Raw genomic sequence first — 57155 nt, 5'->3', positions numbered from 1 at the left:
TCGAGGTCGTCGCGGTCTGCGGCCGGCTAGCCCTGTCCCCGGAGGCCCTGAGCGGGGCGGGCATCGCGCGCGCCTACGCCCTGGCCGAGCTGGAACCGGACCCGGCCGTCTCGATGGCCCAGGCGGGACCGCTGCTGGAGCGGGCGGCGGAGTCGATCGCGCGGGACTTCCTGAGCTGACGGAGCTCCGCCGGAGAGCTGACGGAGTTCTGCCCGAGAGCCGACGCCGCGTTGACGGGGCGCCGGCGCGACACTGACGGAGAGCTGGCGCGACTCTGACGGAGAGCTGGCGCGGCGCTGACGGAGAGGGGCCAGCGTACGAACGTACGACCGGCCCTTCCTCCATCCCGCCGCACCAGGACCCGGGGCCCGCGCCCCTCGCCGCCCCGCCGCACCAGGATCCGGAGCCTCCGCCCCTCACCGCCCTTCGCACCAGGACCCGATCCCCGCTCCTCACCTGCCCGCCGCCGACAACCGCAGCGCGTCCAGCGCGAGCACCGTCTCGACCAGCTCACGCGGGTGCGACAGCGATCGTGACGTCAGCCGTTCCAGCCGCCGCAGCCGGTTGAACACCGTGTTGCGGTGACAGCGCAGCCGCAGCGCGGCCCGCCCCACCGAACCCCCGCACTCCAGCCACGCCTCCAACGTGCCCACCAGCAGGGCGCGTTCCGCCGGATCCAGCGTGAGCAGCGGGCCGAACACCTCCGCGAGCAGCCGCGCGGACAGCTCCGGCCGGCTCGCCACCAGGGCCGCCGGCAGCCGCTCGTCCAGCGCCACGATCTCGCGCGACCCGGGCCCGCAGGCCGCCAGCGCAGCCCCCGCGAGGCGACGGGCGAGCCCCAGCTCCGCCAGGCCGCCCACCACCGGACTGACGCCCCCCGGCCCCGCACCGGCCTCCGCGAGCGCCGCGACCGGCCCGGCGGGACCCCCTGGGCCCAGCAGGACGACCCCCGCCCTCCCGCACCAGCACCACCGTTCCCCGTTCCCCTCCGGGACAGCCGGGACAGCCGGGACAGCCGGGACAGCCGGGACAGCCGGGACCGCGACGGGTGCGCCCAGCACCACCACCGCGTAACGCCCCCGCTCGGGCAGCCCGAGGCCCTGGGCCGCGCGCCGTACCCGGTGCGGCTGGTCGGAGCCCGCCAGCAGCGGGCCGAGCAGCGCCGCGGCGCGTGGATCCCGCCGCATCCCCGCCTCCCTCCGCCGGACCGGCCTTCCCGGTGACCGATGAGGATGCCACCGGCCGCGCCGGCGGGCGCGGACCCGTCCGCGCCTCTGTGCGCGTGCACAACGAGGCCCTTCGATCGCTGGTCACCCGCATCGAGTCCGCCCCGGGCCGTGGACGCGCGCCCCGGCCGGTGCTGGTCTGTGGCACCACACACGACGCCACACCCTCACAGATGAGCACCACCCCAGAGCACGACACGAGAAGCACACGAAGCACACGAAGCACGAGAAGGCGGAAGGAGGAGGACGCATGGCAACGCTAGAGATCCGCGCGCTGTCCGTCGGCTACGGCCCGGTCCGGGCGCTGCGCGACATCTCCGTCGACGTTCCGGACGGCGCGATCACCGCCGTACTCGGCGGCAACGGCGCGGGCAAGACCACGCTGCTGCGGGCCGTGTCGCGGACCCTCGGCTTCCACCGCGGCACGGGCGCCGGCTCCATCCGGTTCGACGGCCGCCCCCTGGAGGGGCTGCGGCCCGCCCAGGTGGTGGCCGCCGGAGTGGTCCAGGTACCGGAGGGCCGGCAGGTCTTCGCCCGGATGACGGTGGCCGACAACCTGCGCGCCGGCGCACTCGGGGCGCGCGGCGGGCGCAAGGAGGTGACCGCCGCACTGGCCCGCGTCCATGAGCTGTTCCCGGTCCTCGCCGACCGCGCGCACCAGCGGGCCGGGCTGCTCTCCGGCGGCGAGCAGCAGATGCTGGCGATGGGCCGCGCCCTGATGGCGGGGCCCCGGCTGCTCCTGCTGGACGAGCCCTCGCTCGGCCTCGCCCCGCTGATGGCGGCCCGGATCGCTGAGACCGTGCAGGAGATCAACGCGAGCGGCACCTCCGTCATGCTCGTCGAGCAGAACGCGGCCATCGCGCTGCGCCTGGCCTCGACGGCGTACGTACTGGACGTGGGCGAGGTCGCCCTCCACGGCCCGGCCGACGAGCTCGCCGCCTCCGACGAGGTGCGCCGGCGCTATCTCGGCGTGGTCGACGAGGAGGCCGCCGCCGACGCCGAAGCGGCGACCCGCAACCGGCGCACCCTGAGCAGGTGGTCCGCGTGAGCACCACCGCACCGGCCCCCGCCGACAGCGCCACGGCCGCCCTGACCGTCAGTGACGTGACCGTGCGGTTCGCCGGGCTCACGGCCCTCGACAGCGTCTCCTTCACCGTGGAACCGGGCAGCGTGCACGCCGTCATCGGCCCCAACGGCGCGGGCAAGTCCACCTGCTTCAACGTCCTGTCCGGCGTCTACCGCGCATCGGCGGGCACGGTCCGCCTCGGGGAGACCGAGCTCACCGGGCTCGCGCCGCACGCCATCGCGGCCCTCGGCGTCGCCCGCACCTTCCAGAACATCGCGCTCCCGCCGCACGCGACCGTCGCCGACAGCCTGCTGCTCGGCCGCCACCGGCTCACCCGCTCCGGGTTCATCGCCACCGGACTGCGGCTGCCGTCCGCCGCCCGCGAGGAGCGGCGCCATCTGGACCGGGTCCGCGAGATCGCCGAATTCATCGGCCTGGAAAAGGAGTTGGGCCGCCCGGCGGGCTCGCTCCCGTACGGGCAGCAGAAGCTCGTCGAACTCGGCCGCGCCCTGTGCATGGAGCCGCGGGTGCTGCTGCTCGACGAACCGATCGCGGGCATGACCGCCGACGAACGCCGCCGTACCGCGGCGGTCGTGGCCAACGTACGCGACAGCCTCGGCATCTCCATCGTGCTGGTCGAGCACGACATGGGGGTGGTGATGCGGCTCGCGGACGCGGTGACCGTACTCGACTTCGGACGCAGGATCGCGGGCGGCACGCCCGCCGAGGTCCAGAGAGACCCGGCCGTCGTCCAGGCTTACTTGGGAGCACCTGAATGACCACGTTCGTCGAACTTCTCCTCGGCGGCCTGTCGATCGGCTCGGTCTACGCACTGATCGCCCTCGGGTTCGTCGTCATCTTCAAGGCCACCGAGGTCGTCAACTTCGCCCACGCGTCACTGCTGTTGGCGGGCGGTTACGTCACCGCGGTCCTCCACGACGACATCGGGTTCTGGCCCGCGCTGCTCGTCGGGATCGTGGGCGCGGCCTGTGTCGGCGCGGCCATCGAGTTCTTCGTGATGCGCCGCTACCGGGGCAGCGACCACAGCGTCCTGGCCATCGTCACCATCGGCGTCGACATCCTCCTCATCACCGAACTCACCCGCCGCATGGGCACGGACGTCCTCGCGCTCGGCGACCCGTGGGGCAACGAGGTCGTCCAGATCGGCGGTATCACCCTCGCCCAGACCAGGATCGCCGCGTTCCTCGCCGCCGGGCTGCTCATCACGGTGTTCCTGCTGGCCTTCCGCTACACCTCCTGGGGCGTCTCGATGCGGGCCGCCGCCGAGAACCCGCAGACCGCCGCCCTCATGGGCATCAAGCTGGGCCGGGTCTCGCTCGCCGCCTGGGCCGTCGCCGGCGCCCTCGCCGCCGTCGCCGCCCTCTTCCTCACCGTGTTCCCGACCCCCGGTCTGGAGCGCGCCACCTCGCTCGCCGCGCTCAAGGCGTTCCCCGCCGCGATCCTCGGCGGGCTCGACTCCACGACCGGGGCGCTCGTCGGCGGACTCATCGTCGGCGTCACCGAGTCGCTCGCCACCGGCTATCAGAGCGACCTCGCCTTCCTCGGCCGGGGCATCGGTGATCTCGCGCCCTACCTGGTGATGGTCGCGGTCCTGCTGATCCGGCCCGCGGGACTCTTCGGCACGAAGGAGCTCGCCCGTGTCTGACACGACCGCGGAAGCCGCCCCCGAAGCGTCAACCGCCCCCGCCCCCGCGCCCGGTGGCGCGGGCAGCCTCACCGAGCGGCTGCGCCGACCCCGTACGTACGCCGTCCTCATCGCCTCCGTCCTGCTCCTCGCCCTCCCGTTCTACCTGGACCGCTTCTGGCTCCAGGCCGGGCTGTTCGCGATGGCCGCGGCGATCGGCGCCATCGGACTCAACATGCTCACCGGAGCCACCGGCCAACTCTCCATGGGCCACGCGTTCTTCCTCGCGGTGGGCGCGTACGGCTACTGCGTGCTGGCGGGGGAGTCCAGCACCGAGAACGGCCACGCGCTCACCGGCCTGGGGCTGCCGACCTGGCTGGCCGCGATCCTCGCCGTACTGCTCGCGGGGGCCGCCGGAGGGGTGTTCAGCCCGATCGCCGGCCGGCTGCGGGGCGCGTACCTCGGTATCGCGACCCTCGCGCTGATCTTCATCGGGCAGCACGTCCTGTTCAACGCGGGCTCCCTGACCGGGGGTTACAACGGTCGTGCCGTACCGCCGCTGTCCCTCTTCGGGTTCACCTTCGACGACAGCGAACTCGTCGTCGCGGCCGTCCCGTTCGGGGCGTCGGAGAAGCTCTGGTACGTGGGCCTGGCCGCCCTGCTGTTCAGCGCCCTGTTCGCCCGGGGGATCCTGCGGGGCAGGCCGGGCCGGGCGATGAACGCCATCCGCGACCACCGGATCGCGGCGGGCGTGATGGGCGTGCCGGTGGCGCGCTACCGGGCCGGGGTCTTCGTCCTGTCCTCCATGTACGCCGGTCTCGCGGGCGTCCTGCTCGCGCTGGTCTTCCAGCGGACCGTGCCCGAGTACTTCGGCATGATCCTGTCCCTCGAATACCTCGCCATGATCGTCATCGGCGGGCTCGGCAGCGTCGCGGGCGCCGTCGTCGGCGCCTTCTTCGTCTCCCTGCTCCCGCAGGTCCTCACGCACTACAGCGACTCCCTCCCGCTGGTCTCCGCCCCCGGTACGGGCGGTCTGGCACCCGGTGAGGCGTCCCGCTATCTGTACGGCGCCGCGGTCGTCGCGGTGGTCCTGTTCCTGCCCGGCGGCCTCGCCCGCCTCGGCATCGCACTCCCGCGTCGCGTCGCGCGTCCGAAGAAATCAGGGGAGAAGAAATGAAACTCAGAACGCTCACGGCCGTGGTCGCGGCCCTCACCGTCACCCTCGTCGGGTGCAGCGGCAAGGCGACCGAGGGGAAGGGCGAAGAGCAGGACAAGGCCGGGATCAAGACGGGCCCCGGCGTCTCCTCCTCGACGATCTCGCTCGGCGTCCTCACCGACATGACCGGCGTGTACGCCTCGCTCGGCAAGAGCGTCACCCAGGCCCAGCAGCTGTGGGTGAAGCAGACCAACGCCAAGGGCGGCATCTGCGACCGGAAGATCGAACTGACCGTCCGGGACCACGGATACGACCCGCAGAAGGCCATCGCCGGCTACACCGAGCTGGAACCGAAGGTGCTGGGCTTCACCCAGTTCATCGGCTCCCCGTTCGTCGCCGCCGTCGAACAGCGCATCGACGGCAAGGACAAGGGGCTCGTGCTGCCGCAGGCATGGTCGGCGAACCTCCTCGGCTCCCCGTACATCCGCGTCGTCGGCGCCACGTACGACGTCGAGACCATCAACCTGATCGACTACCTCCTCAAGGAGAAGCGCATCGCCAAGGGCGACAAGATCGGGCACGTCTACTTCGAGGGCGACTACGGCGAGAACGCCCTCACCGGCTCCAAGTACGCTGCTGAGAAAGCCGGGTTGACCGTCGTCGAGCAGAAGATCAAGCCGACCGACAACGACATGACGGCCCAGGTCGCCGCCCTCAAGCAGGCCGGGGTGAAGGCCGTCGTCGTCAGCGCCGGCCCGCGCCAGGCGGCCTCGCTCGTCGGCGTCGCGGCGGCCACCGGCTTCAACGTCCCCGTCGTCGGCAACAACTCGGCCTACGCACCGCAGCTGTTGAAGACCCAGGCGGGTCCGGCCCTGCTGAAGGACTACTACATCGCCTCCTCCACCCTGCCCATCGGCGACCCCGGCGACGGGCCCGCGCTGCTGGCCAAGGAGTACGCGGCGCAGTACCCGAAGGACGTCCTGGACAACGGGGTCGTCGCGGGCTGGACGGCGGCCTCCATCTTCGGCGAGGCGCTGGACAAGGCGTGCGACGACAAGGACCTCACCCGTGAGGGCATCGACAAGGCGCTCCTCACGATCAAGGGGTACGGGACCGAGTTCGGGGTCACCCACGACTTCTCCGACCCCGCGGCCCCGTCCACCCGGGAGAGCGTCATCATGAAGCCGGACGCCTCGGTCCCCGGCGGTCTGAAGGTGGTCAACCCGGCCGCGGTGTCCCCGGCGGCCGAGTCCTTCACGGTGAAGTGACACGACCACGTTGACACGGCAGTGGGGCGGGCCCGGCCGACGAAGGCCGGGCCCGCCCGCCTGTCGAGCGGCTACCGGGACCGCAACCGCCGTTCCGGGGGAACCGCCAGGCCGGGCCCGCCCGGCTGTCCCGAGCAACTGCCCGGCCGGGCGCACCCGCCGGTCCCGAGCGGCCGGTGCTCAGACCTCCCGGCCGTCCATCCCGATGTACCGGAAGCGCCCCCGCTCCACGCGGTAGATGAAGACCCCGGTCCCGGTGTACATCCCGTTGGCGGGCTCGAACGCGTAGCTCTTGGAGACGCCCTTGTACGTCGTCGACCGCAGCACGGGCAGCATGTCCTGCCGCGTCACCTTCTCCCGGCCCATCCCCTCCGCGCAGGCGGCGATCAGCCCGACCGCGTCGTACGCCTCGGCGGCGAGCAGCGGCGGCGCACCGTCGAAGCGCTTGCGGTAGGCGGCGGCGAAGGAGTGCACCGAGGGTACGGAGGCGGGGTCGGCGGCCGTCGACACCACCAGCCACCCCGCCGCGTCCCCGCCCGCCTCCGCCAGGAACCGGGGGTCGTGCACGGCCTGGGTGCCGATCTTCGGCCCCAGGAACCCGGCCTTCGTCAGCGCCCGCGCGAACCGGGCGGCATCCCGCCACCCACCCCCGTACACCACCGCGCCCGGCTTCCTCGCGACGATCCGCTCCGCCTCGGCGTCCATGTCCGAGACGCCCTCCCGCACCGTCTCCGCGAGCACCGTGCGGCCGTTGCCCCGCAGCCCCGCGTCCAGGAAGCGGGTGGTCTGCCGGCCGTACTCGGTCCCGTCGTCCACCAGCGCGACGACGTCGATCTCGTACGCCCCCAGGAACTGCGCCACCGGCAGCATCTGCATGTCGTTGCGCGGCCGGGCGGACAGGAAGATCCGGTTCAGGTTCCTGGTGTCCCCGTCGACCACGCTGAGCAGCGGCAGCGCCGCCTCGTCGTACGCGACCAGCGCCTCCCGCGCCGCGTCCGCGCCGGTCGCCCCGATCGCCGCCACCAGCAGCGGATCCTCGGCGAACCGCCGTACCGCCGCCCTCGCCCGCTCCTCGTCACCGCCGTCGTCCGCCGTCACCAGGCGCAGGGTGAACGGCGCGTCCTCGCGGGCGTTGTGCTCCTCGACCGCGAGCCGCGCCGCCCGCTCCTGGCCCCTGCCCACGCCGGCGGAGGGGCCGCTGAGGTCGGCCTGCAACCCGATGCGCAGCTCCGGCCGGGCGGCGGCCGTCGTCTCCCCGCCCCCCTTGCCGCGCTGCCCGCCGGGGTCCTCGTCCTTCCCGAACGCGGCCAGCCAGGCGGTGGTCCCGCCCGCCGCCGCGAGGACCGCGCCGCCGGTGACGTACGCGAGGAAGCGGCGGCGGCCGGGGGAGCGGGGGACGGCGGTGGTGTCCCGGCTCCCGGCACCGGTCCCGTGGCCCGTCTCGACCGTGGAACCGGCGTCCAGGCTGGTCGCCTCGATGTCGGGCAGCGCGAGCATCCGCGCGGAGCGCTCCGCGATCAGATGGGTCACCGGTCCGGGCAGCCAACTGCCCCCCGACGCGTCCTCCGCGAACGCCCGCCGGATGTCCCCGGCGGTGGGCCGCCCCTCCGGATCCTTCGACAGGCACGCCTCCACCACCGGCCGCAGCCCCGGCGGCAGCGCGCCCAGCTCCGCCGGGTCGTGCACGGTCCGGAACAGCATCGCCTCCACCGGGCCGCTGCCGAACGGCCGCCCGCCGGTCGCCGCGTACACCAGGACACAGCCCAGGGAGAACACATCGCTCGCCGGACCGATCCGCCGCCCCTGCGCCTGCTCGGGCGACAGGAAGCCGGGGGAGCCGACGATCGCGTCCGTCGCCGTGAGGACGGTGTCGTCCAGGGCCCGCGCGATCCCGAAGTCGATCAGCCGGGGCCCGTCCAGACCCAGCAGGACGTTCCCGGGCTTCACGTCCCGGTGGACGAGCCCCGCCCCGTGGACGGCCTCCAGCGCCTCCGCCAGCATCGAGCCGAGCGCCCGCACACTGCGCTCCGGCAGCGGCGCCCCGCCTCCCACCGCCTCGCTCAGCGGCGGGCCCGGCACGAACTCGGTGGCCAGCCACGGCGCGGCCGCCTCGGTGTCGGCGTCGACCACCGGCACCGCCCACCGGTTGCGCACCTGCCGGGCGATCGCCACCTCGCGCCGGAACCGGGTGCGGAACCCGGCGTCGTCCGCGTACTCGGCCCGGATCAGCTTGATGGCCACCAGCGCGCCGCCGGGCGACCGGCCCAGCAGCACCACGCCCATGCCCCCGGCCCCGAGCCGGCCGAGGATGCGGTAGCCGGCGATCCGCGCCGGGTCCGTGGAACGGAGCGGTTCCATCAGCGGTTACGTCCCCGAATCATCTCCGCGCCGCCCGTGGGCGCTCTCTCCAGCAGTTTTCCGGCAGGGCCCTGACGGCTGTCCAACAAAACCCGGTCCGCCCTCACTTCAACTCCAGCTCGACGCGGTAGAGCACCTTGGCCCCGCCCTCAGCGGCGATCCGCAGCAGGTCGGCGTTCTGGTAGCCCTTCGCGCCCTTGACCGAGACGGCCGTCGTCACGGGCCCGATGCGGGACTTGGACCACACGTAGTCCTGGGTCCCGCCCGACTCGGGGCCGGTGTACTTCCCCGCTTCGAACAGCGAGGCGTCCGCGTTGCGCACGTCCTTCTGGTCGAACTGGAGCGACATCAGCCCGCTCAGCCGCTGCCCGCCGCCCAACTCCTGCGCCGGGCAGCGGAAGCTCTCCTGGACGGTGTCCTTGATCTCCCGGTCGGCCCCCGCCTCGGTCCTGTGCACCGTCACGGTCACCGCCCCCTGGACCCGCCCCTTGCCGCCCTCGGCCGGGATGTCGAGCCGCCGGGTGAACCGGTCCAGCACCCCGTCGGGCAGCGCGGTCCGGCTCCAGACACAGGAATCGGCCAGCACCGGCCAGGTGCCGCCGCTCTCGTAGGGCGTCGCCCGCACCATCCCGGCCGTCCAGTCGGGCTCGCCGAGCGCGGCGTTGCGCGTCAGCTTGCGGGCCTGGGCCGCGGTCTTCGGGACCTTGGCCGGGTCGGGGGTGAACTCGTACGCGCTGGGCAGCGCACCCGGCTTCCCGGACTCCTCGGGGTCCTTGGATCCCTTGGGGTCCTCGGGCTTCCGGGACTCCTCCGGGTCCGGCTCCGCCGTTTCCCCCGCCTGCCGTACGGACTCCGAGGGCTTCGGGTCCGTACCGTCGCCCGTCTTCGTCCCCGCGCTCCCGCAGCCCGCCAGCAGCATCCCCGCCGCCGCGACCGCCACCGAGCGCGCCCCGCCGATCCTGCGCTTCGTCATCGGACCTCCCCCGTCGTCCCCTGCGCCGCGCCCCGCCCGAGTGGTCGGGACGTCGGGTGCGAGGCGATTCTAGAAGCCCGGCGCGCCGGGTTGACGGGAACCGGATACTCAGCCCGCTGCCGGAACTTCTCAGCCACCGCGAGGGGTTCGTCTCTGGTGCGGGAGAACGGTCCGTGGTAGGTGATCCCGCCACTGAGCCCGGGTGGCCGAAATCAGCTTATGGTGCGTCGGCCGGGGGCCCGCGCCACACGGGCGATTCCGGGAGCCGTGCCGCCCGAGCGGCCCTCGCGCACGGAGTCCGTGTTCGGCGGAAAATTGGTCTGGACCACCTGACGGGGCGGTGGTTAGCTCGACTCCGGACCCGGGGGCCGCCCGTACACGGCGGTTCCGTCTCCGCCACACCCGGGGAGTCTGTCCTCCCGTCAGCCCTTCCCGCCGGCTCCTCCCGTCCGTTCTCCCACTCTGTTCCGCCCGCGTCTCTGCTGAGGGGATCCATCCCGTGATCGACATCGTGGCAGTGCTCCGGGCCGAGGACGCCGTCCTGGACTTCCTCTCCGTGCTCGCCGCCCCCGAGCCCGCCGGTCCGCAGGATCAGGGCCACGAGGTCCACGTCCTCCTCGGCGACACCGGCGCGCATCTGGTCCTGCCGGCGGACCTGCCGACCGCCGACCGCCTCGCCGCACTGGCCCGGCACGTCCGGCCCGTCGACGAGAGCGCCGCCTCGCCCGGCCCGAAGGCGCTGGCCGTCCTGTTCGAGGCGGCGTCCCGGGGAGCCCCGGCCCGGCTCTGGACCCACTCACCCGCCGACACCCGGCGCAGCAGAGGCGTCCTCGGCCGGGACGCCGCTGCCGCCGCGACCACGGCGCGGGGCGGGCTGCCCGTCCTGCACGCCGTGGGCCACTCGCCGTACCTCCAGTTCATCAGCGATCTCGACCGGCCCCTCGACCGCGCTGAGGCCGGGGCGAAACTCGCCTTCGTCAACCGGCACTGCGGCCACCTGCTGCGCACCGGGTCCGCCGAGTACGTCGTGGGGACCGGGCGGGTCCACGCCACCGAGCGGTTCTTCGCCGCCGAGCCCGAGGAGCGCGAGCGGCTGTTCGCGCTGCTGGCGAGCCTCGACGAGGACGCGGCCTCGGTGCCCGACCCGTGGGAGTTCGCCACCTCCGCGTACGAGGCGGAGCGGCTGGACGGCACCGTCGCGTGGATCGCCGGGCACTGTCCGCCCGGCAGCGGCCCTCTCGTGGAGGTCGGCGCGTGCGAAGGGGCGCTCACCGCCCGGCTCGTGGAGAAGGGCTTCACCGTCCACGCGACCGAACCCAACCCCGCCTTCCGCCGCCGGCTGGCCGAACGCGTCGGCGACACTGCCCGGGTCCGCCCTGAGCCCCTGGAGGAACTGGCCTCCCGCGCCGAGCCGCCCGGAGCGGCCTACCTCCTGATCGAGATGCTCTACTACGGCCAGGACCTCGCCCTGCTCGACGAGCTCCCCGCCGACCTGGTCTTCGTCGCCCTCGAACCCGAGACGCTCGCCGCCCGCCTCACCCCCTGGCTGGCGGGCTCCCCGCACTGGGAGAAGGCGGACGAGCGGCCGCTCGTCGCCCCGGCGCTGGAGACGGTCTGCGGCGGCCGCGCCTACCTCGGCAAACGCGGAAGCGTCGGCGTCCTGCTGCGCCGCCGCCCCGCCGTCTGACCCGGGGGCAGCGTGTACGACGTCTGTGTCGGGCTCGGCTACCACTGCGAGTCGACGTACCAGCTCCGCCGCGTCACCGGCCAGGAGCGGGCCCACTTCTTCGACTGGCTCGACCTCGACCTGGACTCCGTAGCGCGGACCATCGAGGCCGACTTCGCGAACGTCCTGCGCCCCGGCCTGAGCGAACCGTTCAGCAACGGCCTCTGCGTACGGGACCGGGGCTCGGGCATCCGTTTCTTCCACGACTTCCACGCCCCGCCCGACGCCCCGCTGACCCCGGCCCTCATCGCCGGGCAGCATCCGGCGGTCCGGGAGAAGTTCGCCTGCCTCGCCGCCCGCTGGCGGGCCCTGACGGCCTCCCGCTCCCGCGTCCTGTACGTGCACCACGACGCGTTCGACGAGAGCCGCGCCGCCGACCTGGCGGCCCTGCACGGGCTCCTGCGCTCCCGCTACCCCGGCCACGCCTTCGACCTGCTCTGGCTGCGCCGTACGGCCCCGGAGGACACCGCCGCACTCCCGCCCGGCGTCACCTGGGGCGCCGTCGCCGCCCAGCCCGGCCGCTGGGAGGGCAGCGACGCCGCCTGGGACGCCGCCCTGGCCCCGCTGGACATCCCGCGCCGGGCCCCCGCGTCCTGAACCGCTTCCATCTTCCGGAGGAACCGTGCCCGCTCCCGTACCGCCTCCCTGGCGCACCCTCGTCGTCTCCCCGCACTTCGACGACGCGGCGCTCTCCCTCGCCGGGCTGCTGCCCGCCCTGCCCGGCCCCCGCGCCGTCGTCACCGTCCACGGCGGCCCCCCGCCCCCCGGCAGCCCCGTCTCCTGGTGGGACGGCGCCTGCGGCTTCACCACCGCCGCCGAGGCCCACCGGGTCCGCCGCGCCGAGGACGCCCGCGCGTGCGAGCTCCTGGGGGCCCAGCAGGTCCTGATCGACCACCCGGACGGCCCGTACGTCACCGAGGGCGACGAACCGCACGCGCTCGACGCCCTCCTCCGCACCCTCGCCCCCACCACCCGCGTCCTCGTCCCCCTCGGCAGCAACCAGCCCGACCATGAGGCCGTACGGCTGCGCGCCCAGCGGGTCCTCGCCGAGGCCGGGGCTCCCGCCCCCTGGGTCTACGCCGATCTGCCCTACACCGGGCACCTGCCGGAGTGGGGCGCCCCCGAGGCGTCCGGGGCGCTGGCCGCCAGCCAGAAGTGGGGGACCGCCTACCAGGAGCTCGCCCGCCGCCACCGGGTCGCCGTCCGCCACGCCCTGGTGCTCTCCGACGAGCAGTGGGCGGCCAAGCGGGCGGCGGTCCTCAGCCACGCCTCCCAGCTCGCCGCGCTCGCCCCCGACCACGGGAACTTCCTCGCCCGCACCGGGCCGCTGCGCGCCGAGCTGATCTGGAGCCTGGAGCCGTTGGACGCCCACTGACGCGGGCGCGCCCCGGAACGCGCGAAGACCCGCATGCCCCGGAACGCGCGAAGGCCCGGATGCCGGGGAGCATCCGGGCCCTCGCCCTGTTCCGCGTACCGCGTCCTGCGTACGTACCGTTACGGGAGCTGCGCCGCCCGCGCCTCGCGCCGGTTGTCACGGAACGTGTTCACCCGTCGCGCCGTGGCGAACAGCGGGATCACCGCGCCCAGGACGACCTGGAGCGCACAGCCGGTCTGGAGCAGCAGTTGCCCGCCCGGCGCGTCGAACGCCCATGCGGCCAGCAGCCCCATCGCGCCCACGATCCAGCTGAGCATCGCCACCGCGAGGATGCCCCGCGGCTTGGGGTACTCGACCCGGCTCACCATCAGCCACGCCACCCCGATGATCGCGAGCAGCGTCGGGACGAAGGGCAGCTCCAGGAGCACGATCGAGACGACCGTCAGCGCTCCGAAGGGGCTCGGCATGCCCTGGAACATGCCGTCCTTCAAGGTCACACAGGAGAATCTGGCAAGCCTGAGCACCACCGCCAGCAGCACCACGATCGCCGCCAGCGCCGACACCCGCTGGTGGGCGTCGTCCGCGACCATCCCGTACACGAGCACGAAGTAGGCCGGGGCGAGCCCGAAGCTGATGAGGTCGGAGAGGTTGTCCAGCTCCGCGCCCATCGGCGAGGACCGCAGCTTGCGCGCCACGAGCCCGTCGAAGAGGTCGAAGATCGCTGCCATCAGCATGAGGATCACGGCGGTGGCCGCCGAGTGGCGGGCCATGCCCGTCTCCTCGCTGCCCGTGAGGTGCGGGATGAGGATCCCCGTGGTGGTGAAGTACACCGCCATGAAACCGCACGTGGCGTTACCGAGGGTGAGCGTGTCCGCTATCGACAGCCGCATGGAGAGCGGCATGTCCTCCGCGCCGTCGGCGTCGTTCTCCCCGTCCGCCTCCGGTACCCAGCCGGCCTGTGTATCAGGATCAATCACGGTCAATTCGAGTCACCCCCGCGGTGGTGGCCTGGCCGACCTCGACCGCGACATCGATACCTTCCGGAAGGTAGATGTCGACGCGCGAGCCGAAGCGGATCAGGCCGATGCGCTCGCCCTGCTCCACCTTCGTGCCCTGCGGGAGGTACGGCACGATGCGACGGGCGACCGCTCCCGCGATCTGCACCATCTCGATGTCGCCGAGCTCGGTGTCGAAGTGCCAGACAACGCGCTCGTTGTTCTCGCTCTCCTTGTTGAACGCCGGTACGAACCCGCCCGGGATGTGCTCGACCGACGTCACGGTGCCCGCCAGCGGCGCGCGGTTGACGTGGACGTTGAGCGGGCTCATGAAGATGGCGACGCGGGTGCGCCCGTCCTTCCACGGCATGATGCTCTGCACCACGCCATCGGCCGGGGAGATGACCCGGCCGTCAGTGATCTCGCGCTCGGGGTCACGGAAGAACCAGAGCATGCCCGCCGCGAGCGCGGTGGTGGGCACGGCCACGGCTGCCCAGCGCCCGGACTTGCGGGCGCGGGCGAGGCTGAGGGCTGCGGTGGCGACGGTCGGCAGGAGCCAAGGCGATGCTCCGCGTGCGATGCTGACCCCGCCGCGGGCGGAGATGGGGCTGTCGGGCATGGATGACCTTCGTAGCGGATGATGCCGCGCTGGCAATGGGGGACGGCGGCTTTCCGTCGATGCTATCGGGTGCCGGGCGCAACTGGGCAAGCCAGCAGTCGAGTCGAACAGCTGAAAGGCACCCGCCGAGGGTGACTCGGTGTGATGTTCTTCGCCACCAAATCACCCTGAAGGGGACATTCAGCCCTGGAGGCGGTACTCCTCCAGCAGGCGCCGGCCAATGATCATTTTCTGGATCTCGGCGGTACCTTCACCGATCAGCAGCATCGGGGCCTCGCGGTAGAGGCGCTCGATCTCGTACTCCTTGGAGAAGCCGTAACCGCCGTGGATACGGAAGGCGTCCTCGACGACTTCCTTGCAGTACTCGGAGGCGAGGTACTTCGCCATCCCTGCCTCCAGGTCATTGCGTTCCCCGGAGTCCTTTTTGCGTGCCGCATTCACCATCATCGCATGAGCGGCCTCGACCTTGGTGGCCATTTCGGCCAATTTGAACTGGATCGCCTGGTGCTGGGCGATCGGTTTGCCGAAGGTGTGGCGCTGCTGGGCGTACGAAACACCCAGTTCGAACGCACGCTGAGCGACGCCGCAACCGCGCGCTGCGACATTCACCCGGCCGACCTCGACACCGTCCATCATTTGGTAAAACCCTCGGCCGGTCGTGCCGCCCAGGACCCGATTGGCCGGAATGCGCAGGTCGTCCATGATGAGCTCGGTCGTGTCGACCCCCTTGTAGCCCATCTTGTCGATCTTCCCGGGGATGGTCAGGCCGGGCCGGACCTCTCCGAAGCCGGGCTCCTTCTCGATCAGGAAGGTCGTCATCGACTTGTGGGGCGCGGCGGCCGTTTCCTGACTGGAGTGGCCTTCGTCACTTCGGCAGAGAACGGCCACCAGGGTCGATGTTCCGCCGTTCGTCAGCCACATCTTCTGGCCGTTGAGGACGTACTCGTCGCCGTCCTTGACGCCCTTCGACGTGATCGCCGCGACGTCCGAGCCGAGCGCCGGCTCGGACATCGAGAACGCGCCCCGCACCTCGCCGAGCGCCATCCGCGGCAGGAACGTGTCCTTCTGCTCCTGGGTGCCGTGCTGCTTGAGCATGTAGGCCACGATGAAATGCGTGTTGATGATCCCCGACACGCTCATCCAGCCGCGCGCGATCTCCTCCACGCACAGCGCGTAGGTGAGCAGCGACTCACCCAGACCCCCGTACTCCTCGGGGATCATCAGCCCGAACAGGCCGAGTTCCTTGAGTCCCTCCACGATTTCGGTGGGGTACTCGTCGCGGTGCTCCAGCTGGGTCGCGACCGGAATGATCTCCTTGTCGACGAAATCCCGGACCGTGGCGAGGATTTCCCGCTGGATGTCGTTCAGACCGGCGGTCTGGGCGAGTCGCGTCATGGCTGCTTCTCCTGTGGCTTCACGCGGATGGCCTTAAGGCTTCACACAGTTACTTGGCCGACTGCTTGTACGTGGCCGGTTACTTGGCGGGCGTCGGGCGGCCGGGCTGCTCGCCGCCGCGCTCCTTGATGTACGTCTCGGTGGGGACCATCACCTTGCGCCGGAACACGCAGACCACGGTGCCGTCCTGCTTGTAGCCCTTGGTCTCCACGTACACGATCCCGCGGTCGTTCTTCGACTTCGACGGCGTCTTGTCCAGCACGGTCGTCTCGCCGTAGATGGTGTCGCCGTGGAAGGTCGGCGCGATGTGCTTGAGCGATTCCACTTCCAGGTTGGCGATGGCCTTGCCGGAGACGTCCGGCACCGACATGCCGAGCAGCAGAGAGTAGACGTAGTTGCCGACGACGACGTTCTTCCCGAAGTCGGTCGTCTTCTCCGCGTAGTTGCCGTCCATGTGCAGCGGGTGGTGATTCATGGTCAGCAGACAGAAGAGGTGGTCGTCGTATTCCGTGACCGTCTTTCCGGGCCAGTGCTTGTAGACCGCACCGACCTCGAATTCCTCAAAGGTGCGTCCGAACTGCATGATCAGACCTCCGGGGCTTCGAACTTGGAGGTGCGCTGCATTCCGGCGGCGCGGCCCTTGCCCGCGATGACCAGGGCCATCTTGCGGCTGGCCTCGTCGATCATCTCGTCGCCGAGCATCGCGGAGCCCTTCTTGCCGCCCTCCTCGGAGGTGCACCAGTCGTAGGCGTCCAGGATCAGTTCGGCGTGGTCGTAGTCCTCCTGCGAGGGTGAGAACACGTCGTTGGCCGCGTCGACCTGGCCGGGGTGCAGCACCCACTTGCCGTCGAAGCCGAGGGCGGCGGCGCGGCCGGCCACCTCGCGGTAGGCGTCCACGTCGCGGATCTGGAGGAACGGGCCGTCGATCGCCTGGAGATCGTGCGTACGGGCCGCCATCAGGATGCGCATCAGGATGTAGTGGTAGGCGTCCGCCGGGTAGCCGGGCGGCTGCTGGCCGACGACCAGGGTCTTCATGTTGATCGAGGCCATGAAGTCGGCCGGGCCGAAGATCAGCGTCTCCAGGCGGGGTGAGGCGGCGGCGATCTCGTCGATGTTCACCAGGCCCTTGGCGTTCTCGATCTGCGCCTCGATGCCGATCTTCCCGACCTCGAAGCCCATCGTCTTCTCGATCTGGGTCAGCAGCAGGTCCAGCGCCACGACCTGCTGGGCGTCCTGGACCTTCGGCAGCATGATGCAGTCGAGGTTGGGACCCGCGCCCTCGACGACCGTGATGACGTCCCGGTACGTCCAGTGCGTCGTCCAGTCGTTGACCCGCACGACCCGGGTCTTGCCGCTCCAGTCACCGTTGTTCAGCGCGTCCACGATGGTGTGGCGGGCGCCCTCCTTGGCGAGCGGCGCGCAGGCGTCCTCCAGGTCCAGGAAGACCTGGTCGGCCGGGAGGCCCTGGGCCTTCTCCAGGAAGCGCGGGTTGGAGCCCGGCACGGCCAGACACGAGCGGCGGGGGCGCAGCCGGTTCACCGACGAGCTTGCGGCGGAGCCGCTCCCTGCTGGGGCGGTGGCGGGCGACGGGTGGGCGGGCGTGGTCATGCGGAGACCTCCAGAGGGTCGAGCTTGTTCGCTTTCCGGATCTCGTCGACGATACGGCCGATGATCTCCGTGATGCCGAAGTCCTTCGGGGTGAAGACGGCGGCCACACCGGCTTCGATGAGCGCGGCGGCGTCCGCCGGCGGGATGATGCCGCCCGCGATCACCGGGATGTCCGGGGCCCCGGCCTCGCGCAGCCGGTGCAGCACGTCGGGCACCAGCTCCGCGTGCGAGCCGGACAGGATGGAGAGGCCCACGCAGTGCACGTCCTCGGCGAGCGCCGCGTCGGTGATCTGCTCGGGGGTCAGCCGGATCCCCTGGTAGACCACCTCGAAGCCGGCGTCCCGTGCTCGTACGGCGATCTGCTCGGCCCCGTTGGAGTGCCCGTCCAGGCCCGGCTTGCCGACCAGCAGGCGCAGCCGCCCCACGCCCAGGTCGGCGGCGGTACGGGTGACCTTCTCGCGGACCAGGGCGAGCGGGGTGCCCGCCTCGGCGGCGACCGCCACCGGGGCGGAGGAGACCCCGGTGGGCGCGCGGAACTCGCCGAAGACGTCCCGCAGCGCCCAGGACCACTCGCCGGTGGTGACGCCCGCGCGGGCGCACTCGACGGTGGCTTCCATCATGTTCTCGGTGCCCGCGGCGGCCTTCTTCAGCGCGGCCAGCGCCTCCGTCGCGCGGGCCTCGTCGCGGTTGTCCCGCCACTCGTGCAGGGCGGCGACGACCCGGGCCTCGTTCGCCGGGTCGACCGTCATGATCGCGCCGTCGAGGTCGGAGGTGAGCGGGTTGGGCTCGGTCGTCTCGTAGATGTTGACGCCGACGATCTTCTCCTCGCCGCCCTCGATCCGCGCCCGCCGCGCCGCGTGCGAGGAGACCAGCTCCGACTTGAGGTAGCCGGACTCGACGGCCGCCATCGCGCCGCCCATCTGCTGGATCCGGTCGATCTCCGCGAGCGACTCCTCGACCAGGGACTCCACCTTGGCCTCGATGACGTGCGAACCGGCGAAGATGTCCTCGTACTCCAGGAGGTCGCTCTCGTGCGCCAGCACCTGCTGGATGCGCAGCGACCACTGCTGGTCCCAGGGCCGCGGAAGCCCCAACGCCTCGTTCCATGCCGGGAGTTGCACGGCGCGGGCGCGGGCGTCCTTGGAGAGGGTGACGGCCAGCATCTCCAGGACGATGCGCTGGACGTTGTTCTCCGGCTGCGCCTCGGTCAGACCGAGGGAGTTGACCTGGACGCCGTAGCGGAAGCGGCGCTGCTTCGGGTTGGTGATGCCGTACCGCTCGCGCGTGACGCGGTCCCAGATGCGGCCGAAGGCGCGCATCTTGCACATCTCCTCGATGAAGCGGACGCCCGCGTTCACGAAGAACGAGATCCGGGCGACCACGTCACCGAACTTCTCCTCGGGCACCTGGCCCGAGTCGCGGACCGCGTCGAGCACCGCGATGGCGGTCGACATGGCGTACGCGATCTCCTGGACCGGGGTGGCCCCCGCCTCCTGGAGGTGGTAGCTGCAGATGTTGATCGGGTTCCACTTGGGGATGCGGTTGACCGTGTACGTGATCATGTCGGTGGTCAGCCGCAGCGAGGGCACCGGCGGGAAGACGTGCGTCCCGCGTGACAGGTACTCCTTCACGATGTCGTTCTGCGTGGTCCCCTGGAGCTTGTCGGGGTCGGCCCCCTGCTCCTCAGCGACCACCTGGTAGAGCGCCAGCAGCCACATGGCGGTCGCGTTGATCGTCATCGAGGTGTTCATCTGCTCCAGGGGGATGTCCTGGAACAGCCGGCGCATGTCACCGAGGTGCGAGACGGGCACACCGACACGGCCCACCTCGCCGCGGGCGAGAATGTGGTCCGGGTCGTATCCGGTCTGCGTCGGCAGATCGAAGGCGACCGAGAGACCCGTCTGGCCCTTGGCGAGGTTGCGGCGGTACAGCTCGTTGGACGCCTCGGCGGTCGAGTGACCGGCGTACGTCCGCATGAGCCAGGGCCGGTCCTTCTGACGTTCGGTCATGGGAGAACCTCAGACGTTGCGGAAGCGGTTGATGGCGTCGATGTGCTGCTCGCGCATTTCCTGGTCGCGCACGCCCAGACCCTCGCGGGGCGCCAGGGCCAGGACGCCGACCTTGCCCTGGTGGGCGTTGCGGTGGACGTCGTGGGCTGCCTGGCCGGTGTCCTCCAGGGAGTAGACCTTGGAGAGCGTCGGGTGGATCTTGCCCTTGGCGATGAGGCGGTTGGCCTCCCACGCCTCGCGGTAGTTGGCGAAGTGGGAGCCGATGATCCGCTTGAGGGACATCCACAGGTAGCGGTTGTCGTACTCGTGCATATAGCCCGAGGTGGAGGCGCAGGTGGTGATGGTGCCGCCCTTGCGGGTGACGTAGACCGAGGCGCCGAAGGTCTCGCGGCCCGGGTGCTCGAAGACGATGTCGATGTCCTCGCCGCCGGTGTACTCGCGGATGCGCTTGCCGAAGCGCTTCCACTCCTTCGGGTCCTGGGTGCGCTCGTCCTTCCAGAACTTGTAGCCCTCTGCGTTGCGGTCGATGACCGCCTCGGCCCCCATCGACCGGCAGATGTCGGCCTTCTCCGGGCTGGAGACGACACAGATCGGGTTGGCGCCGCCGGCCAGCGCGAACTGGGTGGCGTAGGAGCCGAGACCGCCGCTGGCGCCCCAGATCAGCACGTTGTCGCCCTGCTTCATGCCCGCGCCGTTGCGCGAGACGAGCTGGCGGTACGCGGTGGAGTTGACCAGGCCGGGAGAGGCGGCCTCCTCCCAGCTGAGGTGCTTCGGCTTCGGCATCAGCTGGTTGGACTTGACGAGCGCGATCTCCGCCAGGCCGCCGAAGTTGGTCTCGAAGCCCCAGATGCGCTGCTCGGGGTCGAGCATCGTGTCGTTGTGGCCGTCGGAGGACTCCAGCTCGACGGAGAGGCAGTGCGCGACGACCTCGTCGCCCGGGTTCCAGGCGTTCACGCCGGGGCCGGTGCGCAGGACGACGCCCGCGAGGTCCGAGCCGATGACGTGGTAGGGCAGGTCGTGGCGCTTGGTGAGCTCGCTGAGCCGTCCGTACCGCTCCAGGAAGCCGAAGGTGGACACCGGCTCGAAGATGGAGGTCCAGACGGAGTTGTAGTTCACCGAGCTGGCCATCACGGCGACGAGGGCCTCGCCGGGGCCGAGCTCGGGGACCGGGACCTCGTCCAGGTGGAGCGACTTGCGGGGGTCCTTGTCGCGGGATTCGAGCCCCGCGAACATCTCCGCCTCGTCCTTGTGCACGGTGATCGCGCGGTAGGAGTCGGGGAGGGACAGGGCCGCGAAGTCCGCGGCGGTGCTGTCCTGCGACTGGATGGCGTCCAGGATTTCCTTCACGGTGTTGCCTCCGGTGATGCGGCGTCGAGGGAACGCTTGAGGGGCCCTGCTGGCAGGGGAGCGGTGCGGTGTGGAGGTGTTTGCCGTCGGTTCGGCGAGTGGAGCTTCGGCTTTGCTCGGGTGGAGCGGAAGGGTGCCTGTGACGCAGGCGTCCGGGCGCGCAGCACGGTGGTTGCGGGGACAGCCGGCGTACGTGAGATCCCAGCACGCCGGCCGCCCGGACACCTTCAACGTATGGCACTCCGTGACACCTGACAAGGCACCCAGTGCCAACAATTTCTCTCACTTGTCATCTCGTAGGCACGCATGAGCAACACGATGGGCGTTACGAGGCGTTCTGTCCTGCTGGCGAGCGGTCAGGGCGTGTCCGGCGGAGGCGGACACCTCCCGGGCGTGTCCGGCAAAGGCGGCCCGGACGCCTCTACCGCCCGGGCCGGTACACGTACGGAGTCGTCGTCCCCAGCGCCGTGAAGCCCAGCCGCCCCAGGATCGGGGCCGACATGCCGGTCGCGTCGACCTGGAGATACCGGTAGCCCCGCTCGGCGGCGATCCGCGCCCGGTGGGCGACCAGCGCCCGGTAGATCCCCCTGCCCCGCCAGGCGGCCACCGTCCCACCGCCCCAGAGCCCCGCGAAGCCCGTGCCCGGGTACAGCTCCATCCGCCCGGAGCACACCGGCTCCCCGTCGCCGTCCACCGCCAGCACCGCCACGAAGTCCTGTGGGGCCTCCGCCAGCCGCTTCAGCACCTGGTGGAGCAGACGGGTCCCATCGGTGCCGAACGCCCGCTCATGGGCCCCGGCCATCAGCTCCGCCCCGGCCGCGTCGGTCACCGGCCGCAGGGTGACCCCCTCGGGCAGCGCGACCGGCCCGGTCAGCAGGCCGGCGGGCGCCACCAGCAGAGTCTCCGGCGGCTCCGGCGTGAATCCGGCGGCCCGCAGCCGGTCGCCCAGGTCGGCGGGGCGGTCATGGCCGTAGACCTTCCACTCGAACTCCGGGAGGCCGAGCGCCGCGCAGTGCCCGATCTGGGCGGCGATCGCCGCGTCCGCCCCCGCCGCGTCCAGTTCCGGGTCCGACCACACCACCCCGTTCCAGTCGTCGGGGCCGCCGACCTGGCGGACGACGGGGCCGGCGCGCTCGACGCGTACGCCGGGGCCGTCCGGGCGGGCGTGCTCCCGCATCTCGCGGTCGAACAGGTCACGTGTCTCAGTGGTTCGCATGCGCGCACCTCAGCACGGCGGTGATCGGCAAACCAGCGGATTTCGGCCTCCCGCCACCCGGAACGGCTCCGCGCCGACGCGTCGGAAGCGCGGCTCGGGGCAGATGCGGGAGACCAAGTGATCTTGAAGTGGTCAGGAAGCAGGGGTGGGGCACCGATGGCGAGATCTCTCCGCGAGCGAGTGGGCGTCCCCGAGCCCCGCACCCGCTTCGACCTCCGGCGCACCACCTTCGGGTTCGCCCTGATCGCGCTGATCCTCGCGGGCGGCGGCATGGGACTGCGGGCCGCCTGGCGGAGCGCCGGACGGCACCCGGTCGCCGCCGCCCTCCTGATCGTGCTCGCCCTCGCCGCCCTCGCCGTGGTGCTGCGCCGCAGGCGTCGGGCCCGGCGGGTCGCGGCGGCCGTCACGGACGCCGCGTACGGGATCGTCGACGCCGGTCTCGCGGAGCTGGACGCCGCCGAAGCGGCCCGGGCGCGGGGACGAGCCGAACCCGCCGATCCGGTGGACTACGCGCAGCTGGACCCGTACGCCTTCGAGGAGGCCGTGGCCGAGCTCTGCCGGCGCGACGGCTGCGCGGACGCCGAAGTGGTCGGCGGCGCGGGCGACCTGGGCGCGGACGTCCTGGGAACCACCCCGGACGGCCGCCGCCTGGTCGTCCAGTGCAAGCGCTACGGCCCCGACAACCGGGCCGGATCGCAGGACCTCCAGCGCTTCGGCGGCACCTGCTACGCCGTCCACGGGGCGGACATCGCGCTCGTCGTCTCCACCGGCGGCTTCACCGAACCCGCGCTCGACTACGCGGAGCAGTGCGGCATCCTCTGCTACGGCCCCGAGGAGCTGGCCGCCTGGAGCGAGGGCGGCGCGCCCCCGCCCTGGGACACGGCGGCGGCGGTCCCCGCCGGGCAGGACGCCCGGCTCAGCGCTCCTTGAGGGCCTGCTGGATCGTCCGCATGACCTCGTCCAGCGGGGCGTCGGTACGCGCCACCGCGACCAGCACCTCGCCCTCGGCGGCCACCGTCGCAGCCGGGGCCCTGGGGGGCTCGGCCTGAGCGGTCCGCCCGGCCCCGACCCCGGTGCCGAAGGTGTCGCGCACGATGGCAAAGGCCCGGTCGAGCTGGGTCTCCACATCGCCCTGCCCGCCCGCCCGCAGCCAGCGGCGCAGTACGTGGTTGTGGGCGGTGACCACGGCGGACGCGGCCACCTCCGCCAGCAGCGGGTCGTCGTTGCCCACGTGGTGGTCGCGCTCGTCGAAGTGGCCCAGCAGATAGCGGGTGAACAGCCGCTCGTAGCGGGCCACCGACGCGATCTCGGCCTCCCGGAGGGTGGGTACCTCACGGGTCAGTTTGTAGCGGGCCACGGAGACGGCGGGCTTGGCCGCGTACATCTTCATGACCTCCTTGATGCCGCGGCAGACCGTGTCGAGCGGATGCTCGTGCGCGGGGGCGGCGTTGAGGACGGCCTCGGCCCTGACGAGGGTGTCGTCGTGGTCCGGGAAGATGGCCTCTTCCTTGGAGCGGAAGTGCCGGAAGAAGGTGCGCCGGGCGACGCCCGCTGCCCCCGCGATCTCGTCGACGGTCGTCGCCTCGTAGCCCTTGGTGGCGAAGAGCTCCATCGCGGCTGCGGCCAGTTCGCGGCGCATCTTGAGCCGCTGGGCGGCGGCGCGGGTTCCCGCTGCGGTCTCCGGGGCGTCGGGCGCGGCGGTGGCACGGGGTGACTTGGCGGGCTGGGACATGGCATGAACGTAACGCATCGGTGCAGGGGAGCGCGCCTGCGGGGGCGGGCCGCCGGAGGGTCCCAGCAGCCCGCCCCACCCGGCTCCCGGGTCAGCGACGGGCATACTCGCGGAAGCCGCGCCCCGTCTTGCGGCCGAGGCAGCCCGCGGCCACCAGGTGCTCCAGCAGCGGGGCCGGAGCGAGCCCCGGGTCGCGGAACTCCTTGTGCAGCACCTTCTCGATCGCGAGGGAGACGTCGAGGCCCACGACGTCCAGCAGTTCGAACGGGCCCATCGGGTAGCCGCCGCCCAGCTTCATCGCCGCGTCGATGTCGTCCAGCGAGGCGTAGTGCTCCTCGACCATCTTGATCGCGTTGTTGAGGTACGGGAACAGCAGCGCGTTCACGATGAACCCGGCCCGGTCCCCGCAGTCCACCGGGTGCTTGCGGATCCTCGCGCAGACCGCGCGGACCGTGGCGTGCACGTCGTCGGCGGTCAGGACCGTCCGGACGACCTCGACCAGCTTCATCGCGGGCGCCGGGTTGAAGAAGTGCATCCCGACGACGTCCTCGGGCCGCGCGGTCGCCCGGGCGACCGCGATGACCGGCAGGGAGGAGGTGGTGGTGGCGAGGACCGCGCCCGGCCGGCAGACCTTGTCCAGCGTGGCGAAGAGCTGCTGCTTGATCTCCAGGTCCTCCGCGACCGCCTCCACGGCGAGGTCGACCTCCGCGAACGCGTCGAGCGAACCGGCGGCCGTGATCCGGCCCAGCGTCTCGTCCCGCGCCTCGGCGGTGAGCCGCCCCTTGGCCACCGAGCGCTCCAGCGACTTCGCGATCCGGGCTCTGGCCAGATCCGCCTTCTCCTGGCCGCGCGCCGCCAGGACCACGGTGTACCCGGCCTTGGCGAAGACCTCGGCGATCCCGGAGGCCATGGTGCCGGAGCCCGCGACCCCCACGGACGTGATGGAGCGACCGCTCTCGGCGTCGGTGTCCGGTGCCGGGGTCAGCGCGTCGGGCACCACGCTCTGGCCGCCCGGAGCGTCGTACGTGTAGAAGCCGCGCCCCGCCTTGCGCCCGGTCAGCCCCGCCTCACTGAGCTGGCCGAGGACGGGGGCGGGGGCGTGGAGGCGGTCGTGGGAGGCGGAGTACATGGCCTCCAGGACGGTGCGGGCGGTGTCGATCCCGATCAGGTCCAGCAGGGCGAGGGGGCCCATCGGCAGGCCGCACCCCAGCTTCATCGCGGCGTCGATGTCCTCGCGGGACGCGTAGTTCGCCTCGTACATCGCGGCGGCCTGGTTCAGATAGCCGAAGAGCAGTCCGTCCGCGACGAACCCGGGCCGGTCGCCGACCGCGACGGGCTCCTTGCCCAGCTCCCGGGCCAGCCTGGTGACGGCCTCGACGGCGGGCGGCGCGGTCAGCACCGAGGAGACCACCTCGACCAGCTTCATCGCCGGCGCGGGGTTGAAGAAGTGCAGGCCGAGCACGCGCTCGGGGTGCCGCGACTCGGCCGCGAGACGGGTCACCGACAGGGCGTTCGTCCCGGTGGCCAGGATCGCGGAGGGGGAGACGACCGCGTCCAGCTCGCGGAACACCTGCTGCTTGATCTCGTACGTCTCCGGCACGACCTCGATGACGAGCTCGGCGTCGGCGGCCGCCGGGAGGGCGTCGGAGGTGCGGAACCGGGCGAGCGCGGCGGCCCGCTCCTGCTCCGTGATCCGCCCGCGCCCCACCGCCCGTGCGGTGGAGGCTTCGAGGGAGGCGACGGCCTGCCGGGCGGCGGCCTCGCTGATGTCGATGCCGATCACGTCGCGGCCCGCGAGGACCAGGACCTCGGCGATGCCGGCGCCCATGGTGCCGAGGCCGACGACGGCGATGGTGGAGAGCGGGGTGTCCATCAAGGGACTCCAGGGTGAGTGACGACTGTGGGAGCACGGCGCGCGCGGCGATGAGGGAGCGGCGCGCGGCATGGCGAGGATGCGTGTCGTGAAGCGCGGGGCCGGGGCGCTGGGAGCACGCCGGCCGTGAGGGGTGAGCGACTCTGTCCCGGAGTCGCGTCGCACAGAACTGCCGAACCGACAAGCACTCCGGGCGGCTGCGTCACCAGGCCGCCGGAGCTCGCGGGGAGTGTGTTCCCGCTCAGATGAGATTAACCGGCCGGTAACGAGCGCGCCACCCCTGAATGTTTGTGCGCTGGACCACACCGGCGGGCGCGAAGCCGTCCCGCACGGAGCGTGTTCATGGATACGCTGAGCGTCATGGATGAGGAACTCCGTTCGCTCATGGACCGGTTGCGGGACGAGGCGGCCGGGTCCGCCGCGTACGACCTGCTCGTGGCGACCGACGACGTCGAAGTGCTGGCCCGGGTCCTGGTGGAGCCCCGACGCCCCCTGTGGGCCCGCGAGATCGCCGCCTTCCGGCTCGGCTGCGCGGGCGACCGGCGGGCCTTCGAGGCGCTGGTGCTCCTGCTCAACCACCGCGACCCCGAGCGCTGCGTCTCCGCCGCCCACGCCCTGGCCGAGCTGAACGACCCCCGCACGCCCAAGGCCGCCGCCGCGCTCGCCACCAACACCCTGCGCACCGCCTACGCCGTGCACCCGGTCCGCCTGCTCACCACCCTGCGGGCCCCCGAGGCCGTCCCCGCCCTGGTCTCCACGCTGGAGCGGCTGCTGGCCCCGGGGGAGCCGCACTGGCGGGTCGCGCTGGCCTGCGTCGAGGGGCTCGGGCAGCTCCACGACATCCGGGCCCGCCCGGTCCTCAGGGCGGCCCTCCCGCACCCGCGCCTGGGGGCCGCGGCGGCGCAGGCGCTGGGGCGGCTGTCGTAGAGGTGTGCGCGGGCGCGCTTACGGGCGGGCGCGCGCCCGGTCCGAGACGCCGGGGCGCGCGGCCCCTTTCCCCAGGGGGCGCGCGCTCCCTCCCTCAGTGGGCGTGCGGCCTCTTCCCTCAGCGGTCGCGCGCCCCCTCCCTCAGTGGCGCGGCCCCAGCATCCCGTGCAGACGGCTGCCCGCGCTGTTGTCCACCGACTGGGCCGCCGCCTTCGCGGCCGGCAGCGGCTTCGGGTCCGGCAGGGCCGCGCAGACCGCGTCCGCCTCGCCCTCGCCCCGGCCGCGCGGGACGGTCCCGTCGGTCAGATAGGCCGTCAGATGCTTGTCCAGGCAGGCGTTGCCGCTCAGCGTGATGCCGTGGTTGCCGCCGCCCTCCTCCACCACGAAGCTGGAGCCCTTGAGCTTGCGGTGCATGCTGACCGCGCCTTCGTACGGGGTCGCCGCGTCCCCGGTGGCCTGGAGGATCAGCGTCGCCGGGAGCCGGTCGTTGGCCACCTGGACGGGGCTCAGCGGCGGCACCGGCCAGGTGGCGCACGGCGCGTTGTACCAGGTGTTGTTCCAGGCCATGAAGGGCGCCTTGTCGTGGATGCGGCGCGTGTCGTTGCGCCAGGTGCTCCAGTGCCGGGGCCAGCCCGAGTCACGGCACTGGACGGCGGCGTACACCGAGTAGCTGTTGTCGCCGCCCGCGCCGAGGGCGCCGAAGTTCTCGTACGCCTTCACCAGGGCCTCGGCGTCCTGGTCGTTCACGTACGCGGCGAACGCCTCGGCGAGGTAGGGCCAGTAGCCGTTGTAGTACCCGCCGGGCAGGAAGGTGTCCTCCAACTCGCTCGCCCCGACCCGGCCGCCCGCCGGATCGGCCGCCACGGCCGCGCGCATCCGGTACCAGGCGGCCTCGACCCCGGCCGGGTCCGTGCCGAGCCCGTAGGTGGCGTCGTGCCGCGCCACCCAGGCGGCGAACGCCTTGTGGCGGTCGTCGAAGGCGTAGTCCTGGTTGAGGTTGCCCCGGTACCAGACGTCGTCGGGCCCGACGACCGAGTCCAGGACCAGCCGCCGCACCCGCTCCGGGTACAGCTTCGCGTAGACCGCGCCGAGGTAGGTGCCGTACGAGTAACCGAAGTAGTTGATCTGCCGCGAGCCCAGCGCCCGGCGGATCACGTCGAGGTCCTTGGCGGCGCTGACGGTGTCCATGTACGGCAGCACGTCGCCGTGCTTCTCCCCGCAGGCGCGGGCGAACGCTGCGGCCCGGTCGCGGTTGACCCGCTCGTCCCGGTAGGAGGCGGGCACCGAGTCCGGGCGCACCGGGTCGAAGTGGCCGGGCAGGCAGTTCAGCGCCGGGGTGCTCTTGCCGACCCCGCGCGGGGCGAACCCGATCACGTCGTACTGGGCGGCCACCTCCTTGGGCAGCGCGGAGGCCACGAACCCGGCCATCGACAGCCCGCTGCCGCCCGGCCCGCCGGGGTTGACCAGCAGCGGGCCCTGGGAGGTCTTCGCGGTGTGCGGGACGCGGGACAGGGCCAGGGTGATCTGCCGGCCCGAGGGGTCGTCGTGGTCCAGCGGGGCGTCGACCTTCGCGCACTGGAGCGTCGGGTGGTTCTCGGTGGGACAGTCGGTCCACGCGAGCTCCGGGGCGGGCGGCGCGCTCGTCCCGGAGGCGGCGGCCGGGGCCGGGGCGGCGGCCAGCAGACCGGCGACCGTCGCACCGGCGGCGAGGATGATTGCTGCACGTTGTGTCATAGGGCCTCCCGAGGTGGAGGGGACGCGGCGGCGGATGGCCGGTCCCCGCCGCCGCATGCTCCCCGAGTTCACCGGGCCGGGGGCCGTTTCCGCGCGGAGTTGACCCGTACGGTCACGCCATCGGCCCTGCGGGAGGCGTCACGGGCGGCTCGGGCGTCGTGGCTGTCACGGGCGTCGCGATCGGCACGGGCGTCATGGCCGTCACGGGCGTCGCGATCGGCACGGGCGTGACGTCACGGGAGTCACGGGCGTCGCCGGTCGTCGCGAGGGAAGCGCCGAGGGCGTCACAGCAGCGTGAGCTGCGTCGGGCCCGGCTCCTGCTCCGGCTCGTCCTTCACCGCCGACCCGGGAGCGATCCGGCGGGCCCGGCCCCGGTGCGCCGGGCCGATCCCGAACTCGTCCGCCAGCTCGTGCACCTGACGCGTGATCCGGCGCTGGTACCACGTGGGGGCGTACGCCCCGTCCGCGTACATCCGTTCGTACCGCTCCACCAGGCGCGGGTGGTGCTGCCCGAGCCACCGCATGTACCACTCGCGCGCGCCGGGGCGCAGATGCAGGACCAGCGGGGTCACCGACGACGCCCCGGCCGCCGCGACGGCGGAGACGGTGGCCCGCAGCTGCTCGGGGCTGTCGCCGAGGAACGGGATGACGGGGGCCATCAGGACCGAGCAGCCGATCCCGCTGTCGGTCAGGGCCCGCACCACGTCGAGGCGGCGTTCGGGGGAGGGGGTGCCGGGTTCGACCGTGCGCCACAGCTCGCGGTCGGTGAAGCCCACGGAGACCGAGACGCCCACCTCGGCGACCTCGGCGGCCTGCCGCAGCAGCTCCAGGTCCCGCAGGATCAGAGTGCCCTTCGTCAGGATCGAGAAGGGGTTCGCCCGCTCGCGCAGGGCGTTGATGATGCCGGGCATCAACCGGTAGCGGCCCTCCGCGCGCTGGTAGCAGTCGACGTTGGTGCCCATCGCCACGTGCTCGCCCCGCCAGTGCCGGGAGGCCAGCTCCCGCTGGAGGAGTTCGGCGGCGTTGACCTTGACGACGATCTGCGAGTCGAAGCCGATGCCGGTGTCCAGGTCCAGATAGCTGTGGGTCTTGCGGGCGAAGCAGTACACACAGGCGTGCGAACAGCCCCGGTAGGGGTTCACCGTCCATTCGAACGGCATGCGCGAGGCGCCGGGCACCCGGTTCAGGATCGAACGGGCCCGGATCTCGTGGAAGGTGATGCCCCGGAATTCCGGGGTGTCGAAGGTGCGCGTGGTCACCGCGTCGGCGGCGAAGAGCGCGCTGTTGCCGGTCATGGAGCTGTTCTCGACCAGATTGTCCCAGCGCATGGACGCCTCCTCGTTAGCACTGGCCACAGAATAGAACACTTGTTCCCTTGATCGTGCGGGGCAGGCCCCGGAGAGGCCCCGGACAGGCCCCCCGGAAAGGCCCCGGACCGACCTCGATCGCCGTTTTCCCCGCCCCGGCCGAACGCTGCGGTTAGCGTGTGGATCTCTGACGACCCGCCGCCCGACCGGAGGTCCCGAAGCATGGCCTGCAAGTTCACGGAGCTCGCGATCGACTGCGCCGATCCCATGGGCCTGGCCCGGTTCTGGTGCTCGGTCCTCGGCTACGAGGTGCGGGAGGACGAGGAGGGCGGGGAGGACGGCGTCGTCACCATCGGCCCGCCCGTGACGCCCGAGGGGAAGGACCGCCCCGGACCCGTGCCGCCGGTGCTGACCTTCGCGCGGGTGCCCGAGGGCAAGACCGTCAAGAACAGGCTGCACATCGACGTCAACCCGACCGACAGGGAGCAGGACGAAGAGGTCCGACGCCTGCTCGCCCTGGGCGCCGGGCGCGCCGACGTCGGTCAGGGCGACACGGGCTGGGTGGTCCTCATGGACCCGGAGGGCAACGAGTTCTGCGTCCTCGCGAGCCGTCGCCGCTGACCCCGGTACGGCCCCGATTTTGAGGGGTCGCACCGGAGGTGGTTGGCTCAGCCCAGGACACCCCCCACCCCCCCCCGAATCACCCCGGACAACCGAAGTGCTGGAGGAACAGCCATGGCGCAGGTCGAGGCCACGACGGAGCGGATCATCGCGGCGGACGCAGAGGCGGTGTTCGACGCGCTGGCCGACTACAAGGAGGTCCGCGGCAAGGTGCTGACCCCGCACTTCAGCGAGTACGAGGTCCGGGAGGGCGGCGACGGCGAGGGCACCCTCGTCCACTGGAAGCTCCAGGCCACCAGCAAGCGGGTCCGCGACTGCCTGCTGGAGGTCAGCGAGCCGACCGACGGCCAGCTGGTGGAGAAGGACCGCAACTCCTCCATGGTCACCACCTGGATCGTCACCCCGGCCGGTGAGGGGAAGTCCAAGGCCGTCGTGACGACCGTCTGGGACGGCGCGGGCGGCGTCGGCGGCTTCTTCGAGCGGACCTTCGCCCCCAAGGGCCTCGGCAGGATCTACGACGAGCTGCTCCAGAACCTCGCCGCCGAGGTCGAGAAGTAGGTCCCCCCGGCGGGCGCCGGGCCCTCGAACGGCCCGGCCTCCGCCGTACGACCGGCCTCACCGGAACGAGTGGTTTTCCGGGGTGGCCGGTTGTGCGCCGTAGTGGCTCCCACCGGCGCATAAGCCCTCCGTACGCGCCCTGCGCGCCCCGCATCCCGTTTGCCCCGCCTCGCCGCCCGGTGCGACAAATGGGCGGCGCAGGTGCGACGAAGGGGAGCGTTACGTGGTGGGCGGTATCACGCTGCTGAAGGACGAGCCGGACGGTACGGACGCTGCCCCGGGGGAGCCGCCGCCCCCGCCGTACGTCCCCGGCCCGGCTCCGGCGGCCGAGGAGATCAGTCCCCGCCGGGTCCGCATGGTCTTCCTCGGGCTGATGCTCACCCTGCTGCTCGCGGCGCTCGACCAGATGATCGTCGCCACCGCCCTGCCGAAGATCGTCGGCGAGCTGCACGGCCTGGAGAAGATGTCCTGGGCGGTGACCGCCTACCTCCTGGCCTCCACCATCGTCCTGCCGCTCTACGGCAAGCTCGGCGACCTCTTCGGCCGCAAGGGCGTCTTCCAGTTCGCGATCGTCGTCTTCGTCATCGGCTCCGCCCTGGCCGGCTGGTCGCGCACCATGGACGAGCTGATCGCCTTCCGCGCGATCCAGGGCGTCGGCGGCGGCGGTCTCATGATCGGCGTCCAGGCGATCATCGCGGACATCGTCCCGCCCCGGGAGCGCGGCCGGTACATGGGCCTCATCGGCGCGGTCTTCGGCCTCGCCTCGGTGGCCGGACCGCTGCTCGGCGGCTTCTTCACCGACCACGCCTCCTGGCGCTGGTGCTTCTACATCAACGTGCCGTTCGGGCTGGTCACGTTCGCCGTCATCGCCGTCGTCCTCAAGCTCCCGAAACCGGCCGTACGCCCCCGACTCGACGTCCTGGGCGCGGTGTTGCTGGCCGCCGCCTCCACCTGCCTGGTGCTGGTGACCAGTTGGGGCGGCACCGAGTACGCCTGGGGCTCGCGCACCATCCTGGGCCTGGCGGCCGGAGCCGTCGTCACCACGCTCCTGTTCGTCGCCGTCGAGCACCGCGCGGCCGAACCCATCATCCCGCTAAGGCTGTTCCGCGACTCCGTCTTCAACATCACCGGTCTGATCGGCGCGGTCATCGGCATCGCGCTCTTCGGGGCCGCCAGCTATCTGCCGACGTACCTCCAGATGGTCGACGGGGCCAGCGCCACCGAGTCCGGGCTCCTGATGCTCCCCATGATGCTCGGCATCGTCGGCGGCTCCATCGTCTCCGGCCAGCTCATCACCCGTACCGGCCGCTATCGGATCTACCCCATCGTCGGCAGCGCCGTCTCCGTCGTCGGCATGTGGCTGCTCGCGGGCCTGGAGGCGGGCACCTCCCGCCTGGCGTACAGCCTCTGGCAGGCCGTCCTCGGCACCGGCATCGGGCTGGTGATGTCGGTCCTGGTGCTCGCCGTGCAGAACTCCGTGCGCCCCGCCGACCTCGGCACCGCCACCAGCGCCAACAACTACTTCCGGCAGATCGGGGGCAGCGTCGGCGCGGCCATCTTCGGCACGCTGTTCGCCGGGCGGCTCTCCGACGCCCTCGACGTCCGCCTGCCCACCGGCGTGACCCTGCCCGCCCCCGAGTCGATCACCCCGCAGATCGTCCACGCGATGGAGCCCGCGCTGCGCGACGCCTACATCCAGGCGTACGTCGACGCGATGCCGCGCATCTTCCTCTACCTCGTGCCGGTGCTCGTCCTCGGCCTGATCCTCGCCTTCTTCCTCAAGGAGAAACCGCTGGTGTCCCACCACAGCCCCGAAGCGGCCACCGAGCCCACGCCGATCCCCGCCGCCCGCACGACCGCTGCCGACGCCGCCTCGCCGAGCCCCGGTCGCCTCTCCGGAGTGCCCGTGCGCGGCAGCGTCCAGCACTCCGACGGTACGAAGGTGCCCCGGGCCGCCCTCACCCTCATCGACGTCCAGGGCCGGCAGGTCGGGCGCGGGGCCAGCGGGGACGACGGGCGGTACGCGCTGAGCGTCCCGGGCGGCGGGAACTTCGTCCTCATCGCCGCGGCGGGCGGCCACCAGCCGCAGGCCGTCAGCGTCACCGTGGGCGACCGCCCCGTCGAGCTGGACGTGGTCCTCGGCGGCGCCGGGAGGCTCGCCGGGGCCGTCCTGACGGCGGACGGTGCGCCGGTCCGGGACGCGGCCGTCACCCTCACCGACGTACGCGGCGAGGTCGTCGCCTCCACCCGCACCGGGCGCGAGGGCGGCTACGTCATCAGCGAGCTCGTCGCGGGGGAGTACACCCTCGCGGCCAGCGCCCCCGCCCACCGCCCCGCCGCCCTCCCGGTCAGCGTCCAGGCGGCCCGCGAGACCCGGCAGGACATCGAGCTGGCGGGCGGGGCCGTGCTGCGCGGCGTCGTCCGGGCCACCGGCGGCCGGCCGGTGGAGGACGCCCGGGTCACCCTGCTGGACGCGGCGGGCAATGTGGTGGACACCCTGACCACCGGGCCGGACGGGTCGTTCCGGTTCGTGGACCTGTCGTCCGGCGAGTACACGGTGATCGCGGCCGGGTATCCGCCGGTCGCCACCGTGCTCCAGGTGGCGGGCGGCGGGCGGACGGAACGCGACCTCCAACTGGGCCACGAGGACTGAGGCGCACGGAGGTGCGCCGATCCTCCAACGGCCTCAGCGCACCTCCCCGTCCTCCCGCACTTCCGCGTCCTCCTGCACCTCCACGTCCGCCCGCCCTTCCACGTCCCCCTGCACCTCCCCGTCCGCCCGCACTTCCACGTTCCCCCGCACCTCCCAGTCCGCCCGCCCTTCCACGTCCTCCTGCACCTCCCCGGCCGCCCGCACCTCCGCGTCCCCCCGCACCCCCGTCTCCCGTACCGCGTCCCCCCGCACCAGCCGCATCAGCGCCCGCGCCCCCGGGCTCAGGCTCCGTGCCGCCGGAAGCACCACCACGCTCTCGTACACCGCCCGGCTCCCGCCCGCCGGCTCCACGTCCACCGCCACCAGCCGGGCCGCCTCCGGCTTGCGGGAGAAGTGGTGCGGCACCACCGCGATCCCCAGCCCCTCCCGCACCAGCTCCAGCAGGCTGTGGACGTCGTTGACCTCCAGGCCCACCGTGCGCCGGGCCCCCGCCGCCGCGAACGCCTCGTCCGCCGCCCGCCGGGGCCCCCAGTCCGGGTGGAAGTCGATGAACGACTCACCCGGCAGCTCCTCCCAGGCCACCTGGGCCCGCCCGGCGAACCGGTGGCCCGCCGCGCACAGCACCACCATCTCCTCCCGCGCCAGCGGCATCAGCTCCCCGCGCCACTCCGCCGGGCTGACGGTGGCCGCGAACGCCAGGTCGAGACGCCCCCCGGCCACCCCGTCCAGCAGGCTGCTCGTCCCCTCCTGGCGCAGCCGCAGCTCCATCTGCGGGTGCTCCCGGTGGAACGCGGCCAGCAGCCGGGCCGGGCTCACCCCCGCCACGCACTGCTCGACCCCGAGCGTCAGCGTGCCGCGCAGCAACCCCCGTACGGCATCGACCGCGTCCCGCGCCGCCCGCGCCCCCGCCAGCGTGCGCTCCGCCTCCACCAGCAGCGCCCGCCCCGCCTCGGTGAGCCGGACCGTGCGCGTGGTGCGGCTGAACAGCGGGGTCCGCAGCTCCTGCTCCAGGGCCCGTACGGAGGCGGACAGCCCGGACTGCGAGACGGCCAGGCGCTCGGCGGCGCGGGTGAAATGCCGCTCCTCGGCGACGGCGACGAAGTGCTCCAGCTGACGCAGTTCCATGATTGAGGACTGTAGGCGATGAATCCGAGCACAATCTCCTGTTGGACTGCTGGATCGATCTGCGCGAGCCTGGACCCCGCCCTGTGCCGCCGGTCCCGGCGCGCCATCCCCGTACCCCTCCAGCGGAGCCTGCCCATGTACCTGCCGTCCGCCGACCGCTACTCGGCCATGCCCTACCGGCGCACCGGCCGCAGCGGCCTCCTGCTGCCCGCGCTCTCCCTCGGCCTCTGGCACAACTTCGGAGGCGACCGCACCCCCGAGGAGCAGGGCCGCATCCTGCGCCGCGCCTTCGACCTGGGCATCACCCACTTCGACCTGGCCAACAACTACGGCCCGCCGCCCGGCTCCGCCGAAGTGACCCTGGGCCGCGCGCTCGCCGGCGACTTCGCGAAGCTCCGCGACGAGATCGTCATCTCCACCAAGGCCGGCTACCACATGTGGGAGGGCCCGTACGGGGAGTGGGGCTCGCGGAAGTACCTGCGCTCCTCCCTGGACCAGAGCCTCGAGCGCCTGGGCGTCGAGTACGTCGACGTCTTCTACTCCCACCGCCCCGACCCCGACACCCCGCTCGAAGAGACGATGGGCGCGCTCGACACCGCCGTACGCCAGGGCAAGGCCCTCTACGTCGGTCTGTCCAACTACTCCGCCGAGCAGACCCGTCAGGCCGCCGCGATCCTCAAGGACCTCGGCACGCCCCTGCTCATCCACCAGCCCCGCTACTCGATGCTCGACCGCCGCCCCGAGGACGGGCTGCTCACCGCGCTCGACGAGCTGGGCGTCGGCTCCATCGCCTACTCCCCGCTGGAACAGGGCATCCTCACCGACCGCTATCTGAACGGCATCCCGGCCGGCTCCCGGGCGGCGGGAGACAGCCCGTTCCTTTCCCCCGACGCGCTCACCCCCGAGCTGGTGGAGCGGCTGCGCGCCCTGGACGCGCTGGCGAAGGAGCGCGGCCAGTCCCTCGCCCAGCTCGCCCTGGCATGGGTGCTGCGCGGCGGCCGCCTCACCTCCGCCGTGGTGGGCGCGAGCAGCGTCGCCCAGCTGGAGAACAGCGTCGAAGCCGTGCGGAACCTGGAGTTCGGCACGGAGGAGCTGACCAGGATCGAGGAGGCGCTCGGCGACGCGAAGACCGGCTGACGCCCGGCCCGGGGGAGCGGGCCGCCGGGGCCGTGAGGCCCGCCGGAGGGGCCTTTGGGGGGACCTTCAGTGGGCTGGACCGGTGGCAGGGGGCCCCTCCCTGGCCGAGCCCGCCGCCGGGGCGTACGGTGTGGCGGCATGAAGATCCTCATCAGCGCCGACATGGAGGGCGCCACCGGAGTGACCTGGCCGGCCGACGTGCTGCCGGGCACCCCGCAGTGGGAGCGCTGCCGGCCGATGTTCACCTCGGACGTGAACGCGGCGGCGCTCGGGTTCTACGACGGCGGCGCGGACGAGGTCCTGATCAACGAGGCCCACTGGTCGATGCGCAACCTGCTGCTGGAGCGGCTGGACGACCGGGTCCAGATGCTCACCGGCCGGCACAAGTCGCTCTCCATGGTCGAGGGGATCCAGCACGGCGACGTGGACGGCGTGGCCTTCCTCGGCTATCACACCGGGGCCGGTACGGAGGGCGTCCTCGCCCACACCTACCTCGCCAACTCCATCACCGGCGTCTGGCTCGACGGCGTCCGCGCCAGTGAGGGTCTGCTCAACGCGCACGTCGCCGCCGAGTACGGCGTTCCCGTCGTCCTCGTCACCGGCGACGATCTGACCTGCGAGGACGCCGAGGGCTATGCTCCCGGGGCCCGCAAGGTCGCGGTCAAGGACTACGTATCGCGGTACGCGGCCGTGTGCCGCACCCCCGCCCGTACGGCCGCCGACATCCGGGCGGCGGCGCGGGAGGCCACCGCGCTCGCCGTCCGGCAGACCCCGGTGACCGGCGGGACGCACACGGTGGAGCTGGAGTTCGACGCCGAGCATCTGGCAGCGGCGGCGACCGTGGTGCCCGGCGTCGCGCCGAGCGGCGAGAGGCGCGTCGCCTACACCAGCGGGACGATGTACGAAGGTATCCGCACGTTCAAGGCGGTGACGACCATCGTGTCGTCCGCCGTGGAGGAACAATATGGCTGAGGCCACCGACCCGCTCGGACCCGTGGACCGGCAGGCACTCGACGAGGTGGTGACGTTCACCTCCGAGCTCATCCGGATCGACACCACCAACCGGGGCGGCGGCGACTGCCGGGAGCGCCCCGCCGCCGAGTACGTCGCCGAGCGACTGGCCGCCGCCGGGATCGAACCGACGCTGCTGGAGCGGACCCCCGGCCGGACCAACGTCGTCGCCCGGATCCCCGGCTCCGACCCGTCCGCCGACGCGCTGCTCGTCCACGGCCACCTGGACGTGGTGCCCGCCGAACCCGCCGACTGGACCGTGCACCCCTTCTCCGGCGAGGTCCGCGACGGGGTGGTGTGGGGGCGCGGGGCCGTCGACATGAAGAACATGGACGCGATGGTCCTCGCCGTCGTACGGGGCTGGGCCCGCGAGGGGTTCCGCCCCCGCCGCGACATCGTCATCGCCTACACCGCCGACGAGGAGGCCAGCGCCGAGGACGGCTCGGGCTTCCTCGCCGGCCGGCACGCGGACCTCTTCGAGGGGTGTACGGAGGGCATCAGCGAGTCCGGCGCGTTCACCTTCCACGCCGGGCACGGCCTCTCCCTCTACCCGATCGCGGCGGGCGAGCGCGGCACCGGCTGGCTGAAGCTGACCGCCGAGGGCCGCGCCGGACACGGTTCCAAGGTCAACCGGGCCAACGCGGTGAGCGCACTGGCCGCCGCCGTCGCCCGGATCGGCGCGCACGAGTGGCCGATCCGGCTCACCCCGACCGTGCGCGCCGCGATCACCGAGATCGCCGCCCTGCACGGCATCACCGTCGACCTGGACGAGCCCGGCTTCGACGTGGCCCAGCTCCTCGGCAAGCTCGGCCCGGCCGCCGCCCTCGTCGAGAACACCGTCCGCAACAGCAGCAACCCGACGATGCTGGAAGCCGGTTACAAGGTCAACGTGATCCCCAGCCACGCCACCGCCTACATCGACGGCCGTACGGTCCCCGGCGGCGAGGACGAGTTCCGCGACACCCTGGACCGGCTCACCGGACCCGACGTCTCCTGGGAGTACGACCACCGCGAGGTCGCCCTCCAGGCCCCGGTCGACTCACCGACGTACGCCAAACTCCGCGCCGCCGTCGAGAAGTTCGACCCCGAAGGGCACACCGTGCCGTACTGCATGTCGGGCGGCACCGACGCCAAGCAGTTCTCCCGGCTCGGCATCACCGGCTACGGCTTCTCGCCGCTGAAGCTGCCCCCGGGCTTCGACTACCAGGCGCTGTTCCACGGCGTCGACGAGCGCGTCCCCGTCGACGCCCTCCACTTCGGCGTCCGCGTCCTCGACCACTACCTGCGCACCGCCTGACCGGCCCCGCGCGCCCGTCCGGCGCCCGCGTCCGCTCGACCAGCACCGCCTGACCAGCACCGCCCGACCCGTACCGTCCGACCGGACCCAGGGGGGACCTCCACCGTGAACACCGTGCCCGCAGCCCCGTACGGCTCGTGGCCGTCACCGATCGACGCGGCGCTCGCCGCCTCGCACGACGGCCGTCCCGACCACCTCGGCACCATCGGCGACGAGGTGTGGTGGACCGAGCCGCGCCCCGCCGAGGGCGGCCGGCGCGCCCTGGTGCGCCGCCGCCCGGACGGGACCACCGCCGCCGTGCTGCCCGCCCCGTGGAACGCCCGCAGCCGGGTGATCGAGTACGGGGGAGCGCCCTGGGCGGGCGCGGTGCGCGAGGAGGGCGGGCCGCTCGTGGTGTTCGTGCACTTCCCCGACCAGCGGCTGTACGCGTACGCCCCGGACGGGCCCGACGCGCCCCGGCCGCTCACCCCGGTCTCGGACACCGGCGACGGACTGCGCTGGGTGGACCCGCAACTGCGCCTGGAACAGGGCGAGCAGGGCGAAGTGTGGTGCGTGCTGGAGGAGTTCACCGGGCCCGCGCCGACCGATGTGCGCCGCGTCGTCGCCGCCGTACCGCTGGACGGCTCGGCCGCCGACGACCGTACGGCGGTGCGTGAACTCTCCGACGACCGGCACCGGTTCGTCACCGGACCCCGCGTCTCCCACGACGGGCGCCGGGCCGCCTGGATCGCCTGGGACCACCCCCGTATGCCGTGGGACGGCACGGTGGTGATGCACGCGGACATCACCGAGTCCGGCGAATTCACCGGCGTACGGCCCCTGGTGGGCGATGTCGACGAGTCGGTGTGCCAGGTGGAGTGGGCCCGCGACGGCAGCCTCCTGTTCGTCTCCGACCTCGCCGGCTGGTGGGAGCTCCAGCGCATCCGCCCCGACGCCGTGGCCGGGGGTGTGATGCCCAGCAGCCGCCTTCTGCCGCCCCGGGGCGAGGAGTTCGGCGGGCCGCTGTGGAAGATCGGGCTGCGCTGGTTCCATCCGCTGGAGAACGGGCTGATCGCCGTCCTGCACGGCAAGGGCTCCCAGCGCCTGGGCATCCTCGACCCGGAGACCGGCGAACTCGCCGATGTGCCGGGGCCCTGGACGGCCTGGTCCGACACCCTCGCCGTGCACGGCAGCCGGGTCGTCGGCGTCGCCGCGAGCCCGAGCACCCGCCACGAGGTCGTCGAACTGGACACCGCGACCGGGCATACCCGCGTCGTCGGCTCCGCCCACCACGACGCGATCGACCCGACCTACTACCCCCTGCCGCGGGAGAGGACCTTCACCGGTCCGGACGGCCGCGAGATCCACGCCCACGTCTACCCGCCGCGCAGCCCCGACCGCACCGGGCCCGAGGGCGAACTCCCGCCGTACGTCGTGTGGGCGCACGGCGGCCCCACCGGGCACGCGCCGCTCGTCCTCGACCTGGAGATCGCCTACTTCACCTCGCGCGGCATCGGCGTCGTGGACGTCGACTACGGCGGCTCCACCGGCTACGGCCGCGCCTATCGCGACCGGCTGCGCGAACAGTGGGGCGTCGTCGACGTGGCGGACTGCGAGGCCGTCGCCGACGCCCTGGTCGCCGAGGGCTCGGCCGACCCGCGCCGGCTGGCGGTCCGGGGCGGCAGCGCGGGCGGCTGGACCGCCGCCGCCTCGCTCACCGGCACCGACCGCTACGCCTGCGGGACGATCCTCTACCCCGTCCTGGACCTGGAGGGCTGGTCGACGTCCGGCACCCACGACTTCGAGTCGCAGTACCTGACGTCCCTGATCGGACCGGCCGCCGAGGTGCCCGAGCGCTACCGCGAACGCGCGCCGATCAACCGCACCGACCACCTCACCGCCCCGTTCCTGCTGCTCCAGGGGCTGGACGACAAGGTCTGCCCGCCCGCGCAGTGCGACCGGTTCCTGGCGGCCGTCGAGGGGCGGGGGGTGCCGCACGCGTACATCACGTTCGAGGGCGAGGGGCATGGGTTCCGGCGGACGGAGTCCCTGGTCCGATCACTGGAGGCCGAACTCTCCCTCTACGTACAGACGTTCGGTATCGACCGTGCCGACGTGCCGCCGCTGGAGCTGACGAAGTGACGGCCGGCGGCCCGACGGCTCCTTCGGGCGCGGACGCGTCGGCACGGCCGGCCCGGCTGCGCCCCGGGGCGCGGGTCGCCGTCGTCGCTCCCAGCGGGCCCGTCCCGGCCGACCGGCTGGAGGAGGGGCTCGGCGTGCTGCGTGACTGGGGCCTCGAACCCGTCGTGGGACCCCATGTCCTGGACGTGCACCCGCAGTTGGGCCATCTCGCCGGTACCGACGCGGACCGGGCGGCCGACCTCATGGCCGCGTGGTGCGACCCCTCCGTGGACGCCGTGCTGTGCGCCCGGGGCGGGTACGGCGCGCACCGGATGGTGGACCTGCTGGACTGGGCCGCCATCCGGGCCGCCGGACCCAAGGCGTTCGTCGGCTACAGCGATGTCACCGTGCTGCACGAGGCGTTCGCGCTGCGGGCGGGATTCGCCACGCTGCACGGCCCGATGGTGGCCACCGAGACGTTCCTCAAGGACCCTGCCACCCGGGAACACCTGCGCGCCACGCTCTTCGAGCCGGAGACGGTCCTGACCCTCGGCCTGGACACGGCGCTCGCCCTGGTCCCCGGCCGGGCCCGGGGGGTCCTGTACGGCGGTTGCGTCAGCCTGCTCGCCGCCGACGCCGGAACCCCGCACGCCCGGACCGACGCCCGGGGCCGGCTCCTGGCCATCGAGGACACCGGGGAGGAGCCCTACCGGCTCGACGGCATCCTCACCCGGCTGCTGCGTTCCGGCTCCCTCGCGGGCCTGGCCGGGGTGGTGTGCGGCTCCTGGCAGGGCTGCGGACCGTACGAGGAGGTCCGCGCGGTGCTGGCCGACCGCTTCGGCCCGCTGGGCATACCCGTGATCGAGGAGCTGGGCTTCGGCCACGGACCGATCGCGCTGACGGTCCCGCTGGGGGTGCCTGCGGTGCTGAACGCCCCTGCGGACGGCGGGCGTTGCACGCTGACCGTCGAGGCCCCCGCGCTCCTGTAAGCCTTCTGACCGCACCTCGCCCGTACGCCGGGACCGGACGCGGCCTCGGCGCGCGGGTGTGAGGTCCCGGCATACAGGTCGGCGTACGGGTGTGTGAGGTCCTGATGTGCGGGCGGGCGTACGGGTGTACGCGTGCGCCCGGTGGCGCGGTCGTACGCGTGTCCGGTGGCGCGATCGCGTGAACTCGCCGAAGGTGAACACCCGTCACCATGTGAAGGTCCGTCAACAACCGTTGTCCTGAGCGTTGACACGGCTATGACACGTGTCACAGCATGAGCGCGGCCCATTACTTACCGGCCGGTAAGGTGTCCTCGGTGTGGAGGTCTTCGTGTCAGGTGCTGTTCCCAGCTTGCGCAACCCGCTCGTCGCGGTCGCGGCGGCTGCCCTCGCCGCCCCTCTCGTCCTCTCCGGCCCGGTCCACGCCGCGGCCGCCCCGTACACCGTCACCCCGCTGAAGTTCACCGTCGAGGCGGGCGGCCGCTCCTGCACGGTGGACGCCGACCTCTACCGCCCCGCCGGCGTCGACGCGAGCCGCCCCGCCCCCGCCGTGCTCGCCACCAACGGCTTCGGCGGCAGCAAGTCCGACGGATCGACCGACGCCATCGGCAGGGCCGTCGCCGCCCGGGGCTATGTCGGCCTCGTCTACTCGGGGCTCGGCTTCGGCAGGTCCGGCTGCCTGATCACCCTGGACGACCCCGCCATCGACGGGAAGGCCGCGACCGGGCTCCTCGACTTCCTCGGCGGCGCCCGGGCGGCCGACGACGGCACCCGCGCGGACTACGTCGTCCGGGACGGCGCGGGCGACCCGCGCGTCGGCATGATCGGCGGCTCCTACGGCGGCGCGATCCAACTGGCCACCGCCTCCGTCGACCCCCGCGTCGACGCCCTCGTGCCGCTCATCACCTGGAACGACCTCGCCTACGCCCTCGCCCCCAACAACACCGGGGCGCGCACCGGGGTCACCTCCGACACCCCCGGCGTCTTCAAGTGGCAGTGGACCAACGGGTTCTACCTGATCGGCGAGGGGCAGCCGCTGCTGAACCCGAGCCTGGACCCCTCCCGCTTCAACCGGCTGGACTGCCTGCACTTCGCCGCCCAGGCGTGCGAGACCATCAAGCTGCTCAACTCCGGCCGCTATCCGGCCGACAAGGCCGACGCGATGCTCGCCTACGCGCGCGGCGTCTCGCCCGTCTCCTACCTCGACCGGGTCAAGGCCCCCACCCTCATCGTCCAGGGCCAGGCCGACAGCCTGTTCAACCTGAACGAGGCCACCGCGACGTACAAGACGCTCAAGGCGCAGGGCGGCACCGCAAAGATGATCTGGCAGTCCTGGGGCCACAGCGGCGGCCAGGCTCCCGGCGAACTCGACCTGAGCGAAGGCGATCTGGAGAACAGCTACGTCGGAAAGCGGGTGCTCGCCTGGTTCGACCGGTACCTCCAGAAGAAGACGGACACCGACACCGGGCCCGAATTCGCCTACTACCGCTCCTGGGAGAGCGGTTACGGCACCGCGGCCGCCGTGCCCGCCCTCTCGCAGAGGATGTACCTCTCCGGCGACGGCAAGCTGGTCGACAACCGCGCCAAGGTGGTCCGCGGCAGCCGCCAGTACACCAACTGGCTGGTGCCGACGAGCCATTCGGAGAGTTCCATCGCCCCGCTGATCGGGCTGCCCGACCCGAAGCCGTACGACACCAAGGGCACCTACCTCGGCTGGCGCAGCGCCCCGCTCACCGCGCCCCTGGACGTCGTCGGCGCTCCGAAGGCCACCCTGAAGGTCGTCTCCCCGAAGGCGGAGCGCGTCCAGAACAGCGGGGACGCCTCCGACAAGCTCGTCCTCTTCGCCAAGGTGTACGACGTCGCCCCGGACGGGACCAAGAAGCTGGTGAACCGCCTGGTCTCGCCGGTCCGGGTCCCCGACGTCACCCGGCCCTTCACGGTGGAGCTGCCCGGCATCGTCCATCGGTACGAGAAGGGGCACCGGCTCGAATTCGTGATCGCCGCCAGCGACACCGCGTACTTCGGCAACCGGGGCGTCAAGCCCGTCACCGTCGTCCACGCCCCCGAGGACACCGGCGTGCTGGAGCTCCCGGTGGTCCCGGCCGGGTGACGCCGGGCCGCCGCGCCCGCCTTCGGTCCGGCTGTACGGCTGTACGGCGCCGCACCCGTCGTACGCTGGGACGATGCCCGATCCGAACGGTCGCCGGACGCCGCCGCCCGCCCCGTACCTCGCCGAAGGCCGCAGAACGGCCCTGCGCCGCTTCACGGAGGCGGACGCGGCGGAGTTCACCGCCCGCGCCCGGGAGAGCCGCGCCCACCACCGGCCCTGGCTCTTCCCGCCGGAGCGGGCCGACGCCTACGCCGCGTACACCGGGACCCTCGCCCGGGACCCGTCCCGCGAGGGCTTCCTCGTCGTCGAGCGCGGGGCGGGCGGGGCGGACGGCGTGGGCGGCGAGCGCGGTGCGGCGGGGGCGGGCGGGGCGGCCGGCCCGGACGGGGCCATCGCCGGGTTCATCAACATCAACAACATCGTCCTCGGCGGCTTCCGCTGCGGGGCCCTCGGCTACGGGGCCTTCGCCCACGCGGCCGGGCGCGGCCTGATGAGCGAGGCCCTCGGTCTCGTCATGGACCAGGCGTTCGGACCGCTCGGCCTGCACCGCCTGGAGGCCAACATCCAGCCCGGCAACGCGGCCTCGATCGCCCTGGTCCGGCGGGCCGGATTCCGCCTCGAAGGGTTCTCGCCGGACTTCCTCCTCATCGACGGCGTCTGGCGCGACCACGAACGCTGGGCGATCACCGCCCCGGCGGCCGGGATCTCCTGAGCGGCGAGGTGCCGGGGCCACCGACGGCTTTGGGCCGCGAGCGCTTCCGCCACCCGCCGAAAGCCCTTGAAATCCACCTGGCGCGGCGGTGAGGATGGGGCGCATGCGTACCATCGTGGTCCTCGACGCCCCCTCCAACCTGGGGCTCCGGCCCCCCGCCCCCGGCACCGTCCCGGGCTGCTACAAGCTGGCGGGCGCGCTGCGCGAGCAACGGATCGTGCAGCGCCTCGGCGCGCTGGAGGGCGGAGTCGTGGTGCCGCCGCGCTACGACCGCGGGGACTGGAAGCTCGGCGACGGCGTGTTCAACGCCGCCGCCATCGCCCGCTACACCCGCACCCTCGCCGACCGCATCGAAGGCCATGTACGGGCGGGAGAATTCGCCCTCGTCCTCGGCGGGGACTGCTCCATCCAGCTCGGGGCCGCCCTCGCCCTGCGCCGCCTGGGACGGTACGGGCTCGTCGCCGTCGACGGGTCCGCGGACTTCCGGCACGTCGGCAACAGCGAGGGGGTCGGGGCCGCGGGCGGGGAGGAGCTGGCGATCTCCACCGGGCGCGGCCAGGCGGACCTCAGCGACCTCGAAGGGCTCCGGCCCTACCTCAAGGACGAGGACGTCCGCCTCTTCGGCATGCGGGACGACGACGAGGACCAGGCCGAGCTGGCCGCCCTGAAGATCTCCAACGCCACGGTGGGGCAGATCAGGGAGCGGGGAGCCGCCGAGCTGGCCCGGGCCACCGTGGAGAGCCTGGACACCCCGGCGCTCGACGGCTACTGGGTCCACCTGGACGCCGACGTCCTCGACCCGAGCATCATGCCCGCCGTCGACAGCCCGGACGACGGGGGCCTTCTGCCCGAGGAACTCGCCCCGCTGCTGCGTACGTTGGTCTCGTCCCCGCGCTGCGTCGGGATCAACGTCACCATCTACGACCCGGATCTCGACCCGGACGGCACCGCGGGCGCCCTGCTCACCGACCTCGTCGTCGGAGCCCTCTCACCGGCCTGACCGGTCGGCCCCGTCCGACCGGGGGGCGGGCCGGCCGGTCGGACGGCGGGCCGGGCGGGCGGTCAGACCGCGATCTTGCGGTCCACGTATTCGAAGACCGACCCGTCCGGGTGCAGCGCGATGAGGTTGCGCCCGGCGGGGGTGGGCACCGGACCGGCGACGATCCGGGCGCCCGCCCGGGTCAGCGCCGCGTTCGCCTCGTCGACGTCCTTGACGGCGATGGTCGCGCTGACCTTGCGCAACACCTCCAACTCCGACTCCGGCCCGCTCATCAGCAGGAAGCAGCCGATGGCGGCGACCGACACCCCGCCGCGCTCGAAGCGCAGGGCGGGTGTGCCCGTCAGCCCCTCGTAGAAGGCCACCGCGGCCTCCAGGTCGTCGACGCAGATACGCAGCGTGGTTCCCAGGATCTCCATGCGCAAAAGGGTAGTTGGCGTCCGCCGCCGGCGTGATCGATTCGGATCCGCAGACCCACGGACGCGCAGACCCGCAGACCCACGGACCCGCAGACCGGCAGATCCATAGAGCCACAGACCGGCAGACCGGCAGACCGGTAGACCCGCCGGAACAGGGCGGCGCTCACCCCCGGCACAGCACCTCGCCGTGCGGGACCATGAACCAGCCGTCGCCCTCCTCGCCCCAGGCGCGCCAGGTCGCGGCGATGGCCGTCAGCCGCTCGGTGCTCACATGGCCGCCCCGTACCGCCAGTTCGGCGTAGACCGAGTCCGTCGTACGGTCCGCCCACAGCCCGCTCCACCAGGCGCGGCTCTCCGGGGTGGCGAAGCACCAGGCGGCCGCGGTGGGGGTGATGTCGGTGAACCCGGCCTCCCGGGCCCAGGAGAGCAGCTTCCGCCCGGCGTCCGGCTCGCCGCCGTTGGCGCGGGCCACCCGGCGGTACACCTCCAGCCACTCGGACATCCCGGGCGTCTCCGGGTACCAGGCCATCGCCGCGTAGTCGCTGTCGCGCGCCGCGACCACCCCGCCGGGCCGGCAGACGCGGCGCATCTCGCGCAGCGCCTGGACCGGGTCGCCGACATGCTGGAGCACCTGATGGGCGTGGACCACGTCGAAGGAGTCGTCGGGGAAGTCCAGCGCGTGCACATCGGCGACGGCGAACTCGACGTTCTCCAGGCCGCGTTCGGCAGCAACGGCGGCCGCCTGCTCCAGGATGCCGGGGGTGGTGTCCACGGCCGTCACCCGGCCCGGCGCGATGAGGGCGGCCAGGTCGGCGGTGATGGTCCCGGGTCCGCAGCCGACGTCCAGCACCGCCAGGCCGGGGCGGAGTTCGCCGAGCAGATAGCCCGCCGAGTTGGCGGCGGTCCGCCAGCGGTGCGAGCGCAGCACCGACTCATGGTGGCCGTGGGTGTAGACGGCGGTCTCTTTCGGCATGGCGGTACGTCCTCTCTCACGTTCACGCGCAGGTCCACGCGCACGCGTGCGTACGGCGGTCGGGCCGTGCGACCGTTCGGCCACCGTACGCCGTCGTGCCGGATGGTGAGATGGGCGTCTTGCGATGCGGACGGCTGTCACGGTGTGGCGGTGGACCTTCCCGTGCCTCCCCGGACCGGCTAGACGGGCATCGGACAGTAGACCGTCAGCGCCTCGGGCAGTTTGTCGATCAGCAACTCGGTTCCGGAGCGGGCCACTTCACCGTCGTACGCGTAGGGCGTCCCCGGCCTCAGACCGGCGATCCGCACCCGGCGTCGCCGTACCGCCGCGTGCGCGGGGGAGCGGGTCAGGGGCCCGGCCGCCGCCGCGGCCAGCAGCCGCAGGCCCGGGGTGCGGCCGCCGTGCACCACCCTGACGTCCAGCAGCCCGTCCGCGAGGTTGTGGCGTCGGCCGGGCGCGGGCCCCATGCGCCGGAAGAGCCCGTTGCCGACGAACAGCAGCCACAACGGCCGCCTGCGTCCCTGGAGTTCGGCCTCCAGGGGTCGCTGCCCGCGCAGGACGTGGAAGGCGGCGAGCACCCCCGCCGGCCAGCCGCCGATCCGTGGGGACCAGTGCTCCCGGGTCCGTACGAGCTCCGGGTACACCCCCAGGCTGAAGGCGTTGAGGAAGTAGCCGTCCGCCCCGTCCGGGCCCTTCGGGCCGGGCCGGAACCGGCCCAGGTCCGCCCGTATGGCATCGCCCGAGGTGAGGGCGGCCGCCGTGTCCTGGACCGTCTCGATGCCCAGGTCGTAGGCGAAGTGGTTGAAGGTCCCGCCGGGGAAGACCGCCAGTGGCATCCCGTGCGTCGCCGCGACGGACGCCGCCAGGTTCACCGTGCCGTCGCCCCCGCACACGCCCAGGGCCAGACCCCGGCCCGCCGCCTTCTCCAGCTCGGCGGACAGCTCGGTGGGCGGGCACTGCACCACCTCCGCCAGCGGCAGCGCCTCGCGCACCATCGCGGCGGTCGCGGTGGCCGTGCCGGACGCCTGGTTCACCACCACCACGAGGTCCTTCCCGCCGGGCAGCGCCGGAGCCTCCCCGGGCGGGCGGCCGGGGGCGGGGAGCTGGCCGCGCGTGGGGACGACCCCGCGCAGGGCGAACGCGGCTCCCACGCCGAGGGCCGCCCCGGCCAGGACATCGCTCGGATAGTGCACTCCCGTGTAGACGCGGGAGGCCGCCACCGCCACCGCGACGGGGGCGATGACGGCGCCCCAGCCCTTCGACTCCAGGGCCACCCCGGTGGCGAAGGCGGCGGCGGAGGCCGCGTGACCGGAGGGGAAGGACGTGGTCACCGGCTGCCGCTTCAGCTGCCGCATGACCGGTACGTGATCGAGTATCGGCCGCTGCCGGCGCACCGCGCCCTTGCCGACCGTGTTGATCGCCGCCGAGGCCACCGCCAGGGACGCGACCCCGCGCAACGCGGCCCGGCGCGACCGCGCGCTGCTGCCGAGGGCCGCGATGCCGGCCGCCGCCCCGAACCAGAGCAGCCCGTGGTTGGCGCTCCGGCTCAGCTGGGGCAGCAGCGGGTCGGCGCCCGGCCAGTGCCGGCCCGCGACGCTCTGGAAGACGGCCAGGTCCCGTCCTTGCAGCCAGCTCCGCAGCCGGGCGGTGGAAGGGGCGGAGGACGGGATGTTCGATGACGACATGGACGACATGGCTCAGCGAATACCCGGCAGGTCGCCGCTGAACCAGCAGGCGCGCTGAGACCCGCACCACGCGCCGCCCACGACCGGCGGAACGGCGCAGGTGACACCGCACCTCCGGGTGCCCCCCACGACCGGCGGAACGGTCGGGGTGACGCCGCCCCCCGATGCAGCGGCCACCAGCCCTCCCGAGGGCGCAGGTGACCGGCCACCGGCCCTCCCGGAGGCGGCAGGTGACCGGCCACCGGCCTTCGCGCGGGCGCAGCCCGGCCCTCCGGCGTGCGCGATTGGGCGGGCGGCTCGGGCCGAACCTCCGTATAAAGGGCCCTGGGAGCGCCTTGAGCCGCGAGGGCCCTGCGCGGGGCCCTCGCGCCCGGCGGGGGGAACCGGCGGCGGACGCCGGGACGTGCGAGCGGTGGCGGCGTTCGCGGGGCGCGGGCGGTGACGGTGGAGGAGGACCGGAATGCACGAGGACCACGGGCCCGTCCGCTACGGGCCGCCCGCCCCCGATCCCGGCCTCCCCGTCCTCCCGGAGCTCACCGCCGTCCTGGCCGCCGCCGCCGGGCGCACCCGCCCCGAACCGCCCGGCGGCGGCCCGGCCCTGCGCGAGGCGGCCTGTGCCTACTGGGACCGGCGAGGGCTGCACGGCGCACCCGAGAGCGTCGTGGCGGCCCCCGGAGCCCAGCCGCTTCTCCTCGCGCTGATCGCCGCGCACGACGGCGACGTCCTCATGCCGCGCCCCTGCCCCGCCACCTGGATGCCGCAGGCCCGGCTGCTCGGCCGCCCCGCCTACCAGGTGCCGACCCCGGCCGAATGCGGCGGAGTGCCCGACCCGTACGCCCTGCTGGAGACCGTGCGCCGGGTACGCGCCGAAGGCGGCCGCCCGCGGCTCCTGGTGCTCTCCGTCGCCGACGACCCCACCGCCACGGTCGCCCCGCCCGAGCTGGTCCGGGAGGCGTGCGAGGCGGCGGTCGGCGAGGGGATGCACATCATCAGCGACGAGACCTGGCGCGACACCGTGCACCGCCCCCGCGACACGGTCCTGCTCAGCCCCGCCGAGATGTGCCACGACGACGTCACGGTCGTCAGCGACCTGTCCGGCGGGCTCACCCCCGCCGCCTGGCCGGTCGCCGTCGCCCGCTTCCCGGACACCGAAGCGGCCGCCGTGCGCCGGGCCCGCACGCTGGACGTCCTGACCGCGCTCGGCGCACTGGTCGCCGGACCGCTGGCGCCCGCCGCCGCCCACGCCCTCGGAGAGCCCGAAGCCGTACGGGAGAGGGTCCGGCAGGCGGCGCAGCTCCAGGCCGCGGTGGCCGCCGCCGCCCACCGCGCGGTCCTCACCTCCGGCGCCCTGGCCCGGCCCCCGCAGGCGGGCCGGCACCTGTACGCGGACCTCGGCCCGCTCCGCCCCCGGCTGGCGGACCTGGGCGTCACGGACTCCATGGAGCTGGAGGAGTACCTCACCGACCGGCTCGGCGCGCCGACCCCGGGCGGCCATCGCTTCGGGGACGAACTGGGCGCACTCCGCGTACGGCTGGGCACCGGGCCCCTGCTGGGGGCGACGCCCGAGGAGCGGACGCAGTCCCTCACCGCGCCGGAGCCCCTGGAATTGCCGCATGTCGCGCGGGCGCTCAGCATGTTCGCAGCGGCCTTCGGCGAGTTGCGGTGAGCTGCGGTGAGTTGTTGTGAGCACGCGAGACTCCCGACAGGAGCCTGCCCATGACGGATCAGACCGAGCACGCCCACCCGGACGGCCGCACGGGCACGGACGCGACAGGCCGGGCAGCCGCGAACCCGGTCGTCGTGGGGAAGGCCCCCGACCCCACCGCCCCACCGCCGCTCACCCGTCCCCTCGGCGAGGTCCGGTCCTGGCCCCACAGCTTCGCCGACCGCCTGACCGCGCCCCTCCCCGGCGTCCGGGGCATGACCCGGCTGGCCCGGGAGCGTGCCCTGCGGCCCAACGCCGAGGGCCTGCGCTCCATCTCCCGCCTCCCGTACGCCCCCGAGCCCCTGCCCACCGCCGGCACCACCGTCACCTGGGCCGGACACGCCAGCTGGATCGTCCGCATCGGCGGCCTCACCGTCCTCACCGACCCCGTCTGGTCCCGGCGCATCCTCGGCACCCCGGCCCGGATCACCCCGCCCGGCGTCCCCTGGGCGCGGCTGCCCCGTATCGACGCGGTGGTGATCAGCCACAACCACTACGACCACCTCGACGCCCCGACCCTGCGCCGGCTCCCGCGAGACACCCCGCTGTTCGTCCCCGCCGGGCTCGGCGGCTGGTGCCGGCGCCGCCGCTTCCGCCGCGTCACCGAGCTGGACTGGTGGGAGGGCGCCGAGCTGGACGGCGTCCGCTTCGACTTCGTCCCCTCCCACCACTGGTCCAAGCGCACCCTCACCGACACCTGCCGCTCCCTGTGGGGAGGCTGGGTGTTGGGCGAACACAGAGGTCAGGGGCGGCGGATCTACTTCGCCGGGGACAGCGGGTACGGGCACTGGTTCGCCGAGATCGCCCGCCGCCACCCCGCCCTCGACCTGGCCATCCTCCCGATCGGCGCGTACGAGCCCCGCTGGTGGCTCGCCGACGTGCACACCGACCCGGAGGAGGCCGTACGGGCGTACGAGGATCTCGGCGCCCGTGCCATGGCGCCGATGCACTGGGCGACCTTCCTGCTCTCGGCCGAACCGGTCCTGGAACCGCTGGCCCGGCTGCGTACCGCCTGGCAACGGGCCGGACACCCCCGCGACCGGCTCTGGGACCTCCCGATCGGCGCTTCCCGCACCCTGGGCACACCGTAGGACGCCCATCGCACGGCCTCACCCCGCGGCGTCGGACGCGCCCACCGCGCCGGGTCAACCGGTCGGAGCGCCCACCGCACGGCCCTACCCCGCGGCCTCGCCCGTCCCGTGGCCGAACCGTGCGCGCAGTCGCCGCCACACCGCCGGGGCCCCGCTGATCACCACGGTCAGCACGACCGCCGCGAGCACGCCCTGCCAGGGCTCCGGGAAGAGCGAACCGCCCAGTATCCCGATCAGCTGGTACGTCGCCGCCCAGGCCAGGCACGCCGGAACGTCGCCCCGGGCGAACGTCTTCAGCGGCATCTTGCCCAGCAGACAGGCCAGCATCACCGGGATCCGCCCGGCCGGCACCAGCCGGGACAGCACCAGCACCGTCCCGCCGCGCGTGTCCAGCTTCTCCCGCGCCTGGGCCAGCCGCTCCGGCGCGGCCCGCCGGGTGAGCGCCTCCAGCCACTTCGAACCGTGCTCGGAACGCACCCCGCGCTGCCCCAGCCAGTACAGGCAGACATCCCCCAGGAACGCCGCCGACGAGGCGACCGCGAAGACGAAGAGCAGCGAGAACGGCGACGTCTGGTGGAACGCCACCACCGCCGCCGAACTCACCAGCGCCCCCGTCGGAATCACCGGCACCAGCGACCCCAGGGCCACCAGGAGGAACAGCGTCGGGTAGCCCACGGCCTGCTGGGTCGACTCGGTGGGCAGCTCCCGCACCACCGCCTGGAGCTCCTCGATCACCGGCCGGCCTCCGGCCGGACCCGCTCGCCGTGGGACAGCAGGTGCACCGCCACCTCGGGGGCCCGCAGGCCGGCCTGCCGGACGAACTCGTCGCCCGGCCCGTGGAACTCGTGCGGCCGCACCCCGTCCAGACCGATCGGCCAGTACGTGCCGTAGTGCACCGGCACCGCCGAGCGCGGCTCCAGCAGGGTCAGCGCCTCGGCGGCGCGGGCCGGGTCCAGATGGCCGTGCCCGAGATACGGGCCCCAGCCGCCCACCGGCAGCAGCGCCACGTCCACCGCGCCCACGGCGTCGGCCATCTCGTCGTAGAGGCCGGTGTCCCCGGCGAAGTACGTACGGGCCTCGCCCTCGACCACGTAACCGAGCGCGGGCGCCCGGTGCGGCCCGACCGGGAGCCGTCGCCCGTCGTGGAGCGCCGGAACGGCCCGCACCCGGACCTCGCCCACCCGCACCCCGTCGCCCGCCCGCACCTCGTCGACGATCAGCTGCCGCCTGCGGCGCAACGTCCGCAGCCCCGGCACGGCCGCCGTCGCGCCGCTCGGCACGATCAGCCGGGTGCCGGGGGCGAGACGGGAGAGCGAGGGCAGGTGCAGATGGTCGGAGTGCAGATGCGAGACGAGCACCACATCGGCGCACGCGGCCTGCGGCGGCGGAACCTCGCCGCGACGGCGGCGCAGATGAGCGAAGCGCCGTACGAACAGGGGGTCGGTCAGCACGCGTACCCCTGAGTCCTCGATCGTGCAGGTGGCATGACCCCACCAGGTGACCTCCACCGGCACGTCCCGCCTCCTCCTCGCCGAGCCTCCGCGACCCCATGCCCCGAAGCGGCCCGCGCACACCCGTACGGGGAAAACCACCCGTACGGGGAAAGCGCCGCCGGTACGAGCCTAAGCGCCCCCGGCGCTCCCACAGGACGGCCGCTGACCGGGGCCGACGCTGTGAAAGGCTGGGGAGCGGGGTCGTGACGAGCGGGCCCGCGGTGGAGAAGGCGTGAGGTGGACCGGCGTGGACGAGCGGAGACGGCGTGCGCCGCGATGGCGTACGCCGGGATGGCGGACGGCGGGCGGCGCGCTGATGCGGGTCGTCGCGGTCTGGGCGGTGTCCACCCTCACCATGCTCGCGCTCGCCGGCATCCTGCCCGACTTCCAGCTCCAGTCCGACGACGGCGACACCATCACCCGCACCGCCTTCACGGCGGCCTGGGGCGCGGGCGCGTTCGGCCTGCTCTCCGCGCTGGTGTGGCCGGTCCTGGTCCGGGCCCTGCTCATCGTCCCCGCGCTCGTCATGGGCGCGCTGGTCTTCTTCCTCAACGGTTCGCTGCTGCTGATAGCGGTGCGCCTCATCCCGTACGGGCGTGGGGAAGCCGCCCCGGAGACCGCGGTCCTCGTCGCCGCCGTGATGTCCGCCGTCGCCTCCGCCACCTCCACCGCACTAGCCGTCCGCGACGACGAGGCGTACCGCCGCAGGCTCTCCCGCCTCGCCGACCGCCGCCGCCGGCGCGGTTCCCCGGACACCCTGGGACCGGACCGCGACGGACCGCCCGGCACCGTCTTCCTCCAGCTTGACGGCGTCGGCCACGACGTCCTGGTCAAGGCGGCGGCCGCCGGGCTCATGCCGACCGTCGCGGGCTGGCTCGCGGACTCCACCGGACACCGCCTCACCCCTTGGCGCACCGACTGGTCCAGCCAGACCGGAGCCAGCCAGCTCGCCATCCTGCACGGCTCCAACCACGACATCCCCGCCTTCCGCTGGTACGAGAAGGAGACCCGCACCGTCATGGTCTCCAGCCGCCCCGCCAGCGCCCTGGAGATGCAGCGCCGCGCCATCGCCCGCACCCGGGACGGCGGCCTGCTCACCGTGGACGGCGCGAGCCGCGGCAACCTCTTCAGCGGCGGCGCGGGCCAGCTCGCCCTGGTCCTGTCCATGGCCGCCCGGCGCGGCAAGGGCCGCCGCTCCCGCTCGGGCTATTTCGCCTACTTCTCCGACCCGGCCAACGCCGTCCGCACCGCCCTCTCGTTCGCCGCCGAGGTCGGCCGCGAGATCGGCCAGTCGACCCGGGCCCGCGTCCGGAAGGTCACCCCCCGGGTCAAGCGCGGCGGCCTCTACCCCTTCATCCGGGCCTTCGCCACCGTCGTGGAGCGCGATGTGGTGGTCGCCGCCGTCATCGGCGACATGTTCGCCGGACGCACCGCCGTCTACGCGGACCTGGTCGCCTACGACGAGGTCGCCCACCACTCGGGCCCGCACAGCCGCGACGCCGAGAAGGTCCTCGAACGCCTGGACCGCTCGCTCGCGCTGATCGCCAAGATCGCCGACCACACCCCGCGTACGTACCGCATCGTGCTCCTCTCCGACCACGGCCAGAGCCCCGGCGAGACCTTCGCCGGGAAGTACGGGCTGACGCTCAAGGACCTGGTGCGGGCGGGCTGCGGCCTGCCGGTGCCGCGCCGCGCACGCGGCACGCACAGCGTCTCCGAAGCGCGTGACGCGGTACGGATCGCCCTGCACCGCCCGCCCGAGGAGGAGGTACGGGAGGCGGAGCACCCGGCGAAGCCCTCCGACCCGATCGTGCTGGCCTCCGGCAACCTCGGGCTGATCTCGTTCCCCGACGTCGAGGGGCGCGCCTCGCGCGAGCAGATCGACCGCCGCCACCCGGCGCTGCTCTCCACGCTCGCCAACCACCCGGGGGTCGGCTTCCTCCTCGTACGCAGCGAGGAGCACGGCTCCGTGGTGCTCGGGCCGGGCGGGGCCGAGGTCCCGGTCGACGAACTGGCGGACGGCGAGGGCCCGCTCGCGGTGTACGGAGTCGGGGCGGCGGCCGCCGTACGGCGTACCGACACCTTCCCGCACGTCGCCGATGTGATGGTCAACTCCATGTACGACCCCGCAACCGGCGCGGTGCACGCCTTCGAGGAGCAGATCGGCTCCCACGGCGGTCTGGGCGGCGAACAGTCCCGGCCGTTCCTGCTCTGGCCGCGCGGGATGACGGACCCCCTCGACATCGTCGCCGCCGAGTCGGCCGACGGCGCTCACGCCGCGACGCCGCCGGGCGGCGGTCTGGTGGGCGCGGAGGCGGTGCACCGGGTGCTGAACCGATGGCTGGCCGAGTTCTCCGGCCCGCAGGTGCCGGTGCGGGCCGAGGGCTTCACGGGCGCGGCCCAGGCGGACGAGCCGTTCCCGGGGGAGGGGGCGGCGGGGCGGATCCCGGGGGAGGGCCCGGTCGCCGCGACGGATCACGGACGGGCCCCGGCCGCGCGGACCCCTCCGGTCCTCAGCGAACTTCCGCTCCCCGACGCGCCGGGCACGGGGGGCTGAGGACCCCGGGCGGCCAGGCTCCGGCGGCCGGGCCCTGGCGGCCGGGTCGCCCCCCCCACGTAATTCCGTACGCAATTCCGTACGCAATTCCGTACGCGGGTCAGTGCACGGCTGGGTGTGCGGCCGGTGTGCGGCGTGGCCGGGTGTGCTGCTGAGCGCACGGCTCAGGCCGACTGCCGCCGTACCAGCGTCGGCGGGAACACCACGGAGGGCGACGGCCCGCCGGGCCCGCCGATCTGCTTCAGCAGCAGCCGGGCCATCTCCGCCGCCATCTCCTCCACCGGCTGCCGCACCGTGGTGAGCGGCGGGTCGCAGGCGGCGGCCGCGCTGCTGTCGTCGAAGCCGACCACCGCCACATCGGACGGTACATCGCGGCCCGCCCGCAGCAGCACCGGGAGCGCGCCCAGCGCCATCAGGTCCGAGGCGATGAACACCCCGTCCAGGCCGGGCTGTTCCGCCAGCAGCCGCCGCATCGCCGCCGCGCCGCCCAGATGCGTGAAGTCCCCCTCGGCGCAGGCCACGTCCTCGATGCCGTGCGCGGCGAGCGCCTCCAGGAATCCCGAGAGCCGGACCTGCCCGGCGGGCCTGTCCTGCGGACCGGAGACGGTGCCGATGCGGCGTCGGCCCAGCGCGGCCAGGTGGTCGGCCGCCAGCCGCGCCCCGGCCTGCTGATCGACCTCCACATAGGCCAGCGACGACGGACGCGGCGGGCGGCCCGCGAGGACGGCGGGCAGCCGGGTGTCCTGGAGCAGGCCGGGCAGCGGGTCGTCCGCGTGCGAGGTGACCAGCACGACGCCGTCGACATGGCCGTGGCGGAGGTAGGAGAGCAACTGGTTCCGGGACGTCTCGTCGTCGGCCAGCATCAGCACCAGCTGGATGCCGGCCGGGCGCAGCACTTCCAGGAGCCCGCTGACGACCCGGCCGAAATAGGGGTCGGAGAACATCCGGCCCGCGAACGGCTCGGAGACAGGCCGCCGTTCGCGCTCCGAGATCACCAGCGCCACCGAGTCGGTCCGCCGGGTCACCAGCGAGCGCGCGGCCCGGTTGGGCACGTAGCCGGTGGTCGCCACCGCCTCCTCGACCACGGTGCGCAGGGCGGGGTCCACCGTGGTGGCACCGTTGATCACCCGGGACACGGTGGCCCGCGAGACACCGGCCACGGCCGCCACGTCCTCCAAGGTCGGGCGTACGGGCGGCTCCACTTCGGCTGTCATGCAGCCCTTTATACCCGCAGCCCAGCGCGCCGGGTCAGCGGAGGGGTTACCCGGCCACCGGGAGCCCTTCCAGCTCGGTGAGCGCGGCCTCGCGCGCCGTGACCAGGGCGGCGGCCAGCCGTTTGGCGTCGGCTCTCTCGCCCGCGGCGATCTCGGATCGCGACACCTGTGCGGACTGCCGCAGATGGTCGCGGATCCGGGCCAGGAGGAGCCGGTCGAAGGCCGCTCCCTCGGCCGCCTCCGCCGCTTCGAGGTCCTGTTCGGTCACCATGCCGGGCATGTCGTGGCCCGCGTGCACATCGGTGTCGGGCAGCCCCATCCGGGCCAGCAGGGGCCGCAGCCGCCCGAGTTCGCCCTCCTGCGCGCTGCGGAGCCGCGTCGCGAAGGCCCGCAACCGGGGTTCGGCGGCCCGGTCGGCGGCGAGGGCGAGCAGGGCCACCGCCTTCTCGTTCATCGGCGTCATCAACTGGACCCAGGCGGCGTCGGTGGGGGCGGCGTCGGTGGACGCGGAGGGTGCGGCTGTGGCGGAGGCCGTCGCGGGCTCCGTGGGGGAGGAGCAGCCGGCCGAGGCGGTGAGGCCCAGCAGAGCCAGGAGGGCCAACATGCCCAGCACGACAGGGGGCTTGGGTGGGGCGGAGCGTCTCATGGGGTGTCCTGCACAAGGCGGCGGGGGGAGGGCGCCGCCCCGGAGCCGGAGCTCCGGGGCGGACGCCGTTGGACGGTTGAATCGGTGACGTACCGTCAGGGAGTGCCGTCGAAGCCGCACTTCACGATGGCGTTGATGCAGTCGCGTACACGCTGCGCCATCTCCTGCTCCGGCCATACGTTGAAGAAGTCGCCGTGCATCGTGTAGCCGGGGCCCGACGCGAGCCGGAAACGGGCCGGGTCGCCGTTGACCGGATAACGCAGCACCTGACGGAGCTTGGGCACCGGGACCGGGTGCGTCGACGGGCAGGCGCCGGCCACGGGGTAGGCCATGTGGCTCTTGTGGTCGGCCGAGTCGAGGTCCGTGCCGTTCCAGCACTGCGGGAAGTCGAGGTAGGACTCCAGCATCGTGCCGGGCGGACAGTTCACGAAGTTCTGCGAGGGGTTGACCTCACCGGCGTGCAGGCACGACCAGCGGGCGATCGTGTTGTCCTGCGGGCCGGTCGCCTTC

48 protein-coding genes and 1 pseudogene (2 of these 49 cut by a window edge) are annotated in these 57155 nt (G+C 73.1%); 25 read left to right on the top strand and 24 right to left on the bottom strand.

All coding sequences use genetic code 11. The annotated features are described in order from the left end of the window. Positions 1-179 carry the final stretch of a glycerate kinase gene (locus ACLJPL_RS10635; RefSeq protein ID WP_411080543.1) on the top strand. It extends 937 nt beyond the left edge of the window, so the window shows 179 of its 1116 coding nt (coding positions 938-1116); its start codon lies beyond the left edge, outside the window; its stop codon occupies positions 177-179. A gap of 273 nt (positions 180-452) precedes the next feature. Here the strand turns inward: ACLJPL_RS10635 and ACLJPL_RS10630 are convergent, their stop codons facing one another. Further along, positions 453-1187: a PucR family transcriptional regulator gene (locus tag ACLJPL_RS10630; protein ID WP_411080507.1), complete on the bottom strand. Its 735-nt coding sequence runs from the start codon at positions 1185-1187 to the stop codon at positions 453-455. Between the two features lie 289 nt (positions 1188-1476). Here ACLJPL_RS10630 and ACLJPL_RS10625 point away from each other — a divergent pair, with 289 nt between their 5' ends. The 5 genes from ACLJPL_RS10625 to ACLJPL_RS10605 are packed head-to-tail and all read left to right on the top strand — an operon-like array spanning position 1477 to position 6361. Beyond that, positions 1477-2274: an ABC transporter ATP-binding protein gene (locus ACLJPL_RS10625; protein WP_411080506.1), complete on the top strand. Its 798-nt coding sequence runs from the start codon at positions 1477-1479 to the stop codon at positions 2272-2274. Continuing rightward, positions 2271-3071, top strand: coding sequence for an ABC transporter ATP-binding protein (locus ACLJPL_RS10620; protein WP_411080505.1), 801 nt, complete (start codon positions 2271-2273; stop codon positions 3069-3071). Before ACLJPL_RS10625 ends, ACLJPL_RS10620 begins: the two co-directional genes overlap by 4 nt. Continuing rightward, on the top strand, positions 3068-3958 hold the full coding sequence (locus tag ACLJPL_RS10615; protein ID WP_411080504.1) for a branched-chain amino acid ABC transporter permease: 891 nt from the start codon (positions 3068-3070) through the stop codon (positions 3956-3958). The genes ACLJPL_RS10620 and ACLJPL_RS10615 overlap by 4 nt, the downstream gene beginning before the upstream one ends. Further along, on the top strand, positions 3951-5114 hold the full coding sequence (locus ACLJPL_RS10610; protein WP_411080503.1) for a branched-chain amino acid ABC transporter permease: 1164 nt from the start codon (positions 3951-3953) through the stop codon (positions 5112-5114). Before ACLJPL_RS10615 ends, ACLJPL_RS10610 begins: the two co-directional genes overlap by 8 nt. After that, positions 5111-6361 (top strand): ABC transporter substrate-binding protein, encoded by a 1251-nt coding sequence (locus tag ACLJPL_RS10605; protein ID WP_411080502.1) that lies wholly within the window; start codon positions 5111-5113, stop codon positions 6359-6361. The genes ACLJPL_RS10610 and ACLJPL_RS10605 overlap by 4 nt, the downstream gene beginning before the upstream one ends. A 180-nt stretch (positions 6362-6541) precedes the next feature. On the opposite strand, the gene ACLJPL_RS10600 is transcribed toward ACLJPL_RS10605, so the two are convergent. Then, the gene (locus ACLJPL_RS10600) at positions 6542-8719 is read right to left on the bottom strand and encodes a bifunctional serine/threonine-protein kinase/ABC transporter substrate-binding protein (protein WP_411080501.1); all 2178 of its coding nucleotides are present in this window, start codon (positions 8717-8719) and stop codon (positions 6542-6544) included. A gap of 103 nt (positions 8720-8822) precedes the next feature. Next, positions 8823-9692 carry a hypothetical protein gene (locus ACLJPL_RS10595; RefSeq protein ID WP_411080500.1) on the bottom strand — a complete coding sequence of 290 codons (870 nt, stop codon included), beginning with the start codon at positions 9690-9692 and terminating at the stop codon, positions 8823-8825. Positions 9693-10191: 499 nt separating this feature from the next. Between ACLJPL_RS10595 and ACLJPL_RS10590 the strand changes: the two genes are divergently transcribed. The 3 genes from ACLJPL_RS10590 to ACLJPL_RS10580 are packed head-to-tail and all read left to right on the top strand — an operon-like array spanning position 10192 to position 12793. Continuing rightward, positions 10192-11379: a hypothetical protein gene (locus ACLJPL_RS10590; protein ID WP_411080499.1), complete on the top strand. Its 1188-nt coding sequence runs from the start codon at positions 10192-10194 to the stop codon at positions 11377-11379. A 12-nt stretch (positions 11380-11391) separates the two neighbouring features. Then, positions 11392-12015, top strand: a complete 624-nt coding sequence (locus tag ACLJPL_RS10585; RefSeq protein WP_411080498.1) for a DUF1796 family putative cysteine peptidase — start codon at positions 11392-11394, stop codon at positions 12013-12015. A 25-nt stretch (positions 12016-12040) separates the two neighbouring features. After that, the gene (locus tag ACLJPL_RS10580) at positions 12041-12793 is read left to right on the top strand and encodes a PIG-L deacetylase family protein (protein ID WP_411080497.1); all 753 of its coding nucleotides are present in this window, start codon (positions 12041-12043) and stop codon (positions 12791-12793) included. A gap of 119 nt (positions 12794-12912) precedes the next feature. Here ACLJPL_RS10580 and pssA read toward each other — a convergent pair whose 3' ends face one another. From pssA to ACLJPL_RS10540, 8 genes are all read right to left on the bottom strand, one after another. Beyond that, positions 12913-13776: a CDP-diacylglycerol--serine O-phosphatidyltransferase gene (gene pssA, locus ACLJPL_RS10575; RefSeq protein WP_411080496.1), complete on the bottom strand. Its 864-nt coding sequence runs from the start codon at positions 13774-13776 to the stop codon at positions 12913-12915. Next, a complete protein-coding gene (locus ACLJPL_RS10570; protein WP_411080495.1) occupies positions 13763-14407 on the bottom strand; it encodes a phosphatidylserine decarboxylase in 645 nt (214 codons plus the stop codon). The genes pssA and ACLJPL_RS10570 overlap by 14 nt, the downstream gene beginning before the upstream one ends. A gap of 180 nt (positions 14408-14587) precedes the next feature. Then, positions 14588-15802, bottom strand: a complete 1215-nt coding sequence (locus tag ACLJPL_RS10565) for an acyl-CoA dehydrogenase family protein (RefSeq protein ID WP_411080494.1) — start codon at positions 15800-15802, stop codon at positions 14588-14590. Between the two features lie 79 nt (positions 15803-15881). After that, positions 15882-16385, bottom strand: a complete 504-nt coding sequence (locus tag ACLJPL_RS10560; protein WP_411080493.1) for a MaoC family dehydratase — start codon at positions 16383-16385, stop codon at positions 15882-15884. A gap of 2 nt (positions 16386-16387) precedes the next feature. Then, positions 16388-17410, bottom strand: coding sequence for an HpcH/HpaI aldolase/citrate lyase family protein (locus tag ACLJPL_RS10555; RefSeq protein ID WP_411080492.1), 1023 nt, complete (start codon positions 17408-17410; stop codon positions 16388-16390). Continuing rightward, a complete protein-coding gene (locus ACLJPL_RS10550) occupies positions 17407-19419 on the bottom strand; it encodes a protein meaA (RefSeq protein ID WP_411080491.1) in 2013 nt (670 codons plus the stop codon). The genes ACLJPL_RS10555 and ACLJPL_RS10550 overlap by 4 nt, the downstream gene beginning before the upstream one ends. A gap of 9 nt (positions 19420-19428) precedes the next feature. Next, positions 19429-20766, bottom strand: coding sequence for a crotonyl-CoA carboxylase/reductase (gene ccrA, locus ACLJPL_RS10545; RefSeq protein ID WP_411080490.1), 1338 nt, complete (start codon positions 20764-20766; stop codon positions 19429-19431). 421 nt (positions 20767-21187) lie between these two features. After that, entirely contained in the window at positions 21188-21982 is a 795-nt protein-coding gene (locus ACLJPL_RS10540; protein ID WP_411080489.1) for a GNAT family N-acetyltransferase, read from the bottom strand. Positions 21983-22138: 156 nt separating this feature from the next. On the opposite strand from ACLJPL_RS10540, the gene ACLJPL_RS10535 reads away from it, so the two are divergent. Further along, complete coding sequence (locus ACLJPL_RS10535) at positions 22139-22912, top strand: restriction endonuclease (RefSeq protein ID WP_411080488.1); 774 nt, start codon at positions 22139-22141, stop codon at positions 22910-22912. Here the strand turns inward: ACLJPL_RS10535 and ACLJPL_RS10530 are convergent. Continuing rightward, a complete protein-coding gene (locus ACLJPL_RS10530) occupies positions 22899-23714 on the bottom strand; it encodes a TetR family transcriptional regulator (RefSeq protein WP_411080487.1) in 816 nt (271 codons plus the stop codon). The two genes, ACLJPL_RS10535 and ACLJPL_RS10530, sit on opposite strands and share 14 nt — an antisense overlap. 91 nt (positions 23715-23805) lie before the next feature. Next, a complete protein-coding gene (locus ACLJPL_RS10525) occupies positions 23806-25587 on the bottom strand; it encodes a 3-hydroxyacyl-CoA dehydrogenase family protein (protein ID WP_411080486.1) in 1782 nt (593 codons plus the stop codon). A 360-nt stretch (positions 25588-25947) separates the two neighbouring features. On the opposite strand from ACLJPL_RS10525, the gene ACLJPL_RS10520 reads away from it, so the two are divergent. Then, a complete protein-coding gene (locus ACLJPL_RS10520; RefSeq protein WP_411080485.1) occupies positions 25948-26514 on the top strand; it encodes an adenylosuccinate lyase in 567 nt (188 codons plus the stop codon). A 141-nt stretch (positions 26515-26655) separates the two neighbouring features. Here ACLJPL_RS10520 and ACLJPL_RS10515 read toward each other — a convergent pair whose 3' ends face one another. Both ACLJPL_RS10515 and ACLJPL_RS10510 read right to left on the bottom strand, forming a co-directional pair. Then, positions 26656-28248 (bottom strand): alpha/beta hydrolase, encoded by a 1593-nt coding sequence (locus ACLJPL_RS10515; RefSeq protein ID WP_411080484.1) that lies wholly within the window; start codon positions 28246-28248, stop codon positions 26656-26658. A 284-nt stretch (positions 28249-28532) separates the two neighbouring features. Beyond that, on the bottom strand, positions 28533-29576 hold the full coding sequence (locus tag ACLJPL_RS10510) for an Rv2578c family radical SAM protein (RefSeq protein ID WP_411080483.1): 1044 nt from the start codon (positions 29574-29576) through the stop codon (positions 28533-28535). Between the two features lie 201 nt (positions 29577-29777). Here ACLJPL_RS10510 and ACLJPL_RS10505 point away from each other — a divergent pair, with 201 nt between their 5' ends. The 3 genes from ACLJPL_RS10505 to ACLJPL_RS10495 all read left to right on the top strand — a co-directional run bounded on the left by ACLJPL_RS10505 (position 29778) and on the right by ACLJPL_RS10495 (position 33387). Continuing rightward, positions 29778-30176: a VOC family protein gene (locus tag ACLJPL_RS10505; protein WP_411080482.1), complete on the top strand. Its 399-nt coding sequence runs from the start codon at positions 29778-29780 to the stop codon at positions 30174-30176. Between the two features lie 114 nt (positions 30177-30290). Next, the gene (locus ACLJPL_RS10500) at positions 30291-30734 is read left to right on the top strand and encodes an SRPBCC family protein (protein WP_411080481.1); all 444 of its coding nucleotides are present in this window, start codon (positions 30291-30293) and stop codon (positions 30732-30734) included. Positions 30735-30957: 223 nt separating this feature from the next. Next, positions 30958-33387, top strand: a complete 2430-nt coding sequence (locus ACLJPL_RS10495; RefSeq protein ID WP_411080480.1) for an MFS transporter — start codon at positions 30958-30960, stop codon at positions 33385-33387. Positions 33388-33606: 219 nt separating this feature from the next. On the opposite strand, the pseudogene ACLJPL_RS10490 reads toward ACLJPL_RS10495, so the two are convergent. Continuing rightward, positions 33607-34512 (bottom strand): annotated as a pseudogene (locus tag ACLJPL_RS10490) (LysR family transcriptional regulator); the annotation flags it as partial. Between the two features lie 135 nt (positions 34513-34647). Here ACLJPL_RS10490 and ACLJPL_RS10485 point away from each other — a divergent pair. The 8 genes from ACLJPL_RS10485 (at position 34648) to ACLJPL_RS10450 (ending at position 44865) form a co-directional block, all read left to right on the top strand. After that, entirely contained in the window at positions 34648-35649 is a 1002-nt protein-coding gene (locus ACLJPL_RS10485; RefSeq protein WP_411080542.1) for an aldo/keto reductase, read from the top strand. A gap of 138 nt (positions 35650-35787) precedes the next feature. Further along, positions 35788-36621: a M55 family metallopeptidase gene (locus ACLJPL_RS10480; protein ID WP_411080479.1), complete on the top strand. Its 834-nt coding sequence runs from the start codon at positions 35788-35790 to the stop codon at positions 36619-36621. Then, positions 36614-37957, top strand: a complete 1344-nt coding sequence (locus ACLJPL_RS10475) for a M20/M25/M40 family metallo-hydrolase (RefSeq protein ID WP_411080478.1) — start codon at positions 36614-36616, stop codon at positions 37955-37957. Before ACLJPL_RS10480 ends, ACLJPL_RS10475 begins: the two co-directional genes overlap by 8 nt. Before the next feature lie 105 nt (positions 37958-38062). Then, entirely contained in the window at positions 38063-40078 is a 2016-nt protein-coding gene (locus tag ACLJPL_RS10470) for a S9 family peptidase (RefSeq protein WP_411080477.1), read from the top strand. Beyond that, a complete protein-coding gene (locus ACLJPL_RS10465; RefSeq protein ID WP_411080476.1) occupies positions 40075-41046 on the top strand; it encodes an LD-carboxypeptidase in 972 nt (323 codons plus the stop codon). The genes ACLJPL_RS10470 and ACLJPL_RS10465 overlap by 4 nt, the downstream gene beginning before the upstream one ends. A 349-nt stretch (positions 41047-41395) precedes the next feature. Continuing rightward, positions 41396-43153, top strand: a complete 1758-nt coding sequence (locus tag ACLJPL_RS10460; RefSeq protein WP_411080475.1) for a CocE/NonD family hydrolase — start codon at positions 41396-41398, stop codon at positions 43151-43153. Positions 43154-43226: 73 nt separating this feature from the next. Beyond that, on the top strand, positions 43227-43865 hold the full coding sequence (locus ACLJPL_RS10455; RefSeq protein WP_411080474.1) for a GNAT family N-acetyltransferase: 639 nt from the start codon (positions 43227-43229) through the stop codon (positions 43863-43865). 103 nt (positions 43866-43968) lie between these two features. Next, on the top strand, positions 43969-44865 hold the full coding sequence (locus tag ACLJPL_RS10450) for an arginase family protein (RefSeq protein ID WP_411080473.1): 897 nt from the start codon (positions 43969-43971) through the stop codon (positions 44863-44865). A gap of 62 nt (positions 44866-44927) precedes the next feature. Here ACLJPL_RS10450 and ACLJPL_RS10445 read toward each other — a convergent pair whose 3' ends face one another. The 3 genes from ACLJPL_RS10445 to ACLJPL_RS10435 form a co-directional block, all read right to left on the bottom strand. After that, entirely contained in the window at positions 44928-45281 is a 354-nt protein-coding gene (locus ACLJPL_RS10445) for a VOC family protein (RefSeq protein WP_411080472.1), read from the bottom strand. 163 nt (positions 45282-45444) lie between these two features. Beyond that, complete coding sequence (locus tag ACLJPL_RS10440; RefSeq protein WP_411080471.1) at positions 45445-46254, bottom strand: class I SAM-dependent methyltransferase; 810 nt, start codon at positions 46252-46254, stop codon at positions 45445-45447. 179 nt (positions 46255-46433) lie between these two features. Continuing rightward, a complete protein-coding gene (locus tag ACLJPL_RS10435; protein ID WP_411080470.1) occupies positions 46434-47939 on the bottom strand; it encodes a bifunctional phosphatase PAP2/diacylglycerol kinase family protein in 1506 nt (501 codons plus the stop codon). A gap of 460 nt (positions 47940-48399) precedes the next feature. Here ACLJPL_RS10435 and ACLJPL_RS10430 point away from each other — a divergent pair, with 460 nt between their 5' ends. After that, positions 48400-49605, top strand: coding sequence for an aminotransferase class I/II-fold pyridoxal phosphate-dependent enzyme (locus tag ACLJPL_RS10430; protein WP_411080469.1), 1206 nt, complete (start codon positions 48400-48402; stop codon positions 49603-49605). Positions 49606-49655: 50 nt separating this feature from the next. Continuing rightward, entirely contained in the window at positions 49656-50735 is a 1080-nt protein-coding gene (locus ACLJPL_RS10425) for an MBL fold metallo-hydrolase (RefSeq protein WP_411080468.1), read from the top strand. Positions 50736-50819: 84 nt separating this feature from the next. Here ACLJPL_RS10425 and ACLJPL_RS10420 read toward each other — a convergent pair whose 3' ends face one another. Both ACLJPL_RS10420 and ACLJPL_RS10415 read right to left on the bottom strand, forming a co-directional pair. Next, a complete protein-coding gene (locus ACLJPL_RS10420; RefSeq protein ID WP_411080467.1) occupies positions 50820-51470 on the bottom strand; it encodes a DedA family protein in 651 nt (216 codons plus the stop codon). Beyond that, positions 51467-52249 carry an MBL fold metallo-hydrolase gene (locus ACLJPL_RS10415; RefSeq protein ID WP_411080466.1) on the bottom strand — a complete coding sequence of 261 codons (783 nt, stop codon included), beginning with the start codon at positions 52247-52249 and terminating at the stop codon, positions 51467-51469. The genes ACLJPL_RS10420 and ACLJPL_RS10415 overlap by 4 nt, the downstream gene beginning before the upstream one ends. A gap of 295 nt (positions 52250-52544) precedes the next feature. On the opposite strand from ACLJPL_RS10415, the gene ACLJPL_RS10410 reads away from it, so the two are divergent. After that, positions 52545-54785, top strand: a complete 2241-nt coding sequence (locus ACLJPL_RS10410; RefSeq protein ID WP_411080541.1) for an alkaline phosphatase family protein — start codon at positions 52545-52547, stop codon at positions 54783-54785. A 164-nt stretch (positions 54786-54949) separates the two neighbouring features. Here ACLJPL_RS10410 and ACLJPL_RS10405 read toward each other — a convergent pair whose 3' ends face one another. The 3 genes from ACLJPL_RS10405 to ACLJPL_RS10395 all read right to left on the bottom strand — a co-directional run. Beyond that, the gene (locus ACLJPL_RS10405; RefSeq protein WP_411080465.1) at positions 54950-55999 is read right to left on the bottom strand and encodes a LacI family DNA-binding transcriptional regulator; all 1050 of its coding nucleotides are present in this window, start codon (positions 55997-55999) and stop codon (positions 54950-54952) included. Between the two features lie 46 nt (positions 56000-56045). Next, entirely contained in the window at positions 56046-56645 is a 600-nt protein-coding gene (locus ACLJPL_RS10400; RefSeq protein ID WP_411080464.1) for a DUF305 domain-containing protein, read from the bottom strand. Positions 56646-56740: 95 nt separating this feature from the next. Continuing rightward, positions 56741-57155 carry the 3' portion of a DUF1996 domain-containing protein gene (locus tag ACLJPL_RS10395; protein WP_411080463.1) on the bottom strand. 521 nt of this gene lie beyond the right edge of the window, so 415 of the gene's 936 nt are visible here — the last part of the coding sequence; the start codon falls outside the window, past its right edge; its stop codon occupies positions 56741-56743.

The sequence above is a fragment of the Streptomyces sp. cmx-18-6 genome (assembly GCF_046548915.1).
Taxonomy (GTDB): domain Bacteria; phylum Actinomycetota; class Actinomycetes; order Streptomycetales; family Streptomycetaceae; genus Streptomyces.
Note: the sequence above shows the minus strand (reverse complement) of the source record. Positions and strands in the feature narration are given on the sequence as shown.

Coding starts and splice junctions, on each gene's coding strand:
- ACLJPL_RS10630 (WP_411080507.1), bottom strand. CDS start 1,187: ATGCGGCGGGATCCACGCGCCGCGGCGCTGCTCGGCCCGCTGCTGGCG.
- ACLJPL_RS10625 (WP_411080506.1), top strand. CDS start 1,477: ATGGCAACGCTAGAGATCCGCGCGCTGTCCGTCGGCTACGGCCCGGTC.
- ACLJPL_RS10615 (WP_411080504.1), top strand. CDS start 3,068: ATGACCACGTTCGTCGAACTTCTCCTCGGCGGCCTGTCGATCGGCTCG.
- ACLJPL_RS10605 (WP_411080502.1), top strand. CDS start 5,111: ATGAAACTCAGAACGCTCACGGCCGTGGTCGCGGCCCTCACCGTCACC.
- ACLJPL_RS10600 (WP_411080501.1), bottom strand. CDS start 8,719: ATGGAACCGCTCCGTTCCACGGACCCGGCGCGGATCGCCGGCTACCGC.
- ACLJPL_RS10595 (WP_411080500.1), bottom strand. CDS start 9,692: ATGACGAAGCGCAGGATCGGCGGGGCGCGCTCGGTGGCGGTCGCGGCG.
- ACLJPL_RS10570 (WP_411080495.1), bottom strand. CDS start 14,407: ATGCCCGACAGCCCCATCTCCGCCCGCGGCGGGGTCAGCATCGCACGC.
- ACLJPL_RS10565 (WP_411080494.1), bottom strand. CDS start 15,802: ATGACGCGACTCGCCCAGACCGCCGGTCTGAACGACATCCAGCGGGAA.
- ACLJPL_RS10560 (WP_411080493.1), bottom strand. CDS start 16,385: ATGCAGTTCGGACGCACCTTTGAGGAATTCGAGGTCGGTGCGGTCTAC.
- ACLJPL_RS10555 (WP_411080492.1), bottom strand. CDS start 17,410: ATGACCACGCCCGCCCACCCGTCGCCCGCCACCGCCCCAGCAGGGAGC.
- ACLJPL_RS10550 (WP_411080491.1), bottom strand. CDS start 19,419: ATGACCGAACGTCAGAAGGACCGGCCCTGGCTCATGCGGACGTACGCC.
- ACLJPL_RS10540 (WP_411080489.1), bottom strand. CDS start 21,982: ATGCGAACCACTGAGACACGTGACCTGTTCGACCGCGAGATGCGGGAG.
- ACLJPL_RS10535 (WP_411080488.1), top strand. CDS start 22,139: ATGGCGAGATCTCTCCGCGAGCGAGTGGGCGTCCCCGAGCCCCGCACC.
- ACLJPL_RS10530 (WP_411080487.1), bottom strand. CDS start 23,714: ATGTCCCAGCCCGCCAAGTCACCCCGTGCCACCGCCGCGCCCGACGCC.
- ACLJPL_RS10525 (WP_411080486.1), bottom strand. CDS start 25,587: ATGGACACCCCGCTCTCCACCATCGCCGTCGTCGGCCTCGGCACCATG.
- ACLJPL_RS10520 (WP_411080485.1), top strand. CDS start 25,948: ATGGATGAGGAACTCCGTTCGCTCATGGACCGGTTGCGGGACGAGGCG.
- ACLJPL_RS10515 (WP_411080484.1), bottom strand. CDS start 28,248: ATGACACAACGTGCAGCAATCATCCTCGCCGCCGGTGCGACGGTCGCC.
- ACLJPL_RS10510 (WP_411080483.1), bottom strand. CDS start 29,576: ATGCGCTGGGACAATCTGGTCGAGAACAGCTCCATGACCGGCAACAGC.
- ACLJPL_RS10505 (WP_411080482.1), top strand. CDS start 29,778: ATGGCCTGCAAGTTCACGGAGCTCGCGATCGACTGCGCCGATCCCATG.
- ACLJPL_RS10500 (WP_411080481.1), top strand. CDS start 30,291: ATGGCGCAGGTCGAGGCCACGACGGAGCGGATCATCGCGGCGGACGCA.
- ACLJPL_RS10485 (WP_411080542.1), top strand. CDS start 34,648: ATGTACCTGCCGTCCGCCGACCGCTACTCGGCCATGCCCTACCGGCGC.
- ACLJPL_RS10480 (WP_411080479.1), top strand. CDS start 35,788: ATGAAGATCCTCATCAGCGCCGACATGGAGGGCGCCACCGGAGTGACC.
- ACLJPL_RS10475 (WP_411080478.1), top strand. CDS start 36,614: ATGGCTGAGGCCACCGACCCGCTCGGACCCGTGGACCGGCAGGCACTC.
- ACLJPL_RS10455 (WP_411080474.1), top strand. CDS start 43,227: ATGCCCGATCCGAACGGTCGCCGGACGCCGCCGCCCGCCCCGTACCTC.
- ACLJPL_RS10450 (WP_411080473.1), top strand. CDS start 43,969: ATGCGTACCATCGTGGTCCTCGACGCCCCCTCCAACCTGGGGCTCCGG.
- ACLJPL_RS10445 (WP_411080472.1), bottom strand. CDS start 45,281: ATGGAGATCCTGGGAACCACGCTGCGTATCTGCGTCGACGACCTGGAG.
- ACLJPL_RS10440 (WP_411080471.1), bottom strand. CDS start 46,254: ATGCCGAAAGAGACCGCCGTCTACACCCACGGCCACCATGAGTCGGTG.
- ACLJPL_RS10435 (WP_411080470.1), bottom strand. CDS start 47,939: ATGTCGTCATCGAACATCCCGTCCTCCGCCCCTTCCACCGCCCGGCTG.
- ACLJPL_RS10430 (WP_411080469.1), top strand. CDS start 48,400: ATGCACGAGGACCACGGGCCCGTCCGCTACGGGCCGCCCGCCCCCGAT.
- ACLJPL_RS10425 (WP_411080468.1), top strand. CDS start 49,656: ATGACGGATCAGACCGAGCACGCCCACCCGGACGGCCGCACGGGCACG.
- ACLJPL_RS10410 (WP_411080541.1), top strand. CDS start 52,545: ATGCGGGTCGTCGCGGTCTGGGCGGTGTCCACCCTCACCATGCTCGCG.
- ACLJPL_RS10405 (WP_411080465.1), bottom strand. CDS start 55,999: ATGACAGCCGAAGTGGAGCCGCCCGTACGCCCGACCTTGGAGGACGTG.
- ACLJPL_RS10400 (WP_411080464.1), bottom strand. CDS start 56,645: ATGAGACGCTCCGCCCCACCCAAGCCCCCTGTCGTGCTGGGCATGTTG.